At 47.8% G+C, this 57671-nt stretch carries 38 protein-coding genes (1 of these 38 running past the window's edge); 10 read left to right on the top strand and 28 right to left on the bottom strand.

What is annotated here, in order from left to right:
• Nucleotides 1-170: 170 nt before the first annotated feature.
• Nucleotides 171-1322 (top strand): undecaprenyldiphospho-muramoylpentapeptide beta-N-acetylglucosaminyltransferase, encoded by a 1152-nt coding sequence (murG, locus tag AAC022_RS15895; protein WP_339732506.1) that lies wholly within the window; start codon nt 171-173, stop codon nt 1320-1322.
• 283 nt (nt 1323-1605) lie between these two features.
• Complete coding sequence (locus AAC022_RS15900) at nt 1606-3402, top strand: aspartate kinase (RefSeq protein ID WP_339732507.1); 1797 nt, start codon at nt 1606-1608, stop codon at nt 3400-3402.
• Between the two features lie 19 nt (nt 3403-3421).
• Here the strand turns inward: AAC022_RS15900 and AAC022_RS15905 are convergent, their stop codons facing one another.
• The 5 genes from AAC022_RS15905 to AAC022_RS15925 all read right to left on the bottom strand — a co-directional run bounded on the left by AAC022_RS15905 (nt 3422) and on the right by AAC022_RS15925 (nt 6817).
• On the bottom strand, nt 3422-3802 hold the full coding sequence (locus AAC022_RS15905) for a hypothetical protein (protein ID WP_339732508.1): 381 nt from the start codon (nt 3800-3802) through the stop codon (nt 3422-3424).
• A gap of 13 nt (nt 3803-3815) precedes the next feature.
• Nucleotides 3816-4205: a DUF4440 domain-containing protein gene (locus AAC022_RS15910; protein ID WP_339732510.1), complete on the bottom strand. Its 390-nt coding sequence runs from the start codon at nt 4203-4205 to the stop codon at nt 3816-3818.
• Between the two features lie 33 nt (nt 4206-4238).
• Nucleotides 4239-4760 (bottom strand): FHA domain-containing protein, encoded by a 522-nt coding sequence (locus AAC022_RS15915; protein ID WP_339732511.1) that lies wholly within the window; start codon nt 4758-4760, stop codon nt 4239-4241.
• Nucleotides 4761-4903: 143 nt separating this feature from the next.
• Nucleotides 4904-6193, bottom strand: coding sequence for an ATP-dependent Clp protease ATP-binding subunit ClpX (clpX, locus tag AAC022_RS15920; protein WP_339732513.1), 1290 nt, complete (start codon nt 6191-6193; stop codon nt 4904-4906).
• Nucleotides 6194-6406: 213 nt separating this feature from the next.
• A complete protein-coding gene (locus tag AAC022_RS15925) occupies nt 6407-6817 on the bottom strand; it encodes a hypothetical protein (protein WP_339732515.1) in 411 nt (136 codons plus the stop codon).
• Nucleotides 6818-7403: 586 nt separating this feature from the next.
• On the opposite strand from AAC022_RS15925, the gene AAC022_RS15930 reads away from it, so the two are divergent.
• The 3 genes from AAC022_RS15930 to AAC022_RS15940 all read left to right on the top strand — a co-directional run bounded on the left by AAC022_RS15930 (nt 7404) and on the right by AAC022_RS15940 (nt 10478).
• On the top strand, nt 7404-7889 hold the full coding sequence (locus tag AAC022_RS15930; RefSeq protein WP_339732517.1) for a hypothetical protein: 486 nt from the start codon (nt 7404-7406) through the stop codon (nt 7887-7889).
• Between the two features lie 51 nt (nt 7890-7940).
• Entirely contained in the window at nt 7941-8588 is a 648-nt protein-coding gene (locus AAC022_RS15935; RefSeq protein ID WP_339732519.1) for a bifunctional 4-hydroxy-2-oxoglutarate aldolase/2-dehydro-3-deoxy-phosphogluconate aldolase, read from the top strand.
• Between the two features lie 273 nt (nt 8589-8861).
• Nucleotides 8862-10478: a hypothetical protein gene (locus AAC022_RS15940; protein ID WP_339732522.1), complete on the top strand. Its 1617-nt coding sequence runs from the start codon at nt 8862-8864 to the stop codon at nt 10476-10478.
• Nucleotides 10479-10515: 37 nt separating this feature from the next.
• Here AAC022_RS15940 and AAC022_RS15945 read toward each other — a convergent pair whose 3' ends face one another.
• The 4 genes from AAC022_RS15945 to AAC022_RS15960 all read right to left on the bottom strand — a co-directional run bounded on the left by AAC022_RS15945 (nt 10516) and on the right by AAC022_RS15960 (nt 15786).
• Nucleotides 10516-10842, bottom strand: a complete 327-nt coding sequence (locus AAC022_RS15945; protein ID WP_339732523.1) for a twin-arginine translocase TatA/TatE family subunit — start codon at nt 10840-10842, stop codon at nt 10516-10518.
• Between the two features lie 117 nt (nt 10843-10959).
• The gene (locus tag AAC022_RS15950; RefSeq protein ID WP_339732525.1) at nt 10960-11163 is read right to left on the bottom strand and encodes a twin-arginine translocase TatA/TatE family subunit; all 204 of its coding nucleotides are present in this window, start codon (nt 11161-11163) and stop codon (nt 10960-10962) included.
• Between the two features lie 440 nt (nt 11164-11603).
• Nucleotides 11604-12653 (bottom strand): hypothetical protein, encoded by a 1050-nt coding sequence (locus AAC022_RS15955; protein WP_339732526.1) that lies wholly within the window; start codon nt 12651-12653, stop codon nt 11604-11606.
• A gap of 109 nt (nt 12654-12762) precedes the next feature.
• A complete protein-coding gene (locus AAC022_RS15960) occupies nt 12763-15786 on the bottom strand; it encodes a PQQ-binding-like beta-propeller repeat protein (RefSeq protein ID WP_339732528.1) in 3024 nt (1007 codons plus the stop codon).
• A 494-nt stretch (nt 15787-16280) separates the two neighbouring features.
• Here AAC022_RS15960 and AAC022_RS15965 point away from each other — a divergent pair, with 494 nt between their 5' ends.
• Complete coding sequence (locus AAC022_RS15965; protein ID WP_339732529.1) at nt 16281-17603, top strand: hypothetical protein; 1323 nt, start codon at nt 16281-16283, stop codon at nt 17601-17603.
• 33 nt (nt 17604-17636) lie between these two features.
• Here the strand turns inward: AAC022_RS15965 and AAC022_RS15970 are convergent, their stop codons facing one another.
• Nucleotides 17637-18719 carry a glycosyltransferase family 2 protein gene (locus tag AAC022_RS15970; protein ID WP_339732531.1) on the bottom strand — a complete coding sequence of 361 codons (1083 nt, stop codon included), beginning with the start codon at nt 18717-18719 and terminating at the stop codon, nt 17637-17639.
• The gene (locus tag AAC022_RS15975; protein ID WP_339732532.1) at nt 18716-19447 is read right to left on the bottom strand and encodes a class I SAM-dependent methyltransferase; all 732 of its coding nucleotides are present in this window, start codon (nt 19445-19447) and stop codon (nt 18716-18718) included. Before AAC022_RS15975 ends, AAC022_RS15970 begins: the two co-directional genes overlap by 4 nt.
• Nucleotides 19448-19801: 354 nt before the next feature.
• On the opposite strand from AAC022_RS15975, the gene AAC022_RS15980 reads away from it, so the two are divergent.
• Complete coding sequence (locus AAC022_RS15980) at nt 19802-21460, top strand: hypothetical protein (RefSeq protein WP_339732535.1); 1659 nt, start codon at nt 19802-19804, stop codon at nt 21458-21460.
• Between the two features lie 65 nt (nt 21461-21525).
• Here AAC022_RS15980 and AAC022_RS15985 read toward each other — a convergent pair whose 3' ends face one another.
• The 5 genes from AAC022_RS15985 to AAC022_RS16005 form a co-directional block, all read right to left on the bottom strand.
• A complete protein-coding gene (locus AAC022_RS15985; protein ID WP_339732538.1) occupies nt 21526-23955 on the bottom strand; it encodes a hypothetical protein in 2430 nt (809 codons plus the stop codon).
• A 39-nt stretch (nt 23956-23994) separates the two neighbouring features.
• Complete coding sequence (locus tag AAC022_RS15990; RefSeq protein ID WP_339732540.1) at nt 23995-24843, bottom strand: carbon-nitrogen hydrolase family protein; 849 nt, start codon at nt 24841-24843, stop codon at nt 23995-23997.
• 118 nt (nt 24844-24961) lie between these two features.
• On the bottom strand, nt 24962-25681 hold the full coding sequence (locus tag AAC022_RS15995; RefSeq protein WP_339732541.1) for a metal-dependent hydrolase: 720 nt from the start codon (nt 25679-25681) through the stop codon (nt 24962-24964).
• Between the two features lie 137 nt (nt 25682-25818).
• Nucleotides 25819-26622, bottom strand: a complete 804-nt coding sequence (locus AAC022_RS16000) for an inositol monophosphatase family protein (RefSeq protein WP_339732544.1) — start codon at nt 26620-26622, stop codon at nt 25819-25821.
• A gap of 83 nt (nt 26623-26705) precedes the next feature.
• The gene (locus tag AAC022_RS16005; protein WP_339732547.1) at nt 26706-27950 is read right to left on the bottom strand and encodes a lactate racemase domain-containing protein; all 1245 of its coding nucleotides are present in this window, start codon (nt 27948-27950) and stop codon (nt 26706-26708) included.
• 503 nt (nt 27951-28453) lie between these two features.
• Here AAC022_RS16005 and AAC022_RS16010 point away from each other — a divergent pair.
• The gene (locus tag AAC022_RS16010) at nt 28454-31780 is read left to right on the top strand and encodes a DEAD/DEAH box helicase (protein WP_339732549.1); all 3327 of its coding nucleotides are present in this window, start codon (nt 28454-28456) and stop codon (nt 31778-31780) included.
• Between the two features lie 6 nt (nt 31781-31786).
• On the opposite strand, the gene AAC022_RS16015 is transcribed toward AAC022_RS16010, so the two are convergent.
• The 7 genes from AAC022_RS16015 to AAC022_RS16045 all read right to left on the bottom strand — a co-directional run bounded on the left by AAC022_RS16015 (nt 31787) and on the right by AAC022_RS16045 (nt 46303).
• Nucleotides 31787-35341, bottom strand: coding sequence for a hypothetical protein (locus AAC022_RS16015; protein WP_339732550.1), 3555 nt, complete (start codon nt 35339-35341; stop codon nt 31787-31789).
• A 155-nt stretch (nt 35342-35496) separates the two neighbouring features.
• A complete protein-coding gene (locus tag AAC022_RS16020) occupies nt 35497-37782 on the bottom strand; it encodes a glutamine amidotransferase (RefSeq protein ID WP_339732551.1) in 2286 nt (761 codons plus the stop codon).
• 49 nt (nt 37783-37831) lie between these two features.
• Nucleotides 37832-40321 (bottom strand): BatA domain-containing protein, encoded by a 2490-nt coding sequence (locus AAC022_RS16025; protein WP_339732553.1) that lies wholly within the window; start codon nt 40319-40321, stop codon nt 37832-37834.
• A gap of 91 nt (nt 40322-40412) precedes the next feature.
• The gene (locus AAC022_RS16030) at nt 40413-41246 is read right to left on the bottom strand and encodes a hypothetical protein (RefSeq protein ID WP_339732555.1); all 834 of its coding nucleotides are present in this window, start codon (nt 41244-41246) and stop codon (nt 40413-40415) included.
• Between the two features lie 337 nt (nt 41247-41583).
• Entirely contained in the window at nt 41584-42864 is a 1281-nt protein-coding gene (locus AAC022_RS16035) for a dihydroorotase (RefSeq protein ID WP_339732558.1), read from the bottom strand.
• Nucleotides 42861-43841, bottom strand: a complete 981-nt coding sequence (locus AAC022_RS16040) for an aspartate carbamoyltransferase catalytic subunit (protein WP_339732561.1) — start codon at nt 43839-43841, stop codon at nt 42861-42863. Before AAC022_RS16040 ends, AAC022_RS16035 begins: the two co-directional genes overlap by 4 nt.
• Nucleotides 43842-43993: 152 nt before the next feature.
• Complete coding sequence (locus AAC022_RS16045) at nt 43994-46303, bottom strand: serine/threonine-protein kinase (RefSeq protein WP_339732564.1); 2310 nt, start codon at nt 46301-46303, stop codon at nt 43994-43996.
• Nucleotides 46304-46557: 254 nt separating this feature from the next.
• On the opposite strand from AAC022_RS16045, the gene AAC022_RS16050 reads away from it, so the two are divergent.
• On the top strand, nt 46558-47355 hold the full coding sequence (locus AAC022_RS16050) for a hypothetical protein (protein ID WP_339732566.1): 798 nt from the start codon (nt 46558-46560) through the stop codon (nt 47353-47355).
• Here the strand turns inward: AAC022_RS16050 and AAC022_RS16055 are convergent.
• From AAC022_RS16055 to gyrA, 5 genes are all read right to left on the bottom strand, one after another.
• The gene (locus AAC022_RS16055; protein WP_339732568.1) at nt 47339-48637 is read right to left on the bottom strand and encodes a DUF1080 domain-containing protein; all 1299 of its coding nucleotides are present in this window, start codon (nt 48635-48637) and stop codon (nt 47339-47341) included. The two genes, AAC022_RS16050 and AAC022_RS16055, sit on opposite strands and share 17 nt — an antisense overlap.
• A 52-nt stretch (nt 48638-48689) precedes the next feature.
• Nucleotides 48690-49800, bottom strand: a protein-coding gene (gene prfB, locus AAC022_RS16060; protein ID WP_339732570.1) for a peptide chain release factor 2 whose coding sequence is annotated in 2 segments (ribosomal slippage) — nt 48690-49730 and nt 49732-49800 — 1110 coding nt in all. Because the reading frame shifts where the segments join, the coding sequence is not laid out codon by codon here.
• Between the two features lie 120 nt (nt 49801-49920).
• Nucleotides 49921-51240: a UDP-glucose/GDP-mannose dehydrogenase family protein gene (locus tag AAC022_RS16065; RefSeq protein WP_339732572.1), complete on the bottom strand. Its 1320-nt coding sequence runs from the start codon at nt 51238-51240 to the stop codon at nt 49921-49923.
• Between the two features lie 95 nt (nt 51241-51335).
• Entirely contained in the window at nt 51336-52358 is a 1023-nt protein-coding gene (rfbB, locus tag AAC022_RS16070) for a dTDP-glucose 4,6-dehydratase (RefSeq protein WP_339732574.1), read from the bottom strand.
• A gap of 52 nt (nt 52359-52410) precedes the next feature.
• Nucleotides 52411-55206 (bottom strand): DNA gyrase subunit A, encoded by a 2796-nt coding sequence (gene gyrA, locus AAC022_RS16075; protein ID WP_339732577.1) that lies wholly within the window; start codon nt 55204-55206, stop codon nt 52411-52413.
• A 498-nt stretch (nt 55207-55704) separates the two neighbouring features.
• Between gyrA and AAC022_RS16080 the strand changes: the two genes are divergently transcribed.
• Nucleotides 55705-57671, top strand: the 5' portion of a protein-coding gene (locus tag AAC022_RS16080; protein ID WP_339732578.1) for a serine/threonine protein kinase. Its footprint extends 280 nt past the window's final position; only the first 1967 of its 2247 coding nucleotides appear in the window; the start codon lies at nt 55705-55707; its stop codon lies off the right edge, out of view.

The following is a 57671-nucleotide window of genomic DNA, read 5'->3' on the forward strand; positions in this document are numbered from 1 at the left end:
GGATGAAGAGTACGAGGATGAAGAGTACGAGGATGAAGAGTACGAGGATGAAGAGTACGAGGATGAAGAGGCGAAGAATTGACTGGGAATTTGAGAGGACTTCCTCTATGCTGGACCGTCTGATTGGTATTTGGGTTAACAAGTTACTCCACCAGTGATTCCAGGATACAATGACCGAGTCTGTTTTGGGGAATAAATCCATCGTTTTTGCAGGAGGCGGGACAGGAGGTCATCTGCTTCCCGGAATCGCTGTCGCAGAACAATTGACTTTTCTCGGGCCATATCAGATTACTTTTGTAGGCTCAGACCGCACAGTCGAACAGCAAATCATTGAAAGCTCAGGGTATCAGCACCTCAGTTTACCTGCGTCGTCAACCAGCGATTTAAAACGCGCCCCCTTTCGATTTCTCTGGAATAACAGCCGCGCCTTTTTTCAGGCACTTCGTTTCTTAAGAAAAGAATCTCCGGCTGTGGTGATTGGCCTGGGAGGTTTTGCCAGTGTGCCAGTGATTCTGGCGGCTTCCTGGTTAAAAATTCCGATTGTGTTGCTGGAGCAGAATATCATTCCGGGCAGAGCCAATCAGTTTTTGTTTTCGCGATCTTCTCTGGTCTGTATTTCGTTTGCTGAGACATTATTCACAAGAAACAGATCGAGTGCTCAATCCGGTCAGCCCCGTATTGTGATGACTGGGAATCCCGTCCGAAAACAGATTGCGGAAGCGATTTTGCGAACAGAAGAAATAGATCATACAGCCGAAGTGTTAATTCTGATTTTAGGCGGCAGCCAGGGAGCCACCGCTGTGAATGACGCGGTTGTCTCCATGTTGGAGCAAGCGTGGAGTAAACTGCCGAAGTCGCTGCATGTGGTACATCAAACAGGGGTTTCCGGTTTTGCAAGTGTCAATGATGCCTATCAAAGATTGAAAAAGAGGTCTTCCCATCTTAGAGTGACGGTGCAACCTTTCTTTGCTGATCTGACAGAGTGGTACGCCCGAACGGATCTGGTCATTTCCCGGGCCGGTGCCACAACGCTAGCAGAATTAACGTGTCTCGGTCTCCCCGCGATCCTCATTCCATTTCCAAACTCGATCAGGGATCATCAACTGATCAATGCTCGTTTTTATACCGAACGGGGAGCGGCGTTGCTGGTTGAGCAGGCACAGGAGCCGGAACTCACCGCCCGATTGCTTGGGACATTGGTAGTGGATTTGTTGCATGCAGATGAGGAACGAAGCACGATGTCTCGAAAGATGCATGAACTGGCCTTTCCGCAGGCAGCCTGTCGAGTCGCAGAGGAAGTGGCTGGGGTGATCCAGGGTTGACTGGGTGTGTGGTTATGAACACTCTTTTGGCTGGGCTGGAATGTCTACACTGAATCTGAAGGGGCAGAATTTCGGAATATGACGCATTTCAAAGGGGTTTTTCAAGTTTTATCGAATCCGAAAAGTCTGTTGATTCACGAAACAGTGCCTATTTGGTACCTTCCAGATTCTTTGGCTCAATGCAGTAAGTTTGAGAGGTGTAAAATGCATCATTTGCATGAGACTGCTTTCTTGCGGAGTCAGGTTGTCATTTTTTAAAAGAGTAGAGAAACGGAGAAGAGACGTGTCGCTCATAGTCCAGAAGTTTGGTGGAACGAGTGTAGCCGATACCAGCAAAATTCTCGCTGCAGCACGACGCGCTACGGAAATGCATCAAGCGGGTCATCAGGTCGTGATGGTGGTCAGTGCGCGTGGCAAAAAGACGGATGAACTGGTGCGTCTGGCTGCGGAAATGACAGATAGCCCTACTCCGCGTGAAATGGACATGTTGTTGTCTACGGGGGAACAGGAATCAGTTGCATTGATGGCGATGGCCATTCATAAGCTGGGAGGAGAAGCGATCAGTCTGACCGGATCTCAAATTGGTGTCGTTACAGATTCGTCGCATACGAAGGCACGCATCATTTCGATTTCAACAGAGCGGATGCGTACCGCCCTGAGTGAAGGCAAGATTGTCATTGCCGCCGGTTTTCAGGGGCGGGACAAGGATTGGAATATCACAACGCTCGGACGCGGTGGTAGTGACACGACCGCGACGGCATTAGCAGCTGTGCTGGATGCAGACATGTGTGAAATTTATACCGATGTAGAGGGCGTGTTTACAACCGATCCTCGAGTCGTGCCTGAGGCCCATAAAGTCGACAGTATTTCTTATGACGAAATGTTGGAGCTGGCAAGCCTGGGCGCAGGGGTGATGCACTCGCGGTCGATTGAGTTTGCGAAAAAATATAAAGTGCCTCTGAAAGTCCGCCCGTCATTTTCAGATGGCGAAGGAACTTTGATCGCCGCGCAGCCTTTAGCTGACGCACCCGTGGTGACAGGAGTCGCTTTTGTGCGTGATGAAGTTCGGGTCAGTTTGACCGACATACCCGATGAGCCGGGGATCATGGGCAGTATCTTTACCAGGATGGCAGAGCGAAAAATCTGTCTGGATATGATCGTCCAGGATGTGGGAACGGGAGGACTCGCGCGAGTTTCCTTTACCGTTCCGCAGTCCGATCTGGCGGAGACACTGACTGCAGCCAGCGAAGCGATCGATGCCATTGGTGCCGGAAAGATTCAACATGGGACCAATCTTTCCAAAGTCTCAATCGTAGGCAGTGGTATGCGTAATCATTACGGTGTGGCCAGCCGCATGTTCTCGATCCTGGCTGAAGCAGGCATTAATGTGGGCATGATTACAACCAGCGAAATCAAGCTGACCGTTCTCGTTGATCGCAATCAATGTGAAGAAGCGGTGCGTGTGATTCATAATGGTTTTGAATTGGATCATCTCGCCAGCTATACCTTTGCCACAAATCAGAGATTGTCTGACGGTGAGGATTCAGGTGAGTCGGCACAGAGATTGGCACAGTTAGAGCAGGAAATTGTTGATCAGTTAGCGAACATGGAAGACATTGTGGTGAGTGAAGTTCTGCTCGATCAAAGTCAATCTCGCGTGACAGTCCGAAATTTACCTGATAGCCCGGGGATCTGCTCGCGGTTGTTCTCTGTAGTCGCGGAGGGGGGCGTATCGGTCGACATGATCGTGCAGAATATGGGCGAAGAAGAACAGGCTCACCTCTCGTTTACGGTACCCAGAACATCACTGGAAAAGAGTTTGGAACTGGTGAAGCCTCTGCTCACGGAATGGGGCGATGCTGAATTGAGTCATGAAGAGGAAATAGCAAAACTGTCCGTGGTTGGCATCGGTCTCCGCAGTCATACGGGGGTTGGACAAAGCATGTTTAGCGCACTGGCGGAGTCCCAGATCAATATCCAGATGATTAACACCAGTGAGACCCGGATCAGCGCCGTCGTGTCCCTTGAGCATGGCGAGCAGGCCTACCAGGGGTTGTTGAAGAAATTCGAGCTGGATTAAGACTCGATCCTGTTTTTTCTCAGGTTGCTTCACCAAACGCTGCATCCATGAGTTGTGGAAGCTGTGCCGAAAACTGGCTGCGAGGAAGCACCTGAGTGCAGCCGACTGCTCTTGCTTTGGCGAGGCGTTCCGTATCGACGTGTGGGCCGAAGGCAATGCTGGTCAGGCTGGCATCGTTCTGGTGGATCGATGTCAGCAGTTCCCAATCCAGATTCTCTTGATTCAGGTCAATCAGCAGTAACTGACTGGTCCCATTAGATAGAGACGCGGCAGCTTTTTTGCAACTGAGCGCCGTACAGAATGAGTATCCCAACTCTTTTGCTGTGCCCGTGATTTTGCTGAGAAATAGCATATCAGAACAGAGGATGACAATTTGAGTTGATGGATTGGATTCAGTCATTTTAGACGATCAATTATGAGATGATGGAACGGTGAAAATGCACATGTTGCCAGTCGCCGTCCTGTTTTTGCCAGATACGAGTTTCTTCGGCAGCAGCACTTGAATCATGTCCGTGGTCATCAATTGCCTGGACAATTCGAACATAAGTGACCAAAGCAACGTCTCCCATAATCGAAACCATGGGAGAGCTGATGGTCGATTGCCGCGGTCTTCCAGTCGGATTCATTTCAAAATAAAAACGATGGAAGTCCATTCCTGTGATCAGATGCCCTCGCGCTTCCGGTTCAAAAGCTGTCAATTCTTCGTCACAAAGATCTGTGTAGGTATTCCAGTCTTTGTGATCAACGGCATCAAGGAGTTGTTTACTTAATATCAAAAGCTGTTGGACGTCATTGTCTGACATAATGGAATCCTGTTGAGAGAAGTTGCGATGGGGTCAGTTTTTACCCATGTTATCAGTTAATTCGATTTCTGGAAATTGAATCGTCTTCTTATTTTCCTTGGAATTTTGATCTGGCTCATATTCGTCGATGGTGACGGTTTCACTGGATTTGTTCTGTTCCGGTTTCTTCTGGTTCTCTGGCAGGTCAATTTTATCAGGAATATGAATCGGAATCACATCATCTGACGCAGAGGCGAGCGAGTTTTCCGGCAAGAGCCCTTCAATGCCTTTCAGGTTGATTGTCGATCCAACATCCACAAATACCTGGGGATCATAGTCCACTCTAAAACTGACGTCTGCGATGGACAATAAACAACCGGGAGTCAGTTTGGTGTCTCGCTTGGGAGTCAGTTTTTTGCCATCAATAAATGTTCCATTAGAACTACCCAGATCATGAACCAAAGCGACTGATTCTGTCAGAAAGATTTTGCAGTGATGGCGGCTGACCAGGTCAGACTTGAGTTTGATCTCACAGTCAGAGGCTCTCCCGACTAACGTTGTTTTCGAGAGTGTCATGGACTTCATTTTTTTAGAAGGACTTTGAAGACTCAAGCGAATTTTCATAACTCAGCCACACGTAAGAAAACCCGCCGAAGAGAAACTTCGGCGGGAAAGTTGTTCATTTCTGATTTAATTATAGAACTTGGATTGCAGCGAGTCTATGCGGCGGCTGAGTCATCTTCGGGAAAAAGTTGATCCGTCCCTCGGATGATTTCAGGTGTGAGCACATATTTCTTCCCTGCTTCCTGTTCGGGAAGCTCATACATGATGTCAAACATGGCCTGTTCGATCACGCTTCGCAACCCACGGGCTCCCGTATTTTTCTTCTGAGCAATGCGGGCGATTTCGTGAAGAGCGGGTTCCGTGAACTCAAGATGGGCGTTTTCCATCTCGAAGAATTTCTGGAACTGTCTGACAAGCGAGTTCTTAGGCTCGGTCAGTATTCGAACCAGATCATTTTCTTCCAGTTGGGATAAAGTCGATAACACGGGAAGGCGTCCGAGCAATTCTGGAATCAAACCGAATTCCAGAACATCATCGACTGAAGCCTGGGCCAGTAAATCGTTCTTCGATTTTTCCTGCTGTTTTTCTTTCTTCTGGCCTGACTGACCGAAGCCGATTGACTTGCGACCCAGTCGCTTGCCGACAATATCTTCGAGACCTACGAAGGTACCACCACAGATAAACAGGATGTTAGACGTGTCTAATTGAATGTATTGTTGCTCCGGATGCTTTCTGCCACCTTGTGGGGGCACATTGGCAACAGTCCCTTCCAGCATCTTCAATAATGCCTGCTGGACCCCTTCTCCGGAAACGTCGCGTGTAATTGAGACGTTCTGGCTGGTTTTGCCAATTTTATCGATTTCGTCGATGAACAGAATCCCGCGTTGGGCTGCTTCGACATCAAAATCGGCGGCATGTAATAATTTGAGCAAGAGGTTTTCAACATCTTCCCCAACATAGCCGGCTTCGGTTAAGGTGGTTGCATCACCGATGGCAAATGGAACCTGTAGATAACGCGCCAGGCTCTTGGCAAGCAATGTTTTTCCAGAGCCAGTGGGACCGATCAGGAGGATATTGGATTTATCCAATTCGACATCCGAACCTTCTTCTTCGGCATGCATCAGTCTTTTATAGTGATTATGAACGGCAACAGCCATGACCTTCTTGGCACGATCCTGTCCGATGACATAGTCACTCAAATGAGTCACTATTTCACGAGGCGTGGGAACATTCTTGAATAGTTTCTTCGTAGTTCCCCGGCGTCGATGCTCCTGTTCCAGTATTGATTGGCAGACTTCAATACATTCTCCGCAGATATACGCATTGTCGGGTCCCTCTACGAGTGGCCCCACTTCGCGATAACTTTTTCTACAAAAAGAACAGTTTGCGTTTTTCTTCCCAGAAGAATTACGTTTTCCAGAGGTGATATCTCGTCCGGTGGGCATAGCTTCCCTTCAACGGTGTCAACTAAATGATGGCGTTTAACGTCCAGTGAGTTTTGATTCTGCCTCCATGCAAATCATTCGATATGTAGTAAACTTGTGACATGGATTAAAAAATGAAATCTACTTAAATTTTAAAGAGGCAACTTTTGGGTAAATAGAGTAATCAACGAATTATTGATTAGAAGGCAACAGTTAAAATTCTACGTATAACTTCTAATCGGCGTTTTCTGTTTGATCAGTAGTTTCTTTTTTTTCCAAACCCTTCTCGGTCGAATCAACAAGCCGTTTCCTGATGGATCGGAATTCGTCGTCGGTGAGGTCACCTTCTCGGCGCATTTCTGAGAATTGTAGAAGTAATTCACTCGCGTCAACATGACGATCCTCATTTTCCCTAAAACATCCTACGATCCATACGACCAACCAAATCAAAAAACTGACAACGAGAACCGCCAAAATCCACTGAAGCACATGGCCCTCGAACAGTTCCTTGAATAACTTTTGCCTTCCAGCTCCATTTCTCAGAGTTAAAATATATAGAATCACTTTAAAACCGACAGAAATTATTATCTTCCTGCCTTCCCTAATACAAACCCACAACTGCTTTGCTGGCGAAGCCGCCCGCATTCAAATAAAACTCCCTCAACAGCCCTCTCTTACTTATTATATAGGCTCAATAATTATTGGGAAGAGTCTTAATAGAGGCAAGCCCGCCTGCAGTAATTGATCTGTATCGGTCTCTGGGTAGATTAGCACTTCATGCGCCAAAAATCAGTGAATTCTAATATGAGAGAGAAATAAACTCCCTTTGTGGGGGTCTCAAAGGGGAGCCTTCTAGTTCTGCTGAGAGGGGCTGAATCTCTCATTTTAAGCGGAAAATCGGCTATAAGAACGACATTTTCTAATCGAAATCCGTTTAAGAATTCGAATCCATCAAAATTGAGGTTTGTTTTCAGATCCAGCAGTCTGCCAGGCAGAGAAATAGTAAGACTTACATTGTTGAATTTACCTAAAATCAAAGCAGTACAGTGATTTGATCGATTTCTATAAAACACGCGGAGAATTGGCAGGCTCTCAGAGTCTTTGCATTGCATCCCGGGGAATTCACTTTTATGATCAATTCTAGATAGAAGTTTCATTTCGTGGTTGATTGCAGATTTTTGGCTGTCAAAACCAGCACAGCACTACAGACTCATTATTGTTAGGATTTTGAATGGATTTTGAAAAACGTCTTCAGCACGCCATTAACAAAGGGCGCGCAGCCAAAAATGAAGAAATACAACAAGCTGTCGGGAAGAAGATGTCTGAAGAGGAGTTTAAGAATCTTCATTTGAAATACCGACTCGAGATGACTGACCATATTGATGGGGGGTTGAGAAAGCTAGCCGATCATTTTCCCGGTTTTCAATTCAATACACTTATGGAAGAGGAAGGTTGGGGATCCAGGATTACACGTGATGATGTCAGTCTGGGGGCAGGGAAAAAGGCACAGAGCCTCTATACCCGGCTGGAGATGGTCGTTCGGCCTTTTACCGAAACACACATCATTGAACTGGTCGCCAAAGCGACGATCAGAAATAAGGAAACCTTCAATCGTTCCCATTATCAGTTTGTTGCTGAAGCAGATATGGACTCATTTAAGGATCTGGTTGACTTGTGGATTCTGGAGTTTGCAGAACAATTTTCGTTTCAAGCGTAATCATCACTCTCTGAAATTAAAAATAGAGTAAATAGATAAGGTGTTTGTTTTATGGGTCGCCATGCGGATTTCACTCAGGTAGTTGATCGTGGTGCCGTTGCCATTATTCGTGCGCAATCCGGTGAGTTGCTGGTCGATGTTTCTAAAGCCATCTATGCTGGTGGTCTGGATGTCATTGAAGTCACTTTTACGGTACCAGGAGTTCTGGACATTCTGGCTCAGGTCAAACGGGAACTGGGCGACAAGATTCTACTGGGGGCTGGAACGGTGCTCGATACGGAAACGGCCCGCGCTGCGATCCTGGCAGGAGCGGAGTTTATTGTGACCCCGACAGTCAATACCGATGTGATTGAATTATGCAATCGGTATGACAAGTTGATCATGACCGGTGCATTTACACCAACGGAAGTATTGACCGCCTGGGAAGCCGGTGCGGACATCATTAAAATCTTTCCAGCATTTGTGGGTGGACCTGCTTACCTCAAAGCATTGCATGGCCCCCTGCCCCAGATTCCACTGATGCCGACCGGCGGTGTTGATTTAGAAACATTGCCTGCCTATCTTAACGCAGGAGCCTGTGCTGTTGGCTTGGGTAGCTCACTGGTTACGAAACAGATGGTCGAATCTGGCGATCTGGATGGAATTCAGAAGCTGACCACAGAATATATGAATCAGATTGCTGAAATCCGCAAAGGCTGATTATCGTGCGACTTCCGAATTCAAGCGGTGGTCAGGCTTCTCTTTGACTATTGCTCAAAACTGGGAGGTTTTTCTTCTACTGCGCTTCTGTTTTAACCAGAAAGATCCTCTCAAGTCGTACGATCTGATTTGACGATATGCCTAGATAGTCAAGATTCGGTTTACTAGTACCCGTACGTATTGGCTGTTGAATAAATTTACAACTTCTCTGGAGGGGGCTCCGAGCTTGGATAACTTCAAACTGTTGTTGTCTGGGTATGGAGGTGAATTGGCATGAGACTATTGACATTCCTGGTAGTCAGTTGCTGTAGTTGGGGAATTCTAACCGATTCGTCTCAGGCAGCTGCAGTTCCTTCGGCGCCCGTCTATACCAGTAAGACTCAGTTTCGAATTCCCTATCATTATGATCAGGCGGAAATCGATCGCCTGGGGGCCCGTGAAATCAGGCTGTATGTTTCTACAGACCGGGGCGTTACCTGGAACCACTTGAAATCAGTCTCTCCTTCCACGCGCAAATTCCCATTTGAAGCGACTCAGGATGGCGAGTATTGGTTTTCTGTCCGTACTTTGGATTCGAAAAATCAACTGCACCCTTCTGGTCGTGTTTTTGAGCCAGGATTGCGAGTCGTTATTGATACCACACCTCCTCAACTGGAGCTTGATCTACGACAGATTTCTCCCGGTAAAGTCCAGTTGATCTGGAATGCTGAAGATCGGTATCTGGATCCGAGTAAGCTGGTGCTGGAATATTCTCAAAATGAAAGCCAGAACTGGCAACGTGTTATTGTCGCCCCGCATGGGAAGGGGCAGACGACCTGGTCCATTTCTCAAGGTGGTGTTGTTGCTGTTCGGGGTATGATTAAAGACCGAGCCGACAATATGGGGAGCAGTCAGAAGAAGATCCGTGTGGTTGCTTCCGCCAGTCGTACGGTACCTAAGAAAAAACAAGACCTGCTTGATTTTAATCAGCCTATCGCATCAGGGGGGATTCCGGATAACAGTTTAACATTATCCGAGCCGGAACCGCTTGCTCCCTATTCCAGTCAGGGACAGGATTCACAGCCAAAACCGCTTGAGCAGCAGAACCCCCTTGCTAATAATAATCAACTACCCAGTGTATTCCCCAAAGCTGGCACCGGCAGCCAGTCCATGCAGGATTCGGTGAAAGGGCAATTTGTCGCCGATGCTCCAGAGAAACGTCCGCATTATGCGAAAAACCGTTATCCCGCTTCAGAAAAGAATTGGGCGCCCGAACGTAAGCAGGTGTTAAACGGGACACAGTTTCAGATCGGCTTTCAGGTTGACGAAGTCGGCCCGTCAGGGATTGGGGCAATTGAGCTGTATATCACAGAAGACAATGGTCAGAAGTGGTATAAGTATGGTGAAGATGAAGACAAGAAGAGCCCCTTTCATGTAGAAGTTCCCCATGATGGGATTTATGGCTTTGCACTGCGAGTCCGTAGCGGCGTAGGGCTTGCTGATGCACTACCCAAGACAGGCGAAAAGCCGGATGTAGTCATTGTCGTCGATCGCACCGCACCGGCAATTAAGTTGCATCCCATTAAGCAGGGGCTGGGAGGCGAAGCGAATAAAGTGACCATTTCCTGGGCAATGAGTGACCAGAACCCCGCAGAGAAGTCGATTGCCATCAACTATTCGACACAGCCAAATGGTCCTTGGGAACCCATTGTTAACTGGCAGGAAGATATGGGAAGGTTTACCTGGTCGGTTGGACCGGGCAACCCTTCCAAATTTTATCTGCAGGTCGTTGCACGCGATTCAGCAGGTAACATCACGAAAGAGGTCACGCCGGACCCCATCATTCTGGATCTGACAAAGCCTTCGGGCCGCATCGTTGACGTGGAAGTGCTGAATAAGGCTCCTTATTAAGTCAGACCGCATTGATTGATCTAACTCACAGAAACGCTTATGCCTGTTCCGACTTCTCTTCAGTTTTGGGTTCTGAGCTGGGGACTTCAAACTTAGGAGCTGAGAACTCATCCGAACGTTCTTCCGGTGTGGGACGAGGAGTTTCAGGTTGTGATTGAGAGTACGACGCCTGATTGACATCGTCTTCAATTCCACTCACGCCTTTTTTGAATTCAACAATTCCCTTACCCAGGCTGCGCGCGACTTCAGGTAAGCGCTTCCCGAATAGAAGCAGTGCGATGATCCCAACGATGATCATTTCATAGCCGCCAGGCATTCCGAACATCGCAGGTACAGCTGTCATGTGTGTAATTGTCTGGAACATTTTTGAACCTCTTTTATTTTAAGGTGTTGAAGGACGCTTTACTGAAAAGCCAATGTCCTCTGAGCCTCGTTACTATTTTATACCATCTTTAATCATTTTGACGCGATCAAATCGGTCCTATTCTGACTGCTTATCGTGTTCGGAGTCATGAGGGGGAAACTTTGAAGATTCCCCTTCATCAATATCTTCTCGTGCCCCTTTTTTGAACTCGACTATACTTTTCCCGAGAGAATTCATGGCTCCTGGTAAACGCTTACCAAACAGCAGCAATATAATCCCTAAAATGATGGTAACTTCAATCCAGCCTGGAAAGCCAAACATACTACGGTCCCACTAACTTTGATGAATCAGTCGAAGTCGACGACGATTACAGTTTTCTTGAGGAATCAGGTTCTTTCGGTGAAATGGTAACAGATGGAGATGTCACCGAAAATGAACACCAGCAATATGGGAATGTTCCAAAAAGGTATGCGCTGTTGGCACTGAGGAAAAGACCGAAGGAAAGTTCTCGTTCCTGCTTGGTGGCTCTGCGAAAATACATCTCGGAGGAAATCCCATGGGATGGATATCCACTCGGTTTGCCCGCAGGAGTCGCAGGAGGATTGAGCGGTAAGTACTTAAATCATAACCGCGCAAACGCGTCTGTCAACAGAATTTAACGGCCCAATTCTGTTGATTTGGCATTCTGAACGTCAATATGGGAAAAAAAACGCCTTTTAGGGTTTTCCGACTCTTGGCAGATGTGAAAAACCTGCTTTGACTTAACCTGTTGCTGCATCTTGAGATGTTTTCTGGAGCAGGAGTAGCATTTCAACCCATTGAATCGATTGTGCAAATGCGTTTAACTCCGGGGCCTGCGTTGATTCACATTCCGCACAACAATCGACAAATGCGTTCAGTGACCAGCGTTTATTTTGCAAGAGCCGACTTTTCCAGTCCTCAACCGAATCGCCGTAATTCAGATCAAATAAGGTCTGTACTACGTCTGGTAAAACGTCATGCAGCGGGTGATAGCCTACCGCCCTGCTCCAGTATTTGGCATTCGAATAGTCAGGCTCTCTGCGGTGCATGATATGATGCCAGTAGTCACCCGCCCCGTGTATCCCCTGGCTTTGAACTGACTGTGAATATTCATGACTTTCGTCCAGATAGTCATGCATGCAGAGCAGCCCTGCTTTGAGCGCAATTGCATCGGCCTGAGACAAAATGGCAAGCAGATCCTGAGCTGGTTCATAGGCCCGTAGTAAATGGAGTAGCCAGTCTCGATCAGGACCAGGATCATCAGGAGCCAGGGCTGGAAATATTCCTGAAATGAGGTTTACCCGTGAGGATGTCTTTGATTCAATCAACTGGGCTGGGACTCCTTTTTGTGCCAGGAGAATCAGTGTCTGCCAAATTAGATCCGTCGATTCCTCAAAGTCTTTCAGGTTTTCAAAATCCGTTTTGCGGATCAGTACGACTGCATGCTGAAGCGGATTCATAGCCAGCGAAGCCGCTACAGGAGGCAGGGTTTCGTATGCCCCGACAAATGGACTGGAATCGTGGAAAGGCAGAAAGTAGACTCCCGCCTGATCTCGATTTAGCTTCAGATTGCTCAATTGATTGAAGAATGACTGATCAACGGGTTGTGACAATTCGATGAAACCAACGTAATCCGAATCGGCTTCTTCAAATAGTGAATTTAAGGTCTCGCGAGTTATGTTTGAGAACCCTTTGAGATCCAGGCTGCTGAACGTCAGGTGAGAAAAATTGCTGAGACCTTCAGGCGGTTTTTCGTTTCCGGAAAGATAAATATGGATTGATACGGTCATGGGAATGAAATTTCAGTAGTAGAACCATTGAGAGTTTGTTGACGCCTCTAACGTAACGGATTTCTCTTCTGTCGGAAAGTCAACCAATTCTGGTTTTGACGCTGCAGAATTATTCTTTACTAAAACAGAGGAGTTGTCCATTTTCTAAAGTGACAACGATTCTTCCTTTCGAATCAATGGCAGTGCCCCCCTTCACTGCTAGCGCAGGCAGTGGGTGCGTCCAGAGGTCAGTTCCCTGATCAATCTGAATGGCCGTCAGAAATGGTTCGTCTGACTTCTCGTCCGGATGCCCGGCCGTTAACAACGTTTCCGGAGAAACGATAAAACTGGTGAAGCGGCGTTGCTTCTGATCGACCCAGAGATTTTTGCGTTTAAATGCTTCTCCCGTGCGTCTGGCACGCATGCTTAACCAGCGGGCCACTTCTTTTTTCACTTTCGGTGCCCCCGGCGGTAAGGCTTCTTTTAATGTCAGATTAGTAAAGGAACTCCCTTCATAGCTGGCATCATGCACCAGCTCCCGTCGGTCTGCCAGGGTGTGTTCAATGGACAGATATTTTCCATAGTCCGGGTAATAGGGATAGAAGGCCGTCCGGTATTGTGACGTCACTTCGGCTCGGGGAGTATTTAAACAGTTCAATGTCTGTAGATCGTATCGGGCGATTTCATAGACGCCGCCTGCGAGGAACCGAAGTTCGTTTCCTTCAATGTATAAGCTGCCCTGCAGACTGATTCCACTATTGACGGTCTCCGAAAGTGCGCCCGAAGTATTATTTTCTCGCTGCAATTCGCCAGTATTCGCATTTAACGCGACTATGTGGGTGCCATCAAAATGGGCGATCCCTGCAGCAGCATAAACCGTATTGTTCTGAACGACGACTCCTCCTGAGACGGGCCAGGTGGAGATCAGTTTTCCATACACGGGGATCCAACGTCGATCAGACGCTACGCGGAATGACCAGAGCGGAATTCCGGTTTTCGCTTCATAAGCATATACCCGTCCGTCGGCTGAGCCCACAAACAGCCGATCGTTGTCGACCGTCGGCGGATAGTAGATTGCCCCTCCGGTAAATTGCTTCCAGACCTGCTTGCCCTGCATATCAAAGGCAGACACAACGCCATTTCGGTCGCCCACAAAAATCAGATTTCCTGCGATGACTGGTGCCGTCGGCAGTGCCGATTTTGTAACTTGTGCTGTCCAGATGAGTTTGGTTTTGGCAGGGATTGAAACATTGGTCGTTGAGGATTGCCGGCTGTCGCCACGGAACACGGGCCAGTCGCCAGCGCGGGCCGCCAAGGGGTCGACTTTCGATAGGTCACTCGCATAGACGACGCGGCGCGGGGGAGCCTGAGCAGTTGGTGAGGCGGAATCCTTTTCAGGACCCAGGCAGATATGTCCGTAAAGCGAGAGTTCACAGCCACACATCCAGGGACCCCAGTAGAGCAGTCCGTTGGAAATAATTACCCCGTCTTGGCAGGGAGGCCGCATGGGAGCGATATGTTGTGCTGAATCAGTTTCGGTTTCCAGTCGGACCGTACCTCCTCTGGTGCGGAAAAAGATGCTGTCGACGCTTCCAGTGGCACGGGTGCAGGCACGTCGCGTGGGGAGCGATGCAATTTTATCTCCGGTGGCATAATCGAGCTTCATCCCGGTTTCTTTCGGCCCCGCAGCATAAATTCCATCTTTACGTAAGACGAGTTGCAGGTTTCCATGCTCTTTCTCCCACAGCATATACCCGTCAGCAGCAGAGGCGCTGACCAGATGCAAACGTTGTGGACCGGCGAAAAACAGGTAGTCGTCGCTGCACTTGATGTAGTTCGTGGTGGCATAACCGGTGACGTAATGCTGCGCTTTCTGATTCGAGCCGATCGAAGCCAGCAGTTTTTTATCGTCATTTTTCCAAAGCGGTTTTCCATTTTCGATATTCAGGCAGGCCAGGAATTTATCGGGGCAGTAATAAAAAAGATGATTGTTTTTCATACAGACGCCGCGACTGTCAATATAGTCTTTGTCCCGAAAATGCCAGAGAACTTTTTTACTGGCTGGATCGATTGCCACAAAGGTACGACCGAAACCAAACGCATTTTTGAGGTCAGTATAGTCGTGTCCTTTCCACATGCCCCAAGGCCAATGTCCCAGTCCGCGTCTGGCCGATTTCTGGGTATCGACTTTGACTTCCTGGTTTCCAATCAGTGCGTAGAGAATTCCATTTTGCATGCCCATCCATTTCCAGACTGGCCCGTCAGCCAGTTTCTCATCGATCACGATCTCGTCTCGAATCTCGCCGGTTTCACTATCAATGATTTTGCATGATTCGTTATCTGCCATGAATAAGGCGTCTTCAGTACCAATCATGGTGTTCCTGTGAATCATGAAGCCTTCCGGAAGTTTGCGTTTCCAGAGAATGGTGCCGTTGTAGGCATTGATACACAGTAACGTGTTCAAGATGGCGTTCTGATTTTGTTTATGAGCAATGTGGCCGAAAGCTTTGAACACCTTACCTCCTGCAGCAACTGAGATTTCCGGCATTGGAGAAAATTTGGGGTCAGCCAGGAATTGAGTTCGATAAGGTGCTCTTGCGTTTAGATCAGTCGATTGCGGGTTATTATCAGGCCCGTGGTAGGGATGGTCCCAATAATCATTTCCCTCGGGAACCGGTTTTGTGATTTGGGAATCAGAGGTAAATGCAGTCCCTTGAGGCCGTAATACACGTAAGAGTTCCTGCTTTGTGGTTGGTTTGCTAGCCGGGGTTTGTACAAAGATCACATCGGCCAGATTACTGGCAAGCGCAATCGAATCATTCTTTCCCTGATCTGCGAAAATCCGTTGTCCTAACAATCCCTGTTGATCAGCCAGGTTCCGCACCTGGGTTACTTCCTCTACGGATTCAGATTGAAAATACACCTGCAAATTGCTGTTTTGGATAAGTTCGATGACAAAAGAAGCGGCGTCGGTTTCTGGCAGGCCCACTACAACACAAAGCCCCCGATCCGTTTTCAGTTTATTCAGACAGGCTTTCGTAAAAGAAGCAGCAGTCTGATTCGTCTGTTGCGCTGCTCCAGCGAGGGGGCTCCAAATCAGAAGAAACAAAACAATGAGAGGCAACGTCGATCGTGTGATACAAAAAGCTCTCATGTGAATTTTCCTCAATCCTGTTTGAGTTATGAGCCAGGGAGAACGAGTTTCGATCATTCATGACCTTTTAGTCCATTGTGTCTTCATGATGGCAGTATTGATTTCATTTTTCAAAGAGAATCTGGCACTTTCGTTTTGAATTTTGAAACGCGTTCTCATCTGCTGATGTATGGGATTGGATGATTTATTAATAGTGCTAAGGAAATTCGGGAGGTAAATGTAGTAGAATGGTCGATGTGTACGGGTGATCCATTTGGTGTTAGAAATCTGATAGAACTTAAGAAAAAAGCAAATATCGGCTGGTTTAAATTTAGGAATGTGTGAACAATGAGTGCAGATTTCGTTGCCAGTCAAGCGTGAAATATCAAATGACGGATATTCCGATTGCGAACTGGCACATTCGTCTGAGTGAAAGCAAGGGGACCTGTTTCTTGCTCAGATGTTAAAAAAACTTTCGACTGGTGATCTATTCTAATCACTGGCGGTATTTTCGTATGAACCACATCTTACCGGATTATTATTTAAGTGAGGCGACATGGTTTTACTTATCCCTGTTGCTGACGCTCGCGGTCTTTTTCCGATTTGACCGTATTGCTTCGTTGCGCAATCTGGATTTGTTATTACTGCTGTCGATATCACCGGGCCTCTTGTTTCTTAGTGACCATCCTATTCTAGGAAACATCTGGTTGTTTGTGGGCACCGGGTTATTAGTAATTCGGATGAGCGTTGATTGTTTCTTTCAACGAAGGCCGCGAGGCGAGCAGAATCTGAATAGCTTTGGAATGGCTTTTCTCTGTATTTCGATTTTCGCATTTTTTATGGTGCGCGTTTTTACTGAAAAACCAGCTGCCGAAACCATTCAAACGGTCAAGCAAGCCGACAGCTTGTTAAGTATGGAAGATGTGACTGTTGCACAAGAGCAGAAAATTCCGGAAGCGGGTCCCACAGCGCGTCTTTTAGCTGCGCCTGTTGTTCCGCTTTCCAGTGCAGTGTCGCAAGCCAGCTTCGATTCTGCGACTTTAGCCGCACGGATTATGGCGATTTTGGCACATGCGTTCGTGATTGTGGGGCTAATCATAATGGGCAAAGTCCATTTTGCTGACACTCAACTTGGTTTGGCCATGGCGTTACTGTATCTCTTGTTGCCCTGTACTGCCTATGATGTGAGCAAAGCAAATCATGTGCTCCCTGCTGCCTTACTGGTTTGGGCGTTTGTCACATATCGGCAACCGATTCTTTCCGGTATTTTTATGGGTTTGGCATGTGGCGCCATGTTTTTTCCCGTCTTTCTCTTACCGTTATGGGCCAGCTTTTACTGGAAAAATGGTTTGAAGCGGTTTGTGCTTTCCGGAAGTGTTGTGGGGGTCGTTCTACTGGGGAGTCTGGTTCTGACCTCCGTGGACCGATTCTCATTTACACAACAGACAATTGGCTCAATTGATTGGTCGGTTCTCAAGTTTCAAGGTGGTCAGCAAATGCCGGGCTTCTGGAGTGCCTACGATACTGCCTATCGAATTCCCGTCTTTGTCGGCTTTGTCTTGTTAATTGCCTGTTTGACTTACTGGCCGCGAAAGAAGAACCTAGGCCACCTGATGTCACATACCACGGCGATTATCATCGCTACCCTGCTCTGGTATCCACAGCAGGGAAGCGTATATCTGTTGTGGTATCTGCCGATGCTGTTGATGGTCGTCTTCCGGCCACGACTCCTGTATACCACTCAGGGTCAAGACGTGGATCGGAATCAGGAGTCAGGCGAAAAACCGATTTCACGACTTCAGGATTCGGTCAACATTGTGCGGCATACCTCTCAATAAGTAAGTGGCCTGCCACGCAAGATAAGATTTCAATCAGGTCTGCTGGGAATATTCCTGATCAGCGTCAAGCCGAATCTCTTTCTCTGTGGATGCTTGCCTGCTCTCGGATTTCGCTAATAGGGGAGCCTCGATTTCCGGGGAATCAAAGTTGGTTTTAGTCCCCACGATGAACATGGGACGCGCTCTGACTTGGTCGTAGATACGTGTTACATATTCGCCAAGGATTCCAATTCCCAAAGCATTCAATGTACCAAAAAATGAGGCTGTGATGGTTGTGGAAGCCCAGCCGGGAATTGCCAGACCAGTAACCAGTTTATGATACATCACAAAGGAAATCAGCGCCATGCAGGCGATGGCAGACAAGGCGGCAATCACATAGAAAATGGTAAGCGGGAAAAAGGAAAAAGAGAAAATGGCAGTCTTAGCCAGTTGGCACAACTGAAGAAACGAGACACGCGGGTTCTCGTCGTAACGGGCCAACCGCTCAACGGACACACCAATCTGGCGATAACCAACCCAGGATCGGAGTCCAGGAAAGTAGCGATCACGGTCGTTCAGTTGTGCAATTTGAATGGCAACTTTACGGTCAATCAATCCAAAGTTGCCGGCATCCCGTGGAATCGATGTGCTGGCGATCAAATTGAGCGTTTTGTGGAACGTTTGGAACGCCCAGCGTTTGAGAAAACCCTCTTTGCGGTCTGTTCGAATGGCATAAACAACATCGTAACCTGATCGCCAGTGTTCAATGAAATCGACGATGGCAGTAGGACTGTCCTGCATGTCCGAATCCATAATGACGATGGCGTCGCCAGTGGCGTGCAGCAAACCGGCTTGAACTGCTGCCTGGTGTCCAAAATTCTTTGCGAAATGGAGTACTCTGACCCGCGAGTTTAAATCGGCAAGATCATTCAGAATTTGCCCACTCTGGTCTGAGGAACCATCATTCACAAAGATGATTTCATACTGGCTGCCTGTGGTTTGTAGAGCTTCTTCCACGGCTTGTAGAAGTTGAGGAAGTACCGTCTGCTCATTAAATACAGGCAGTACAACGGAAATCAGAACTTCAGAGATCGGCATTCGCGAAGGTGTTGATGAATTGGGCTGACTTTGATTCATTTGGTTAAGACTCCTACCAGAGAAAGGCCAAATGGAACTCCTGTCGCATGAATCAATTTTCGTTCGATTTGCGCACATGACATCAGGCAAGCGTTTGTGAACCGTGAAACACGAGTAAAGCGTGGAGGAGAATCATCCGTTCGCTTTAAAAGTTTGTCTTTTCCGCGAATCGCAATCGCAGCAGGCAAGCTAAACGAGTTCCAATGGGTGACCCATTTCACTTTTAAGCCGGCCTGCTCTGCATTTTGACGAAATTTCGATTTTGTATACCGACAGAAGTGCCCCAGTTTTCGATCCCAGTCTGAATACAGCATTGGATAGGCGGGGACGGTGATAATAATTCCGCCGTCCTCTGCCAGGGTTTCAGCTGCGTTTTTGAGTAGCTGTACCGGATCTTCCATATGCTCCATAACATCTAATAAAAGTACTGCTTTTGCTGAAGCAGGAGCAACAGGCCAAGGCTGACTCAATTCATGTACGAACACATTTTCTAAGCCGCGTGAGCGACCATGCTCCACTGCTTCTTGCATCAGATCAAAGCCGGTGACTTCATAACCCAGCCGACGGAACTCAAGTAAGTTCCGTGCCGAACCAATCCCACCTTCAATCACTAAACCGGGAGGAGGAAATTCGGTGGTCAAGATCTCTGTTACCAACTTGCGCTTGGCAACGTGCCACCAATAATTCTCTTCCAAATCAATTAGTTCGGTGAGGTGTCCTGGATCCACGAGATTATGATCTTTCCTTCAGAGCGACTGATGGTAATACAAAAAGTAGGTATAATCGATTATTAAATAGACCCTTGATTGGGATTAGGATAACAGTGTAATCAGGAGAACTCTGCAGGTTTCCTGACAAAATGACATGTTTTTAGTCAAAATAAGCATATTTTTTTTACCTATAGTGCTTGTCCTGACTATAGTGTTTTTTGATTCTGGTCTTCAGAACTGCAGTGGTACGTGTAACTATGTGGAGTATTGATGGTGAGAGATCAGGTAACCGGGCAGGTAACAGCATTCACATGGATAGCTGTTATGATTTTTTTACTAATTATAATTCTAAATGTTCCGCTTTTCCTCAGAATGCCTCTAGCGACAGATGTCGTGTTTTATGACTTACAGGCACAAATGGTTCTCAATGGGGGAACCTTATATCGGGATATGTTCGAGACAAATTTGCCGGGGATTGTCTGGGTACATATGCTGGTTCGTTCGCTTGTGGGGATGAGTTCTGATGCCATTCGAGCCGTTGACCTCGTGATTTTCAGCGGGACTACGTTCCTGCTAATGCAGTGGAATCGCAGAAACCATCTTTCGCTGACAGGCATGCTTTGGATTGGGATTGCCCTGTTTTCGTTTTACTTTTCGATTTCGGAATGGTCTCACTTTCAGCGAGACACTCTGATGCTTCTCCCTTCAATGGCGGCACTCTGGCTTAGACGTAAGCAAATAGATCGACTCATTGATCGCAATCAGTTAACTGGTGAGGCTTCGTTTGTCTCGATTTTGGGATGGGCGTTTCTCGAAGGGCTTTTTTGGGCAGTTGCTTTTTGGGTGAAACCGTTTGTTGCGATACCGGCATTGTGTGTCTGGATCGGATCGCTGTTGATTGTTGGACAATTCCGAAGGCTACTGATTGATTTTTCCGGTTTATTGCTGGGAGGTTTAGTTCTTGGTGCAGTTGGGATTTTCTGGATCTGGCAGAATGGTGTCTGGCCTTCATTTTATGAAACGTTTACAGAATGGAATCCCGAGTATGTGGCAGCACGGAAGGCGGGATGGGAGTCAATGCGTTTTGCCCAGTTTTTGTACCGATTTTATCCCTGGTTCCTGCTGCATCTGGTCGCGGTCCCACTCGCATTGCTGGCATTGAAAGATTATTGGAATAACAGCAGGAATACAGAAACGGACACTGCTATTGAGCCGGGGAAACGAGACTTTGTTCTGCTCGCTTGCATGTATCTGGGCTGGTTATTTCAGTCAGTCATGTTCCAGCACCTATTTGATTATGTGCATCCCCCTTCCCATCTATTGGCCATTACCGTCATCGGTGGTTATTTAGGCAGCCGCTTTCAGAGTCGTTCCTTGTCCTGGGGCTGGAAAAGCGGGATGGCTTTTTTCCTGATGATGGTGGTGCTTTCATTTCCGGGATTCAAACCCCAACGAGCAATGTTGTGGAAGACTTGTGTCATGAATTCCAGTAACGCCCAGTTAAAGTCTCAGCTGACTTTGATGGTGCAGGTCGATTGGGAGGATCTGGAAGCCGTGAAACAGTATTTGAAGTCGCAAAATCTGAAAGACGAAGAGCTGCATTGTTATAACAGCACCCTGGTGTATTTGTATCCGGAACTAGCTCTCAAACCTGCGACACGGTTTGTCTTTTTTGACTCGGCCTTGATTTTTTGTCCGAACCATCGAAATGAATTGTATGACGCCATCAATGAAAGCCCGCAAAAATATATTGTGACCGATCTGATAGACAGCGGCTTTAAGCACAAGTCCGCGTTGGCGAAATCGTCGAACCCGGAGCAACTGACACCTCCCGATTATCCAGTTAGCATGAAAGGGGCCTATCCCTGGTCGCATCCTGTTGTATTCCGCTCAGGACGCTATCTGGTACATAAGGTGGAGCGTCCCCTGGGTCAGTTTATGGGAAGTGGACGTGTTCCCACTGAAGAACGTGTCCAGGAATATTTTCGGCGCCAGCAAAAACAGAAGACCGAAAAACCATCAGATTCCTAGATCCTAAATGGTGGCCAATTCCATCAAATGATTGCTGCCTTGTATTTGCTGACATCGTATTCGTTTTATTCTGCTTTGGTTTCTTTCACAGAGCGAAACGGCATGAGCAATAAGATGCAGATGATTGCAAGTGTGGTAATGGTAATCATACGCCCGATTCTGAATCCGGGAGGTTCATAAACAAGTTCAACCTGATGTTTGCCTGCCGGAAGTGGAATGGCTCGCAATGAAAAATCGGCAGGTAAAACAGACACGCCCACTTCTTTAATTCGTGCAGACCAACCCGGGTAGAAAATGTCAGAAAGAATGAGATATCCTGGTGCATCCAATTCAGCCATGATTTGGAGCTGGTTGGGAGACGTTTTTAATATCTCAGCCGCTTTATAACTCTGCCGTTTCCCGGCAGGCAAATGATCCTGTGGTAGCAAGACTTCCTTTTGCGGTTGCACTTTGGCGATGGAATCAACAATTTGATTGCTGGGCTGATTTTGATTTAACGGTATCACCTTACCTGTCAAAAATGCTCTCGGTAGCGGATTGGTATTTTCCAATATCAAATAAGGGATAGGGGCTGGTTCCGAATTCCGTAATGCAAATTCCGCTGGAATGGTTCCCCGTTCAATGGTTTTCCAGCCAGCGAGTTCAATCTGTTGATTGGTTTGCAGGATCGCGTATTTGATACTCATCAGATTCAACAGCGGCTGTCGTGCTGTGGAGAGTTGAGGCTCGCTATAACCGGCCATCATCAGAGCAGCGTCAGGCTGAGGGAACGTTGCCGCTGCCAGCAGCCCGAGACGAATGAGCGGCACTGGTTCATACCCCTGTACTTTCCGGATCTGGTGTTTCCATGCTTCACGGTCACTCAGCAGCTTCTGCCCAACCAGGACGCGATGCTGCCCCAGATTCTCTTTTAAGAATTGAATAAGTTTGGTTTCATCTCGAAATGAGGCTTGGGGAATGGTTCTTAAAATATGTTTGCTATGTGCTGACAGTTCCCAGGAACAGAGGATAAAAAGTAAAATCAGGCCTCCGATCGCGGTCTTACGGGAAAGACAGGCTGAGAATACCGCTGCAGAAACCCCCATTACCGCAACCGTGATCGAGATCAATTGCAGTTTCATGATTTGTCCCGGGTTGAGGTTCAGGGAGACCAACCCCCCCGAATAGAACATCAGAGAAATCAAGCAAAGTCCTCCGATGGCGAAGCAGGCTAATGAAAGATTGCGGTACTTGTTTCTGGCTATATTTAAAAACAGAGACGAGATGGTTTCACATCCAAAACCCGCCAGCATGGCAACTACCAGGGAGCAAATCCACATCATTCGAGCGGGCATTCGAAACATGGAAAATCCGGGGATGATCTTATGACAGAGCATGTAAAAAGGGAGCTGGGGGCCGAACGCGAGTAAGAAGGCTACGAATCCGATTAAAGTCAGTCGAATGACCGTTCGATTTCTGATGGAACTCACGCAGCCAAGGCAAGCAAGTAACAGCGGCAGGCATCCAAAATAACAAACCGCTTCCCAGTAATAGCCGCCCGGACCTCTGTATTTGTCAGGTCCTCCCCAGACAAACGGATCCAGCAACTGCAATAGACTGGGAAGCGCAAGGCTGCCGCTTTGCAAGGCTTTCGAGTCAATTCCCCCTGATCTGACCGCCTGTTGGGTGTAGATTGTAATGGGAATCAGATCGATTGCGACCAACCCGATCGTTAGCAGACCTGCGAATAACCAACCTCGGCTCAAGGCACCTGCTGAAACAGGAATGTTTGAATAAACAGATTCGTTTTGCTCTGCTAAGACCTGTTCGGATTGCCGTGTATTTTTTTTCGGAATGAGGGCGATTAAGGACTCGATTCCAATCGAAGCCGTAAGGAAAAGTAGCAGGTAATAAAGTTCCTGAACATGTCCACAGAAAAATGCCAAAGAAATCAGAATTGTCAGAACGGGGATCGCTTTTTTGCGCCCTTCAAATAAAAGTTCATAGCCATATAAGATCCAGGGGAACCAGGCGATTAGCGTAATCGACGTGTAATGCCCTTCACCCGTCTTGGCGACAAAATAGGGGGCTGCCAGAAAAATGATGCCTGATATAAGGGCGCTGAAGAAATTAAGTTTGTATTTTCGACCAAGTAGATAAGCCCCCCAGCCAGCCCACCAGTGATGGAGAATCATCATCCAGCTGATTGTGGATAATGCGTTAAAGAAAAAAAAGATCCAGTTGACTGGATAAAAGAGCGAGGATTGCGGGTTGCCTAACCAGGGCATTCCCAGAAGTGAATAAGGATTCCAGAACGGAAGCTGGTCGTGTTGTTGAATGCTGTCTTTTTGATAGCTTTTCAAGGCGATAAAAATATTTGTGGTATCGTTGTGTCCTTGATCCTGAGAACCAACCAGCACATCCGATGGATTGACCACTAATGCCTGAAAACACAAGGCGCAGAAAGCCGCGAGTACCAAAGCTGCGATCAAGTTCTGAAACAGTCTGGAACGCATTTGCATCATTTCTAAAAGAGAGTAAAGATGTCGATGATTTTAGTTTCGATGTGGAGGCTGCAATCCATGTGGCTCGAAAATCTTAGCATACATTTCAGGCCGTCGATCAGCCATGCGGTCAATCACATGTTTATCGGGGACCCGGTCGACTCTTTTGTTACGTGCGATTTCAGGATCAATCGTAGCGTAAATAATTTCTTCTTCTGTTCCAGTTGCACGCGCTAACGTTTCACCGGAGGGAGAACAGATACTGCTTTTGCCGATAAATTGAAACCCGCGCTCATGGCCGACTCGATTGATGGCGCAATAATAAATCCCATTCTCCATCGCACGCATATTCACTCCGTGCTCGGCCATACATTCTGCGCCGGAAGGCCAGTTTGTGGGGAGCGCGATGAAATCAGCACCCTGCAGCGACATAATACGCGATGACTCCGGGAAGGCGCTGTCATAGCAGATGTTAAGGCCGATATTGGCTTGTGGATGTTTATAGACGGCAAATTCCTGATCGCCGGGAGTCGCAAACCGATCCACACCCAGATAAGGCAAATGAATTTTGCGATAGCTGCCTAGAACACCTTCCGGGGTAATCAGAACGGCCGCGTTGTATACTCCCTGTTTTGCCCGCTCCAGCATTCCTATAACAACTGAGTGGTTCCGTTCGCGACACACCTGTTGCAGTCTGTCAGTCGAAGGACCAGGAATCGATTCTGCGAATGGGATCGCTTCTTCTAGATCGGCAAAGCAGTAACCGGTGATCGCGCATTCCGGGAACACCGTCAGATCTGCTCCTGCGGATGCCGTCACATTCATTTTTTCAATGATGCGCGCCAGGTTCTCTTCTTTTGCCATCAGAGAAACATCCATTTGTACGCCGGCAATTTTCATATACTTCGATCCCCGAAATCACGATCAATAAAAGACGCTATTCAATGCGAACCAGATGATTCGATTATAAAGGACCGGAACTCGAGTTTCTATTGTTTGCCGTCGATTAACCGGGAATTCAATAGCGTTTCGTTGTTTTGAAGGGAGAGGCTTGCTGAATGGGATGCGGAGTTTGTATTGTCGGTGCAGCTTGCCGCGGTGGAATCAGCACACCGGATTCTACTAGCGTGATATAAGTCAACGTCAATAGAATTGCATAGGCAACGGCGTTTCCAAACAGACCTTTCCCAAACCACTTCAGCGCGCTGCCAGAGGATCTTTTCAAGCGGATTATGACTCCCTTGCGTTCTACGCTATAGACTTCATCCAGCACCAGATGGGATAGGAAGCCTAAAGAGATGCCGCCCGCCATGAGAAATTTGACTGCATATGAGTCACTCACATAGGCCAGGAATACGGATTCGCCAGCAATGATTAACGCCGGAATGCTGTGAAACATGCCTCGGTGAACCGCAAATTTTCCCAATATGGTTGAACCACCATAGCGGACAGCTGCATAAGTCACCACGGCCATCAGGATGGCAGCATCCGGGTCAGCGCCTTTTCGGATCATGCTCCGCATTGCGACAAATGAGGCAACGGCTGCAGTCAAGCTGAAGAGTTCTTTGATCGGGCGCCCGGTTTCTGAGTCCAGGTCTGGTAGCATGCCGCCGATCCAAGTCAAAACGCCTGCGAGAATGCCCTGTGTCGGAGTAAATCCGAAGATTAAACTGGAAATCGTACCATAGCCGATTCCCAGTAAACCACTGACGCTAATATGTTCCTTGTAACCGGCCATACGTATTCTTCCCTGAGGTTGCGGTACAATTCCGGAATAGGTGAGGCGAAATCCTTCCGCCTGAGATCGTAGCAAAGAATGGGGAATCGGATCAATGGGACTTCAAACAAGCCTGCTTCCAGACAAAAATCCCTGGCTTATTGGGAAATGATTTGCAGAACCTCGTCTTTTAAGGCAGCATTGACGGCCATTCCATTTCCAGTGTAAATCGAAGGGGTCCCGTCAAAGTCGATCCAGTGTCCGCCTGCTTCTTCCAGAATGGGGACCAGCGCCGCGGCATCCCAGGGGCTCAAAACCGGGTCGACCATGACCTCGGCTCGTCCAGTCGCTACCAGCATATGACCGTAACAGTCTCCCCAGCCGCGTGCCAAGTAGGAATTTCGACAGAGGTACTCATAGGCTTTTTGTTTGCCAATCGTTTCCCAACGGGTCATGGTTGTGGTGCAAAAGACGGATTCAGACAGTTTCGTTTTGTCAGAGACTTTGGCGCGTCGTAGTTCCTGATCCCTGATTTTCCACCACGCTCCGTCACCTTTGATGGCATAGATCACTTCATCCAATGCTGGGAAGCGACAGACCCCCATGACCAGTTTGCCGTTTTCTTCCAGACCCAGCAGAGTTCCAAACAAGGGGACCCCTTGAGTGTATGGTTTCGTTCCATCAATCGGATCGAGAATCCATTTGAATTCATTTGTGCCTTCAACAGCCGGGAATTCCTCTCCCATGATACTGTCGTCTGGAAAGGCGCGCGTGATTTCAGCTCTTAAGATCTCTTCAGCACCACGATCAGCAATCGTCACGGGTGAGTCATCGCTTTTGCGATCTACCTGGAGATCAGGGGACTGGTAATGCTGCATAATCAGCTTACTGGCTTTTTCTGAAGCTAATAAAGCCAATTCTAATCGTGCTTTTAATTCAAATTGTTCTGAATGGATAGGCATAGTTTCGTCTTCAATTTTTAATTTTAAAGGCTGATAACCAATTAGAAAATCATGATAGCATGAGGCTGTATCTAAGGAGCAAATTACTCGTCTTCCAGACGGTAGAGGTGCTCCCCTGCTTTTCTGACGAGAAGAATTCCTTCTTCTTCTCGATTTGCAAACGATTCAATATCAATGCTGTCGGGATCCCGATAGCCAAGATTGATTTTCTGACAGAGTTCCGGCGGAATTTGTGAGGCTAGTGTGACCTGAACTCGAGGATGTTCGACGCCATCTTCAAAAGTACCGGTCCCTCTGACATGGGTCGAGTGTGCCAGGATTCCCCAGGGGTATTCTTTGAACTGGTCCCACTGTTTCGTGAAATAGTCACGCACGTGATAACCGACTTCTTCAATTAACTTGCCGTGCGTGATGGAAATTTCTTTCATGTGGGGGGCGTAGATAATTAATTCGCCCCCGTCGGCGACAACCGGTTCCAGTTTATACATGCACTTGCCGGCGACCCATAATTCATCGTACATCAGTGGGGCACAAGACAAAACCTGCTTGAATGGTCGCGGCATGCGTTTGATATGAATCTGGCCGGATAAGTCAGCGGCAGATTCCCAGGCTGTTTCTGGTGTTCCATAAAACAAACCGTACAGCGAACTGTCCGGGGCGACGACAAATGTAATGCAGCGTTTTTCGTTCGGAATCATCGAGGCTGATCGATTGACGACATCACGAACGGGGGTTGATTTGACTCCAATGATTCCGACATTCGTAATCAAGGCACCCAGCCAGTGAAAAAAGTTCAACAGGTCTGGACCAGAAATACCCGGGAAGAAATATTTACTGCCACCGGAAAACCCAACCACTTCATGCGGAAAAACCGGTCCCATGACCTGCAGAATGTCATAATCCTTAATCCGCGCATTGATCGTGACAGGTACTTCCATTTCCAGAAGCCCTGAGGAAATTTCGGACGTCTCTTGTTTTGTGAGCGTACCAATTTCAATGAGTCTGTCGGGATTGTCCCACTCGTGGTTATAAAGACCAACGTCTTTATATTCGGCTTGTCGGGCGCTCTCGGAAATTCCCAGCAGGCGACAAATGTCTGCTTCAGGCATCGGAGGGTGTGTCCCCAGAGCGACCAGAACGTCAATCCGTTTTACGACAGGACTGAGTAGGCGATGGAAAGTCGAAAAGAGAAGCGGCAACGGAGCAGTACGAGTTGCATCCGGGATGATCAGCAGGATGCTTTTATTCCGATAGTCTTCGACAGGGAGATTCGATTCAAACCATTGAATCACATCCTGCTCACTAAGGGTCTGATGAGGATTTTCCATTGACAATCATGCTTTCAGATGAGCCCGTTCCTGCCAACTCTGCTTCGAAATTTGGACGGGCTAACAATGAAAACCAATTATATAAATAAGTTTTGCATAAAGTGAAACGACTTGGCCTTCTGTGAGAGTCCTATATCACACTTTCTTCTATCCGCATAGTCTCAAGGGGATGAACTTCAGAGACTCTTTGAGATAATAGAATGTTCACATTCTTTTTTCATGGAACTCGAAATTTCATAAGAAAACCGACCAGATTGACTGGTCAAAAGCAGCGTAGATCAAGTAACCTCGTAAGATGCGCTTTGGTTGGGAATTGAGGGGGAATCTCTCAAAAATCCCGGTCAGGCATTTTCGGCTTTTTTTTGAAAGTCAAGAAATCAAAAATTTTGTGTTCCGACCGATAATATCGTTGGTCCAAGATCAATTCAGGACTGACTTATGCAGATAAACGAGAGAGTCTCAAGAATGCAAATTGCGTTTTGGGATCCGGCAGGAGGCCGTCCATGACGTTAGCAGAATTGCTTGAAAAACAATTTCGTGCAGATATCCGTTTTCGTGGTGCCGCTTATATTGAAGCGGAACGCGTTGAACTCACTCGTATTACAGCCGATCATATCTTTGCTGTGGTCCGTGATGGCGTTGAGTACCAGACGCAATTATCACGCGATGATGGTAACTTAAAGACATATTGCACTTGCGATCAGTTTCAAAAATTCAATGTCTGTAAGCATCTCTGGGCTGCGATTCTCGCCGTCGATGAAGCTGGCTATCTAGCCGGGGCGGTCAAGCCTGGTTACATTCCTCCGTTTATCATCGAAAATGCGCCGCTCTCATTTGATGACGATGCGGATGATTTAGATTTCTCCATGCCGGCAGACTTTGATATAGGAAGTCCTCGCTCAAGAAAGGCTAAATCGGGTAGTAGTCAGTCGACAGCGGTTTCTTCGAAACCCCGTCTGCGTGATTGGGAATCGCGGTTAGTGGAACTCAAGAATGAGTTTGCTATGGCTCCGGTCCTCTCGAAAACAACGCAGCAGGAACGTGAAATCTTTTACGAGATTGATATCGAAGAGAGTCAGGAATCGGGGCAATTAGTAGTTCAGACTTCCCAGCGGCAACGCCGGGCGAATGGCCAGTGGGGCAAATTAAAGCCTCTCAAGCTAAAGGCAGGCCAACTGCAGGAAGTCGAACATGAAGATGACCGCCGGATTCTGGCCTACCTGTCGGGGGGAACTCCCGAACGAACAAACTGGCGGGCACAGCAGACTGAGACTCAGGTTGCCGCCTTTCGGTATCGGATTCCCTTCGAACTCTGTGAACTGATATTGCCTCTGATGTGTGGAACGGGGCATGTGCGTTACATGGACCGTCAGCCTGAAGATGTTGATTCTCTCATCTGGGATGGTGAGAATTCCTGGGAATTCTGCATGGGAGTAGAACACGACAGGAAAGAATCCAATTGGAAGTTGAGCGGTCATATAAAACGCGGCGATGAGGTTCTGGAAATTTCCTCGGCTCGATTGATCGTCGCTGGCGGACTGGTCTTAACACGCGATAAGATTACGCCGTTGGAAGACTATGATGCATTTCCCTGGATTAAAATGATTCAGCATAACCAGACAATTGAAGTTGACGAGGGAGAACAACAGGAACTGGTTGATCGTTTACTGGATATGCCGGTTTTACCCCGGCTGGAATTACCGGATGAATTGCATCTTGAGGAAGTCACCAGTGAACCTAAACCGGAATTGTTAATTCATTCTCCTCAGAAAAAACGCTGGCAACAGGATCGTTTGTACGGCGAGATTCATTTTAATTACCTGGAGCATCTGGTTTCAGGATCGAGTACACAATGGGCCATCGTTGATCGAAAAGAAAAACGATGCATCCTCCGTGATCGGGAAAAAGAATCCAAGGCCTGGACCCTGTTGCAGGACAGTGGTTTTCGTCGGTTATTAGATCGTCGAATTCAGGGGCGCGACGTCGAAATCTCTGCACGCGACCTGGGAAATGCGGTCCGGGATTTGATCAAAGAGGGCTGGGCAGTCCGGGCAGATGGAAAACAGGTTCATCAGCCGACAGAGATGCTCTTCAAAGTTCAGTCTGGCATTGACTGGTTCGAATTGCATGCCGATATCGACTTTGAAGGTCAGACAGTTCAATTTCCGGAACTACTCTCTGCTTTGGCACGCGGTGATTCCTCCATCAGACTCGATGATGGTTCTCTGGGGATTCTCCCGGAAGAGTGGATCCAACAGTATGGGATTCTCGCCGGCATTGGAGTCACTGATGAAGATCATATCCGCTTTGCACCCAATCAGGTTGCTTTGTTGGATGCACTGCTCAACGCTCAGGAATTCGTCGAAACTGATGCCAAATTTGACGAGATTCGTGAGAAGCTCCGATCATTCTCGGGGATTAGCATCGACAAAGAACCTCCTGGATTCGAAGGCGAGTTACGCAAGTATCAGCTCGAAGGTTTAGGCTGGCTGCAGTTTTTACAGGATTTCCATTTTGGAGGCTGTCTGGCTGATGACATGGGGCTGGGTAAAACAGTTCAACTGCTGGCTTTATTGCTAAGACGCAAGCAGGCACGCGACGAACATTTCCCTTCTTTAGCCGTTGTTCCAAAATCTCTGATGTTCAACTGGATGCAAGAATCAGAAAAATTTACTCCAGAGCTCAAGGTAATTGAATATTCTGGAGGAGATCGAAGTAAGCTGGTGGAGCAGTTAACTGAATATGATCTAGTGTTAACAACCTACGGTACGATGCGTCGAGATATTACGCAGATCAAGGATATCCAATTTGATTATGCTGTTCTCGACGAAGCTCAGATGATTAAAAACTCAGGTTCGCAAGTCGCAAAAGCATCACGCCTGCTTCAGGCAAATCACAGACTTGCATTAAGTGGTACTCCTGTTGAAAACCATTTGGGAGATCTCTGGTCGATCTTTGAGTTTCTCAATCCAGGAATGCTCGGGCGTAGTTCTGTCTTTAAAGCCTACACGAATGATATTGAAGACAAAAACTCACGCATTATGTTGGGCAATGCATTGCGTCCATTCATTTTGAGACGGACCAAAGAGCAAGTTGCTAATGAGCTGCCTGAAAAAGTGGAACAGACCTTGTACTGCGATATGGGTAAAGAGCAAACTCAGCTGTATGATGAACTCAGACAGCACTACCGTGATTCCATTTTGGGTATGGTGGAATCAAAGGGGCTGGGTAAGACCAAGATCCATGTACTGGAGGCGTTATTACGTCTACGACAGGCTGCCTGCCACCCTGCTCTCCTTGATCGTGGGCATGCTTTGGATGCTTCCGCAAAGATGGATGTTTTGATTCCCCATCTGGAAGAATTGATTGAAGAAGGCCACAAAGCACTTGTTTTCTCTCAGTTTACCAGCATGTTGTCGATTGTGCAGGAACATCTGGACAAGAAAAATATCGTCTACGAATACCTGGATGGCCAGACACGTGACCGCAAGGAACGCGTCGAACGGTTCCAGACTGACGAAGACTGTGGTCTCTTCCTGATTAGTTTGAAAGCCGGAGGGTTGGGCTTGAACCTGACTGCCGCCGACTATGTGTTCATTCTCGACCCCTGGTGGAATCCAGCTGTTGAAACACAGGCTATCGACCGGGCACATCGAGTCGGGCAAACAAAACGGGTCTTTGCCTACAAACTAATTTGTCGCAACACGGTTGAAGAAAAGATCACCGAGCTTCAGCAACAGAAACGGGAAATGGCAGACGCGATCCTGGAAGAAAACCAGAGCGTTCTCAAGAATCTATCAAGTGACGATCTGGAACTGCTCTTGTCGTAAGCGGGTTTACTTGTCGGATGCCTTTTTCTCGGCCAGGCCTCGCGTAAATGCCTCGTAGGCTTCCCGGTATTCTTCTGGAACGGGTAGCCGCCGGGGGCCGAGGCTCTCGTTGGTTTGCTTGCGTGTGCTTGTCCGATCTCGTTGTGCCGCACGGGAAGCGGGCTTGAGTGATTTTAACATCTCTTCAAACTGACGTTTGCGAGCCAGTGATTCTGCAGACTGTTGGTCGCTGTCAGGTGTCTGGAGTTGTTTTTGCAGCCGTTCGGAAAACTTCTGCATTTCTTCTTTTGTCCAGCCTAGTTCGTTCATCAATTCCTGATCAACGTCTTTCCGCTTTAATTCATCTTTGATTCGTTTCAGAACCAGATTGGCAGCTTCTTTTCCATATTCCAGATTGGCCTCTTCGGCCTCGGGGAGATTGGAGTTCTCTCCAGAACTCGCATTCGGATCACCTTCGGCACTGCTTTGCCCTCCGTTGGTAGCGCTGCTTCCCTGTGGATCGTTTGATTTTGAACCTGTGCTCGAACCGGCTCCCGGCTTCGGATCACTTTTGGATTTGCCAGAGCCCTGACCTTGTGAAGCGCCACCCTTCTCACTGGATTGAGAGCCTTTTTTGCCTGCCCCGGATTTGCTTTTTCCCGAGGATTCCTGTCCGCCTTTCTTTCCTGACTGGTTTTGATCCATAGATGGCTTGGAGTTGGAAGCTTCTTTCTTTGAACCTTGTTCCTGGTTTCCTTTTTGTCCGGTGGAATCACCTTTACCTGACTGTTTACTACCCGACTGTCCCTGATCATTCTGAGAGCTGTTACCGCTTTCCCCCTCTTGGGGCCGTTTGGATTTTTGATCGGTGGGATTGTTTTTCCCTTTTGGAGGTTCATTGGAACCATCGGGCTGGTCTTGTTTTTGTTTGGATGGATTTTGGGACGACGGTTTTTGCTGCCCGGAAGGGGATGGATTCTGGTTTGAATTGGCCGGTTTTCTCATCCCTTCTTGAGGCTTGTTTTCCATTGGATCGCCTGGTTTTTCGGGTGAGGAATTCTGATTTCCGCCGGGTTTCGGTTTCTGCTGAGAGTCGTTTGCAGGTGACTCATTTTTTTTGCCAGGACGCATTGCGGGTTTGTCTTTTGGATCACGCTCCACATTCTGACTGCTCTTCTCAGGCTTGGCATTGGGATCGTGGTTTGGCGTTCCTTTGCCTTCGGTTTTTCCATCTGATTTTGTCTTCATCGCATCTTCCGAAGGAGCGGATGGTTCTTTTTTCCCTTTGGGTACGGGACCGCTTTGATTCGGTTTCTGTTTTCCTTTCGGGTCCTTATCCGGCTGCTTTGACTTGGATGAAGGCTGTGGCGCGGAATTCTTGTTTTCCGAACCATCGGGAGTCCCTTGTGAATTCTCAGTAGACTTTGAGGGAGATTGATTTGGTTTTTGTGAAGTGTTTGACGATTTCTGGTCCTGCATCTTTTGGTCTGAAGATGGCTCACCCGATTCCGTCTTTTCGGAACCGGGCTGCTTTTGATCAGAAGCGGGATCTGGTTGTTGGCCTTCTTTTTTCAGTTGTTCCAGGATTTTCTTGATTGCTTCCTGATCGTCTTTGCCGTCGCTGTCTAAACCTTGCTTTTCATCCGATTTCTGTTGATTCGGCTCAGAGGCTGGATCCTCGGTTTTTTGAGGATTCTTCGAATCGGATTGCTTCTGACCGTCTTTGTCTCGTTCCTTCTGGCCCATTCCTTCTTTGCTTTGATCCCCTTCTTTGGTACCTTTTTCGCCGTCCTTGCCTTTCTCAGGTTGATCTGGTTTAGGCTGAGAACCGGGGTTATTTCCGGGTTGAGGCTCTTTGCTGTCTCCCTGCTCCGGTTGTTTTTTCTGCTGTGAATCTGGCTTTTGGTTTTGCTGCGCCGACTTTTGTTTTTGTTCCTCAAGTTGTTTTTTGGCTTCTTCTCGCGAAACAGGCTCTAGAATTTCAATTTTGATTTTCGGTGTGTTTTTGCGGTTTCCAGAAGGATGCTTGTTGTCGCGGGCTTCCACCCAGAAGTAAATGGTGTCTCCCGGGGTAAGCCGCAACGGTTCCAGGACAAAGTCATGATTCAATCCAACGCTTTGTTCAGCGCCTTCAAAGATGGTTTTATCCAAAATCCGGATTTGTTCCTTATCAACTCTCAGATTGAGGTAACGGATTTTAAAATCTGGGTCTTCCGCCACGACAGAAATCGGAACGGTGCCATTGGCGGGCAGCTTTAAATCCTGTTTTGGCGAAAGCAATGAGATTTCCGGTGGTAAATCGGGTCGAATGACCAGTGGGTAGACGGTAGGCGAAAGCGTTGTCTGGCCTGCTTCATTTCGACATTTAATCTGGTAGAAGCCGGGGAAGGTGCCGTCAGCACGCAGCTTTAGCTTCCAGGTTGCGGAAATCGTGTTCTTTTCAATGGTCTTTTCGATCTGAAATTCCTCCAGCAAGGAGGCAGAGTCTTCTTCATCCGAGAAGAGCACTTCGAAGGACGTGATGGGCATATTCGTGGTCGCGTCAACAGTGACTTTTGTCCCTTCCCAGGCATCAATGGCCCCTCCAGGCTGTTCAACAGCGGCAAGATTCATGTACTGCGGGTACCCATATCGAACCGAATGGACTGTGGCAGATGGTGGTTGGATCACTTGGACCTGATACTCATCAGAGACAGCGTCACCTGCTTCGACGTGGTAGGTTAATTCCTGTCGGATTCCTCGGCCATTTACGCCCACTATTACGCCTTGATAACGTTTTAATGTGTCGTCCATCGAGCGTAGTTTGACCGGTTCATTGACCCTGCCCTGGTCGCTGGACGTGTAGTAAAGCATAATTTTGTCAGGGACTTCACCGCGTAGATCAACGGTCACTTCCAGTTGGCTGCCAGAGAGGACTTCGGTATTTCCTGGCGTCACAGAATTGATCTGGGTTTGTGTGGCAAATTCTCTTTGTGGAGAAAACGACATCGCTGCGGAAAGCGAAGGCCAGATTTCCTTGGGGGAGAACAACGCGTAGAAGCATAAAAGCGCAACAACAGCCAGCAGCCCATAAGAAAGTCGCATTAAGGGACGACGATCGATGGCCTGATCGGTATCCGTTTTGGAAAGCGTTAAAGCAGCTTTCTTTTCCAGCGAATTGATGATTTCTGGTTTAACGGGGCGATTTGATTTTTTCAAATCGATCAGATTCAGCAGGGAGCCTTCCATCTCTTCGGAGGCCTGTTCCAAAGCGTGTGCCGAATAAAGAGGAGTCACTTTTTTAAAGTAGGGCAGGATGAGTTTCCAAACCGCCCAACCCAGACAAGCGAATACAACTCCTACCAGCATGAGTAGACGGGCAGTATGTCCAAAGCCGCCTTTGATAAACCAATGATCGCAGACAACAAATATCAACAGGTAACCGAGTAGGATCGTCGAAATCCCCACGGCAGTAGTCAGCAGGTCGTTGGCTTTGATATGGGAGCCCGTTTTGGAAACCTGGTAATCTACGTACTCATCAAACTTGGCATAATGGCCTGTTCGATTTTCTGTTGCTGATGACGATTCGGATGCCGTTGACATGGAAAGCCTGTCTATAAATAGAAATCCCTTCGTGTTCTCCCGTACCTATTATAGAATGATCGACGCCAGCAGTGGTATTAATGTTCCGGAATTTTTCACGAGATTCTTTTTTACCGTTTTTTTCGGAAGAATTGTAAACAAATCCTCCAAAGCAATTAAACCAGCCCTTTCTTTTTTCGCAAAAACCACTCGCCTGTGAGCAAGAGTACGAACAGACCCAGAAAGTACCAGTTATCCCAGAGTGATATCCGTTTGTACCTTATGAGGCCCTTGTTCCATGATTTCTCTTTATTCATGCGAGTCAGAAAACTTTCCAGTTCTTCTGGCGGAAGTGCGCTGCCCCCGGACAGAGAGGCGATCGTTTCCAGCAGTGAATAGTCGGCTGCAGGGTTATCTAATTCCAGGTCACGGGGATCGACGATGAACCTGGTTGTGGCGTCAAATCCCAGTGAGACACCATTTTTTTCAGCATGTACGGTGACCCAGTAATCGCCTGGTTCCCTGGTTTGTGAAAATGTGGTTGTTGAAGATTCTCCGGTACCCATCGATTCCATCTGGTTCGATTTTCCGGAAGGGCCCTTCACTTGCACGGTAAAATTGACATCGGAAACAGGTTTGCCTTCTGAATTGCGGGCACCGAACTGAATCGGAATATGGGCACCGGGAGGCACGTTTCTGGGGGTAACACGTGCCCAAACGCTTTGTTCTGAATCATTTTCTTTATGAGCCAGCCAGAGAATCATCTGTCGCCAGAACCGTTCGTGCTCCCGGCGATTGCCAGAGAGGAACCATTGGAAGGTGGTGTCTCCGGCAAATGCCATCACCCTCACTCGCCCACCTACAACATCAGAGGCAAACAGTAGCGGGACGGCTTCATTGCCCGCCGATTGCGCCAGGATTTCCACCAGGTCATGTTTTTTACTTAAACGGTTTGCCCCTTTCAGGGGGGCCAGAGAGTTCCACATACGCTGATTGGCGGTGGCGGAATTGTCCAGCTGCATCACATAGCGCTGTAAGCCTAAAGACGTTGGGACCATTTTCAGGTCCTGGAAATAATGCAGATCTTTGGCAATTTTGTTGTCTGTCTGTTTTTCACTGGCGCGCATCTGGACCGGGATGAAAGTTTCCAGTGGGGTGTTGGCATATCCTCCGGGACCGAAACTATGATAACCGCCCGTCATTAACAGGCCGGCTCCCTGCTCCACCCGATTGGCAATTTTGCGGAGTGCCGTCGGCCCAAGAAGATCGGCGGGAACATCCCCAATAATGAATACATCGTATTTAGAGAGGTCTTTCAGATCGGCACTTAATGTTTTGGGGTTACCGGAAAAACCACTTCCAATCGGGAAATAATCAAGTTGGATCTTGGGGTCATTCATTGAGCGAATGAATTTCTGTTCTGGACGGAGTGAATCAAAATAGGCGACCTGTAATCCTCCTTTTTGCACAGTCACGATCGTTTCCAGGCGGTTGTTGGTCTGTTTAATTTCACCTTCCAGTGGGACGACTTCGACAGCAATTTTATATTCGCCCGGTATCTCTGGAGTCCAGAACAGTTCCACTGTACTGAGCTCATTGTTCTGAGTGGGATGGATCTGAGTCACAACACGCGAATTACTGTAGGATGGTGCAGGAATCATCTGGCCTGCTTCACCATTTTTCTTACCCGTGCGATCTTCCACCAGAAGCCGCACGGTCAGTTCGCGGTTCTCAGCACCGAGACTGCGCACTTTCACGCTGATGGGGGTGGTCTTTTTCTCAAATACCAGCGGATCAATGACCAGACTTTCCAAGACCAGATCTAACGCCGTATCTTGCAGAGTCGAAGAACCAAAGCCAATTGTATAAATCGGGATGCCTGAATCGCCAAAGTAACTGGCCTGTGATCTGACGTCGATATCATATGGAGGGAGCGTGCGTTCTGCGCCATCCGAAAGCAACAGCAGGCCGACAAGCCGCTCCTGTTGTAATTGCGAAGAGATCGTCTCCAGCGAATAACCGATGGCAGTCTGTTCTCCAGTAGCTTCTTCTGAGAATTCCTCGATGGGGACAAGTTCTTTAGAGAAATCAAAGCGTTTGATTCCAATGTTTTTATCCATGGTATCGAGCAGCGGTTTGACAGTATTTAGCGTTTTAACCAATTCGTGTCGTCGCGTGATACTTCCTGGACCGTCTTCTGTTTGCATGCTTTGACTGGAATCCGCCAGAATATATAACCAGGACTGTCTGGTTGTTTTATCAGTCAATTCGATGGCAGGACGCAACAGCATGAAGGCCAGTAAGAAAACGGTCAAGAGACGCAGGCCGATCAATGATCGACGCAAGAGTGGGGGTAAGTGTTTTACTCGTTGAGGGTATGTGACAAGAACCAACGAAATTAGCGCAATGATGATCAGAATCATTATCGGCCAGGACCAGATTGGTTCAAAAATTGGTTTCATGACGGATTCGAGAAAATGGGACTAGAGACTGAGAAGGCTGTTACTGATCTCAGGAAGAGACTTCTGCTGATTGGTCAACCTCATAAAAAAAGTTTGCTGTAAAATGTTCCAGGCAGAAAAAAAATAATAGGATGGTTGTTAGCAGTGGAAAGACTTCGACTCCCAATCGCCCGGTTCGAATGGTTCGTTTGAGCCCTTCCATATCATGGGTCAGGCTATACCGGTTTTTTCCGAGAATCTGGTCGAGTTCTTCCACAGTGAGCGGACGGAAATTACTTTCTCTGGGGGATGCATTCACGCTAAACCCGGTCGAGAGGCGTGTCTGGTTACTGAAATTATCACTCAGTTGATAATGGCCAACAATTTTAGTCTCAGGAATGAAAACCTGATGATCGCCTGATTTAACATCAATCGGCAGTTGTTTTAAATCGGGAGTTCTTAATAAAAATGCTTGTGGGGGAGACACAGATGCGGGCCATTGATAGCTGGCGACGTCTCCAGCAAGGTAGTTCGTTCGATTTACTTTTGTGTGAACAAGATACCGGGTCAGTTGATCGGCAAATGCCAGATAGGACCAGCGTGCGAATAACAGCTGGCTCCAGCCTTGGGAATCAACGCCCGTGGTAATAACAACTACTTTTCCCTGTCCCAGAGGTTGTTCGATGATGGCAGGAGAATGCCGGGAATCCGTATAAGTTGCAATCACCTGACCTCGATTCGCCGGTTGAACACGCCAGAAGCGGCTGACTTCCATTGAAGAGAGTTCTGCTGTCCCTCCCAGGTTCTGAAAATAAGAGAACAGAGAGTGTTTGTTGTTCTCCAGATCTAAAAACTCGGGGGGAATAAATTTGAGTGATCCCAGCAATTCCAGTGGAAGCAGTTTCTGAGCGGCTTCTGAATTAAACGAGACAATCATTGATTCCGGAGCATCGTCGTCACTCCCTAAAATGAAACAGATGCCGCCTCCATTTTCGGTATATTCTCGAAAGAGTCGCCAACTGGTTGTCGGTAACCCAGAGACATTGATCAGGTAGATGGCTGCATATTGTTCTAGTGGGAGCGTCTCAATTTCATTCAGCGAAGCCACTTGGCATTGGTACCGGTTTTTCTTGAGCGACACAAGTTTTTCCGGGGCTAAGGCGTCATTCCATAATTGTGCTGAATTCGGATCAGGACTGACAATTAAAATATTCGGCGGAGGTTCTGCCACAATGGTAAAAAATCGCACATCGTCTGGAAGATAGGGATCTGATGAGGAAATCCGCAATTCTCCCTGCGTAATACGTTGACTGATATTGGGGAGAATCATTTCCAGTTGCGATCCTCGATTTGCTGCTGAGGAGCTGTTCGCTTCTGAATTATCTGCAGTGGAATTAACTGTTGACAGTGGTCTTTGATCCCGTTTGATCAGCTGGCCTTTGTCATTTTGAGTGAATAGTTCCAAAAGCGTATTTTCTGCGGTGATTCCGGAAGAAACGATTTCTGTTTTTAGTGAGACGGAATTTCCCAGCGTTACCGTTTCACGTGATAGTTTGATTTGTGAGATACCGATATTTTGTGGGTTTGTGACCCCCACATCGATGACGTAAATTCCCAGCCACTTCAGTTTTTCCAGTTGCTGTTTGATTAATTGTGAAGGTTGGCTCCTCCAGGCGGAACGGGCTAGATCAGTGTAGAGATAAATTTCTCTAATATATTGATCTGAACCTGGAGGTGCTGATGCAGAACTCTGCTGCTCAGCCTGGCTGCGTTTAAAGTCATCTTCCTGTCGGTTGATGGCGGTGCGCACGCGGTCGTCCAGAAAGAGCGAGTAAGCCGAGGTTTTCAGGGATTTGATTCTGGACTGAACTGCTGACAGGTCTGACTGATAGGGAGAGATATCTTCACTACTACTATGTAAAACCGATACGCGACTTTGGGATGGCAAATTACTCAAATGCTGGCTGGCAATTTCTTTTGCTTGATCCAGGCGAGAATGATTTTCCTGTCGGTAATCCATACTGAGACTGGTATCAAACAGGAAGACTGCAGTCACCGGAATGTTTTCCGCGACGGCTGGCAGTGGTTCAGATATTTCGGCGAAGATTCGCCGCTGGTAAGGCCAGAAAACGAGCAAGAGCAAGAGCAGAAAAACACTGGCTCCCACGCCGCCTCTTAAATAAGTGCGTTTAGTGTTCAAGGTTTGGTGAGAGAGTCGTTGGTGTTGATAGCGTCGCATTAAGAAAACGTACGCCAGGATTGCGATCAAGGTGATCGTTAACAGCATCACCAGTTCGTAAGTCGAAAAACTGTAATTGGCGGGCGGGAGCGCGGGTCTGGCCAGTGCGATAACGATGATGGTAATCACGAGAATTCGTAATAATAACAGCCAAAGATGCCGTAATTTTAGTCGTCTGGAGTTCTGTACTTTTCGTCGCTGCAGTAACGCCAGAGCCGGGAAAATTAGTTTTTTGGGTTTTGATCGTAGCAGGAAATGTAAAATCACCGGGATTATTGCGAGAAAGATTCCAAGTAATAAACCAGGGTGAATTAATGACATATAATTAGGTAGATCTATTGGAAAGACTCATCTTCAAATCAGAAATAGACAGTAGTCTCTGTTTGCATCGAAGCTCTACATTTGTGTTTGTTTAAAACTTTGTGCTTTCCGCTGCTGAATTGGATCGGCCGCTACCAGATTTAGGTGACACGATATCGACAGTCTCCAGACTAAAATCGAGATGCTCTTTGATGTTGGATCTGCCTGTCATATTCTTAGGAATAACCAGCAGAATCACCACCTGATTGTCACCACGTTCAACTTGATAAATTTGGAATTCATAGGGAACTCCATCGATCGGCATTTCGGGTTCAAGCAAGCCAACATTAAATGATTTCGGTTCAATGTATCCTTTTCCTTGCGGAAATCGTTCCGTTTTAAATTCTTCGTTATTGATGAATTGATTAAATGTACTCGCGATTTGATTATTGACATCTTCGAAAAAGATCAGTGCTTCGTCCATATTTTTTTCCTTCAGCAGGCTATTGTTGCTGAGAACGTACAAATAGGCAGGACGATCGACTATTTCATTTTCGAGATCGACGGGGACTTCCACACGCCATGCGCCTTCCAGACCGGGTAAGATCAGGTCAACATAGTCGGGTTGCCTGGGGTCTATGGTTGAGTCTGGTTCTGGAATTGTTGCTTCAGAATTATCTGAAGCTGCAGCAGGAGCGGCTGGCGGGGCGCTGATCTGCTTGAACTCGATGGGAACCCGCATACTGACTGAAGGGGAAGACCATGTATTTGACAGTGCCTGGTTTCGGACATCTTGATAAGCGAAAAACTGGGTAGTTTCATTCAGTCGCTGCTCGTACGTCTCTGTTCCGCAGCCATTCAATAGAAGAACTGCTGTCAACAGCAGGCTGCCATAACCGCGGATTCTTTGTGAGCAATGATTACAAATCAATAATTTGTTTTGCATAGTGAATATCAAGTTCCGTTATGAATAAATATCTGGGCTTTTTATGATCTGGTTTTCAGATTCTTTCTAATTATCATCTATTTTGATACGAAAGAAAAGCGCGATCTGGATTGGAACGATTAAAGAGGGTTGTGTACGGATCAACAAAAAGTATAGCGATTAAACAGAATAGATTGAGCCCGAACCTGGGGTGATTGAAGAGTTTTTTGGAACCATTGGGGCAACCATGCCAACCCAGAGGTTGTTCCCGCAATAGAAGTGCTCTCCTATAGCCTGCTTCTATTGTCGATGATACTAAAGGGAACGTCAACTTCGATCAATTTGTGTGTCGAAGTTTTTATTTTTCAGCACGATAGCGTACTTCGCCGGAAACAATGACGATTTCCGCTCTGCCTTGCAGTTCTTTTCCCAGAAATGGCGTGTTTTGGCTGGCTGATTTCAGGTGGCCCGGTTCCAATTGGTATTTGATCTCTGGATTGATCAGGGTGATATCTGCGTCGGCGCCATCTGCCAGTGTCCCTTTGGGAAGGCCTAAGATGTTTCCCGGGCCACAAGTGAGCTTGCTGATTAATTCAGGCCATGATAGATGTCCGGGAATGATCAAGCTCTGGATGCAGATCGGAAGCAGGGTTTCTAACCCAATAATGCCGAAGTCGGCTCCCAGAATTTCATCGGTCTTTTTCTCAGGCGCATGAGGTGTATGATCCGAGCAGATCGCGTCAATCGTACCATCTTTGAGACCCTCGATCAGGGCATCGATGTGTTCCTGGGTACGCAGTGGTGGTAAAACTTTATAGTTCGGATCGTAGGTTTCCAGCATCTGGTCAGTTAGTGTCAGATGATGTGGTGTGACGTCGGCAGTCACGTGAATGCCCGCTTGCTTCGCTCGTCGAATCTGGGAAACGCTATTTTGCGTCGAAATACACATCAGGTGAATACGTCCTTGAGTCAGCTCAGCCAACGCAATATCACGATTGACCATGATTTCTTCTGCCGCTGCCGGGATTCCCTTTAATCCGAGAACCGTGGAGTAAAAGCCTTCGTGCATTTGCCCTTTATCGGCCAGTTCAGGTACTTGAGGGCGATTCAGGATCGGGCGGTCAAACATGCGTGTATATTCCAGCGCACATCGCATGATTTCCGCATTTTCAATCGGCTGATCTGCGTCGGTGAAACCGACGGCCTGGCCGGCAACGAGCTGTCCGATTTCCGCGAGTTCTTTTCCTTCGTTGTTTTTGGTCACAGCCCCTAAGGGGAAAACATGGCAATTGGCGGCACGTTCAGCCTGGAGCAGAATGAACTCTGCAGAAGAACGATCATCCACTACCGGTGAGGTGTTGGGCAGACATCCCAGTGATGTGACCCCGCCTGCCAGGGCAGCCGCGGTACCACTTTCAATTGTTTCATCTTCTTCAAATCCGGGTTCACAGAGTGAAACGTGGAGGTCAATCAAGCCCGGGCTGACGATCAGCCCTGTTGCATCAATGACTTCATCTGCAGTTGTGGTTGCTTCGCACAGGCCTTTGATTTTACCAGCTTCGATCAGCAGATTGCCCAGCACATCCAGATTTTGCGAGGGATCGATGATGCGGCCATTTTTAATTAGGATTGATTTCATCCTGGTGTTCCCAAGGAAGCAGTACGCTGTAGGTGGAGTAGGTAGAGACAGGCCATGCGGATGATTAAGCCGTTACTGACTTGCCCCAGAATGACAGAATGCGGGCCGTCTGCCACATCGGGTGTGATTTCGACACCACGGTTGATCGGGCCCGGTGCCAGAATCAGAACGTCATCTTTGGCTTTGCTGATTCGTTGTTTATTCATACCGAACAGGTGAGCGTATTCACGGATCGAGGGGAAAAAATGCCCCCGTTGTCGCTCAAACTGGATTCTCAGCAAATTCAGGCAGTCAGTGCGGTGGATGACGTCGTCGAGATTATTGGAAACTTCGACTCCCATGCGGGAGATTTCATTGGGGATGAGTGTCGTCGGTCCGCAAACAATCACATGGGCACCCAGTTTTTTGAGCCCCCAGATATTGGATCGGGCAACCCGACTGTGCAGAATATCGCCGACCAGCGTCACGGTCAGCCCTTCGATCTTACCAAAGTGTTCCCGGATGGTAAAAATATCAAGTAAGGCCTGCGTGGGATGCTCATGAGTGCCATCACCGGCGTTTAGAATGTTGGCATCGAGATGTTGTGCCAGCAGTTGGGGAGCACCGGGAGTTTTATGTCTGACAACGACGTAAGAAACGCCCATGGCTTCAATCGTTTTAGCAGTATCAACAAAACTTTCCCCTTTCGAGAGGCTGCTGCCTGACGCGGTAAAGTCGACGGTATCTGCGCTCAATCGTTTTGCAGCCAACCCGAAGCTGATACGGGTTCTGGTAGAAGGTTCGAAGAATAAATTCGCCACCACTGTACCGGCAAGCGGAGTCAATTTCGTTTCACCAATCGCGGCTAAGCGTTTGAACTCGGCAGCCTGATTGAGGATGATATTGAGCTCGTCTTTTGAGAGGTCCTGCAGTCCTAAAATATGTTTACGCGTCCAACCCCTGGAAATGTCTGTTCGATACTCATGGTCGATATTCATAGTCACTTCAGATTTGAACGTGTGCGTTTTCAGATCGGGAGATTAAAAATCGGTCGATCCCGTCTGAGAGGTTTTCTACAGGACTGAAGAGATATTACCAATCCCCCCTGCTCCCTTCAAGGAGCGCACTCAGAGATATTCCCGACTGATTCCTAGTTTTTAAGGGTTTGCAGGCGAGACAGGAAATCAGGGAAATGTTCAGCCTGAATGCCGGGAGGGAGTGCCGATTTTCGGGGAACCTGTGCTTCCGTGATGACTGAGTCAGCCGGAGCGAGGCTCAACGGAGCTGCATATCTGAATTTTCCGGTAGACAGGCCTTCAATCAACATGCTGGCGGTATTGAGTTCTTCTAAGGGCTGTTTTTCAGTTGTCTGCCAGCCAGCGATCTGGATATCGGAAGAGGCGACCGAGCCTTCACCGGCAAACGCGACTGAAGAAAGCCAGTTTTCAGGCGGTTTGGAACCAGTAACCTGGATCAGTGCTGACTGTGTCAAGTCGAAGACACAATCCTGGCTTTCGATCTGAATGGCTCCCGGAATGATTTTCTGATCAATCCAGTGAAACAAAAGCAGAGGGCCCGAATTTCGCAAGGTGAGATTTTTCAGGCTGATGCTGATTTGCTGGTCGACTTCGGGTGGCTGTTCGAAGAAGAGCGTGGAATGTGAAGTAATGTTCAGACAGTTACTTAAAGAGAGGCTTTGGGGAGTATGAGTCAGATAGATGGCATGTTCGGGCACGGCAAATACCGTATTGTGTATTTCTAAATGGCTTCTCGTGCGTTGCTGGGCATCAATGGGTTTCCAGTAGATGGCACTGCGGTTGATTTTCGTTCTGGATTCGCGTTGATCATCCAGTTGTGCGAAGAAACAGGATTTGAGAATGATACTCTGAGCGGTCACGTTCAAAAGTGAGGCGGGGTGTATTTCTTGTGCAGCATCGTGCCTGGGCTGGGAATTGCTGGTGTGACTGACGAGAATCACATTTTCCAGAGTCAATTGTTCTGCCACGACACTGAAGGCTTCGTCCTCTACATGAATGATCGCAGGGGATTCAGAGACTCCTTTGATTGTCAGCGAGCCTACCGTCGTGATTTTTGTTGATTCATAGGGAGTTGATGAATCTAATAGAATGATTCCATTTTCATTGGGAGGAGGCATCAACTGTTTGCTGATATGTTCCGGGGCAGATGGACTCGCTAGCTGCGATTCTGTAGACGTCGATTCTTTCTCTGTCACAGTCTGCTGGTTGAATGAGACTTGCGAGGTGATTTTCAATAACTGGCTGCGGGCCCCTTCATCGAGTAGGGTTAGTGATAATCCTGAGAGTACGAAAATCAGCGCCGCAATCAGTGGTAATCTGCCCGATTTTCCAGACGTTGAATCAGCGTGTGAGCGGGGACTCTGGTTCTGAAATGAGGCGTGAAATTTCATCAACGGCTTGCGTGTCGCCTGCGGCTGAGAGGGCCATAACTTTTGTGCTTCCTGAATCGTAGCGGGACGCTGCTGTGGATCGGGAGAGATAAATTTTCCCAGAGCCTCTGCAATTGCGGTGGGAGTTTCCGGTGCCCAGCTGCGAATATCGGGTACGGTTTTGGTCTGATGGCAAGCCAGCTTGGCAAGCGGGTCTCCGGTTGTGAACGGAGGTCGTCCCGCCAGCAGTTCCCAGAGCAAGCAGCCTAAGGCATAAAGATCGCTTTTTGCATTTGGGTGATGGCCTGTGCCGATCAGTTCTGGCGCGATGCCATCATAACAGCGCGGTGGCAGTGAAGCATGAATTGTGAGTTCCGGTGAGAGGATCGGCTCGAGGCCCGTATCAACCAGCGCAGCAGTTCCATCTGGAGCCAGTCGCACATTCCAGGGACGGATGTCGCCGTGGATCACATTCCGTTTTTCCAGCATCGCTAAAGCATCGAGTAACTGAGCACCGATGGCAAGTACGACCTGCACGGGAAATCGACCTCGACGGATCAGCAGTTCCGAGAGTTTTATTGAGGGAAAATAACGACTGATAATAACGAACTGCTGAGGTAGTTGTTTAATGGTTCGTGGGAGGATCAGAGAGGGATGCTGTAGACCTTGCAAACGTTTCAGGAGATGCTGAAAGTTTTGCTGGATCTGGTTCAAATTCTCAGATTGGGGCCTGGTAATTTTTAACGCACAGAGTTCTGTGCTTTCAGGGGCTTTGGCAACATAAGTGCTGGATTTGTGGCTCTGCCCTAATTCCGAAATCAACAAATAGGGACCCACAGCCAGACGTTCCGGAGTTCCTGACTCCAGGGTGCGTGCCTGGAATGGCGTGATTTTCTGCGCCTGGACAAGTGCGTCAATCCAGACAGAGTCGAATGCAGGAATCCCTCTCGCTAATTTCTTCACGCGCCGCCGACAACGCCTCAGATCTGCTGCAGTGCAGAGCTTGAGCTTTGTTAAACGTTGTAACAGCTCTTTTGAGGGAGGGTCGAGCAAAGTGAAGAAATCCTTTTCTAAGTCAAAATTGCCGAAGGCGTAACTACTTGTGGTGTCAGATTCTTCTGGTGGCAACCATTCCACGCAGAAGAGAGTGATTTATGGCAAAAAATGGCAGTTTTCGCAAGAGAGATCTGTCTTGCGTGATATCAGATCGAATCAGAGAGCGGTCTTTTCTTCAAATGGTAATTTAGGGTATAAAGCTTGTTGAAAGTAAATGTTCGTGTGCTCATTTGAGAAGAAATCATTGGCTGATGAATGAAACGCCGCAAAAGACAGTCTTGATTATTGGAAACGATCAAACCAGTGAAATGAGACCGGTGCTTGATTCGGTACGTGAAATCTACGGGGGCGCGCAGATTGTTTCGTGTTCCAGCCTGGTAGCAATTCCGAACGAGGTGACGTTTCCCGATTTGATCCTGATTTGTCAGAACTGGCCGGATGAGTTCGTACGACATACATTAAGTGAACTGGTCAGTCGTTTTCCCATATCCCGTTTTGTCTGCTGCTATGGTGTCTGGTGCGAAGCCGATGGTCGGACCAGAACAATTTGGCCTCTTAGTATCCGAGTTCCCGCGCGATCTATTTCATCACGCCTTCAATTGGAATGGGAGATTATCAGGGGGAACCGAGAAGCGTTTCCTCTGACGGCAGGCCGCGATGAGATTTTTCTGGTTGAAGCTGCAGATCACTCATTTCGGCTCGATTCTGAAGCGAGTGCCCCCCTGATCAAAGTCGAGTCTGGTGACTATGACTATCGAATCATGTTGGAAGAGATGCTTGTTTCCTGGGGGGGACGGATTGCGAAGGATACCTGCAATGAAGACGCCGATTTATTGATTGTTGATTTGGATCCTTGGGAAAAGTCTGTGAACCAGTTGGCGCCTCAGGTCGCAGGGACCCCAATAATTGGGGTGATGGGGTTGGCGCACCCTGAAACGATCTCGGCCGCGAAGCTGCGGGGCATCGAAGCCGTGATCTGTAAGGTGGCTCCCGAACAGGAATTATTCCAGGCCGTCAAGCGAAGTTTGCAGCTTAAGGCGATTCCGTAGGCAGAGTGCTGACTTTCAGGTCTTTGAAATTCAGGTCTGTGGTCGGATCATGACCTTGCAAACTGATATGTCCTGCTTTCAGCCGCAGTCCTTTGCGTGGATTTTCATCGGGTTTACGGGTGTCATTCCAATCTGTGACTTGATATCCGTCAATCCAGACAGCGATATGCGAGCCATAAGCGGAAAGGGTTGTGGTAAACCATTCATTGTCATTTGAGACGACGCGCCTGGCTTCCGTTCTTCTAAAGATGGCACCGGTACCTGCGTTTTCCGGTTTGGTGCGGTCTTTATCTTTGAATCCATTGTGGATCTGCACTTCATAGCCATTTGCCATGCCCTTTTCAGAACCTTCGATCGCGCGAAAAAAGTAGCCGCTGTTCAATGCTTTGCCATTGGATTTGGCTGTTGCCTGAAACAGGAAGTTGTCCCAAGTCTCTTCGGTTTCGAGGTAACCCTGTTTTTCGGCAGTGACGTGAATTGTACTGTCGACGACTTCAAATTTACTTTTCGATCCAGGAACCACGCGCCAGCCGGCGAGATCAACGCCGTTAAAAATAGTCGACATCCGCAGGGGGTTTAGATAAATCTTTCGAAACTCAATTGCGCCTGCATTTTTCTGCAAACCAATAAAACCGACTTTGCGGAGATTCTCGGAAGTGTCTGTGAAATTCAGAACCTCTTTTCCATTAAGCGAGGCTTGGATTTTAGGGCCTTCCAGACGTACGATAAATGACTGCCATTCTTGACTGGCGGGAACCGGCTTTTGAATCTTGCTGCGACCGACTAAGCTTCCGGTCGGATATTCAGTTTTCTGATCACAGAGATTGAGTTCATAACAATCTTTGACGGGATCTTTAGGATCAAAAATCGTTCTGAGGAAAACACCACTGTTTGTTTCAGGAGTTAAACGAAAATCAAATTTCAATTCATAATCAGCAAAAGGTGATGTCGTCAGCAGCAGCCCGGGTTTTCCTGAATCCGCTTTGATCACGCCTTGCTCGACGTGCCAATTGACGTCGTTGTTGGCTTTCCAGCCGAAGAGGCTGTGCCCGTCAAATAAGGCGATCCAGCCTGCTGCAATTTCTTCGTCCGTCAGGCCGGTTTCAGGGATGATATTTCCCGCTGGTTCGGCAGCGGTTTCCGGTTTAGTTACTTTTACCGCCACTTCTTTGGCTTGGGGTTCTGCATGTGATTTTGCTGGAGGCGAAGGATGCTCGACTTTCAGGCAACCCGTCAGGAACAAAGCACTTAAAACGATGCAGTTAACGGTTTTTCGCGGCATGATGTTCTCTCCAGTCTCTAAGTATAAAACACTGTTTTTCAATTGTTGCTGACTAATTATCTGTCATACCCCAGCGGAGAAATGATTCCAGAAAACCATCCAGATCACCGTCCAGGATGGGACCGGGATTACCGGCTTTGTGGCCGGTGCGGGCATCCTTGACATACTGTTCCGGGTGTAAAACATAGTTGCGAACGGTTTGGCCTCCAAATCCAATTTTGGATTTTCCGCCCCGTTTTGCAGCCAGTTCGGCATCCCGTTTTTCTTGTTCAATCTGGAACAGTTTTGCCTTTAACATTTTGCGGGCTTCCGCCCGGTTTTTATGCTGGCTGCGGTTGTTCTGACATTGCACAACAGCGTTCGATGCCAGATGGGTCAGGCGGATCGCGGAATCCGTTTTGTTAATATGCTGACCCCCTGCTCCACTGGCCCGATAGGTATCTTCACGAATGTCCTGGTCCCAATTAATTTCGATTTCTGCAACTTCCCCCATGTCCGGAGAAACATCAATGGCTGCAAAAGACGTATGGCGGCGTCCAGCGGAATCGAAGGGACTGATGCGGATTAAACGATGGTTGCCAGTTTCACCCTTCAGGTAACCATAGGCGTAATCACCTTCAATGCGAATGGTGGCACTGCGGATGCCGGCTTCTTCTGCGTCAGAGCGATCGAGTATTTCGACTTTGAAGCCGCGACGTTCGCACCAGCGCAAATACATGCGCAGCAGCATCTCAGCCCAGTCAGACGAATCCGTTCCGCCTTCTCCAGCCTGGATACTAAGATAGACGGCAGAGCCATCTTCCGGAGCCGACATCATTGCCTGAAGTTCCAGCTGATCGAGTGAGGTTTCCAATCGGTCGGCTGTTGCGGAAAGCTCTGGAATACTTTCTTCGCTATCTTCTTCTTCAATGAATTCCAGCAGAACTTCGAGGTCTTCTACACCCGTAATCAATTCGGTTAAGGGCTTCACTACCAACTGGAGTTGACGCATTTCAGTGACCAGCTCTTGTGCTTTTTCCTGGTTGTCCCAGAAGCCGGCGGCGCCCATCAGTTCATTGATTTCCGCAGCCCGTTTTTTCTTGTCAGCATAGTCAAAGAGAGTCTCGTAGTTTGACGATGCGATCGATGATTCCCGTACATTTAGCTTTCAGTTCGTGGTCCATGCTGTTTTCTTTCAAGATGATTTCAAACAAGGCGGTGTTCGCGTTTGAGCGAATTTCTGCCTCGCAGGATTATCAGGTGCTTTGGGATTTGTGTACTAATAGTCAGAAACGTATGGCGAATCAGGTCTTTTCTTTAACAGAGCTAAGGCCGATTCCAAAGTATTCGATGCCTTTCTGTTTCATACTTTCTGGATCGTATAAATTACGCCCATCAAAGATCACAGGGGACGATAGCTTGTGGATGATGTAATCGAAGTCAGCGTGCCGAAACTCATTCCATTCTGTGACAATGACTAAGGCATCCGCCTCTTCAAGCGTATCATAGTGATGATCAGAATAGACTAGCTGGTCTCCATATAGGGCTTTGACATTCTTCATGGCCACGGGGTCATGGACTTTCAGGTGGGCTCCTGCCTCTAATAATTGATCGATCAGGACAAGTGAGGGAGCTTCTCTGATGTCATCTGTTTTGGGCTTGAAGGCCAGCCCCCAGATTGCCAATGTTTTTCCCTTCAAGTCGCCTTTAAAGTAACGATTGATTTTTTCAAACAACACCCTTTTTTGTGCGATATTCACCTGATCGACGGCGTTGAGGATTGTGGGCTCCATCGACTGATTTCTGGCGACCGAGATCAATGCAGAGACATCTTTGGGAAAGCAGGATCCACCATAGCCGACTCCAGGGAATAGAAATGAAAAGCCAATCCTCTGGTCGTGACCGATGCCACGACGTACCTGATTGATATCGGCTCCCACACGCTCACAGAGGTTAGCCATTTCGTTAATGAAACTGATTTTTGTCGCCAGCATGCAATTGGCGACATACTTGGTCATCTCTGCACTTTCCAGTTCCATTGAAAGAAACGGATGTTCTGTTCGCAGAAATGGTTTGTAAAGCTCGTGTAATACCTCAGAAACTTCAGGTCGAGAAACGCCGACGACAACGCGATCTGGTTTAGAAAAATCATCAATCGCGGCGCCTTCTTTTAAGAATTCCGGGTTTGATGCGACATCGACCTCTCTGCCTGTCAGTGCCTTCAGTTGCTCGGCCAGCTTCCGGTTTGTGCCGACCGGGACCGTGCTTTTGATAATGACGATGGCCTCTTTCGATAAGAGAGGGGCCAGGGATTCTGCTACTTTCCAGATACTATCCAGATTGGCAGACCCATCAGCTGTTTGTGGCGTACCGACGGCGATAAAGATGCATTTTGCGTCTGGGATTGCCTCTTCATAGCTGGTTGTGAATAACAGCCGCCGCGCTTTCGTGTTACGCTTGACCATTTCTTCCAGGCCGGGTTCATAAATCGGGATTTCCCCCGCCTTCAGCTTTTGGACTTTCGTTTCATCGATATCGACGCAGGTGACATCGTTTCCACTTTCGGCAAAACAAGTGCCTGTGACCAGACCGACATACCCGGTACCAATTACTGCAATTTTCATAGAGCTCTCAAGGTTTTCTGCTTCAGCCGAGATCGATTCACGATGGATTCCGTGATCGTGCATTCTCCCATTTCAAATGAGTTGATTGAAAACGGCTATTTGTTTAAACGGTTCCCGTATTGTTGGTCGTAATACTGCAGGTATTTTCCAGAACGAATTCGGTTTACCCAGTCTCGATTTTCCTGATACCATTTGAATGTGGCTTCCAGTCCAGCGTGGAATTCCATTTCTGGTTTCCAACCTAGTTCGGCTTCTGCTTTTCGACAGTCTATGGCATATCGCATATCGTGCCCCAGGCGATCTGTGACATATTGAATGAGTGTTTCCGGTTTTCCCGATAATTTGAGTAACAATCGTGTGATTTCAATGTTCTGCATCTCTGCATTGCCGCCGAAGTTGTAGACTTGGCCTGGTTCCCCTTTTCTCAATGCGGCATCAATTCCCCGGCAATGATCGAGGACGTGGATCCAGTCACGGACATTTTTGCCCTCGCCATAAATCGGCAATGGTTTATCTTCCATTGCATTGGAAATGAAGAGTGGGATCAGTTTTTCCGGAAACTGATAGGGGCCATAATTATTTGAGCAACGGGTGATGATTGCCGGTAAGTCAAATGTTTTGACATAACTTCGCACGAGCAGATCTGCGGATGCTTTCGACGCCGAATAAGGGCTGTTGGGGGCAAGTGGTGTTTGTTCTGTAAAGAGGCCTTCTGCGCCCAGGCTGCCATAAACTTCATCGGTGGAAACTTGGAGAAACCGGTTGATTTCCTGATTGCGAGCGGCATCCAGCAGGACTTGAGTTCCCACAATGTTAGTCTGAATGAAAGGGCCAGAATCAAGGATGCTGCGGTCGACGTGTGATTCCGCAGCAAAATTGATTATTGCATCAAATCTGGTTGATTGTAACAGAGAGTCAACCAGATCCTGATTGGTAATATCACCTTTGACAAAAGTGTAGCCAGAGTGTGATTCAAACTCTTTCAGGTTCTCCAGGTTGCCTGCATAAGTCAACTTGTCAAGGTTTGTAATTGATTGTTCCGGGTACTCTGAAAGTTGATACCGGATAAAGTTTGATCCAATAAATCCACAACCACCAGTCACTAATATTTGCTTCATGGAAATCTCAATCCTTGTCAGGAATTCTTAATGGCTCTCTGGGATGCAAAAATTATTCCTGGTCTGAAGTTGGATTATTGTCTTCTGTCGTCGTATCTTCTATCGTCGTAGTTCCTTCGGGGGCAGTCTCCTCAACTGTGTTTGTAGGACTCAGAGTCTCATCTCCCTCAGATTCATCGACAATTTCGGCTGGAATTCGTGCCAGAGAGACAAGCTTGTCGTTTTTATCCAGTTTGATGACTCGCACTCCCTGTGTGTTACGGCCAACCTGGCTGATTTCTCGTCCTCGCACGCGCTGGATGATCCCATTTTTGGTGACCATGAGGACTTCATCATCTTCGGCAACAGAAAGAATATCTACGACCTGACCGTTTCTTGCAGAGGTGCGAATGTCCCGGACCCCTTTGCCTCCTCGTTTTTGACGGCGGTAGTGCATTCCGCTACGTGTTTCCTGTTCAGCATCAGCTTCAGCTTCATCTTCGACGTCAGTATCGCTGGCGGAAACCTCTTCTTCCGTTTCAGGTAATTCTTCGTCCGTTTCATCTGCCGTAGGGATGAATCCAAAGGGAGTCCGTTTGCCGTAACCATTTTCGCAAACACTTAATAAGCAGTTTTCAGAATCGGCAATCACCATTCCGATCACGTTCCCTGTTTTGGCAAGTCGGATCCCTTTTACGCCTCGGGTATTGCGTCCCATGCTGCGCGCGTCAGATTGAGCGAATCGAATCGACATTCCCTCAGAAGTCGCCAGTAGCAAATCTTCTCCAGGGGACACGATCAGCGCTTCGACCAGTTCATCATCGTCGTCGAGTTTGATCGCGATGATGCCGCCGCGCTGTACGCGACTGTAGGCAGAAAGTGGTGATTTTTTGATAATCCCATTTTGTGTTGCCATTATCAGGAAGCGTTCTTCATCAAATTCACGTACGGCAACGCAATTTGAAACGGTTTCATCTTCCTGAAGTGAGAGCAGATTGACCAGCGCACGGCCTTTGGCAGTACGCCCCTGCAGAGGCAGGTCATAGACCTTTTGCCAATAGACGCGTCCTCTGTTGGTAATAAACAACAAGTAGGAGTGGGTGCTGGCAACGAACAGGTGCTCAATCGGATCTTCATTGTCGGTTTTGGCACCTTTGATGCCTTTACCACCTCGGTTTTGCGCCTGGTAGGTATTCAACTGCGTGCGTTTGATATAACCCCGTTGTGAAAGCGTCACCACCATGGGTTCTTCTGTAATCAGATCGTCCCGGTTGACGTCGGTTAGTTCATCATCGTTGATATCAGTACGCCGTTTGTCAGCAAACTTCCCTTTAAGGTACAGCATATCATCGCGAATCATATCGCGAATGTGATCTTCATCAGACAGCAGGTGCAGATACTCAGCGATGTCTTTGAGCAGTTCTTTATGCTCATCACTCAATTTTTCGCGTTCCAGGTTTGCCAGAGAGCCCAATTGCATTGAGACGATGGCTTCGGCCTGATTGGTAGACAGGGAATAATATTCATGAACTCCCTGTTCGGTCTGATATTCCATAAACCCGTCTGCACCAAGCGCGCGTTCGATTAACTTACCGTCAACCTGCATGCCTTGCAGACTGATTTTGGCTTCGGCTCGACTGGAAGAATTGCGAATGGTTTTGATGACTTCGTCGATGTCAATCTGCGCAATCATCAAACCTTCGACGGTGTGCTTTCTCTTGCGTGCTTCCGCAAGCAGGAATTCGGTCCGACGGCGAATGACGTCAATTCGGTGCAGGATAAACTGCTGAATTAATTCTTTGACAGACAGTGTTTCCGGGCGGTTTCCAACCAGTGCCAACAGAATAAGGCTGAAGGTGCCCTGCAGGGGAGAAAACTTGAATAACTGAGCGAGCACGACTTCTTTGTCTGCATCCCGTTTCAGAATGATCTGCAGATGAACTTTCCAGGGAGGGACGTTGCGGTCTGTGAGGTCGACAATGCGCGAGATTCCCTTGACGCGATCATCGCGAACCAGTGTTTCCAGTTTTTCCCGGATCCGGTCACGTGTTTCCATATAAGGAATTTCAGTGACGACGATCACATCCGATTGTTTTTCGGTTTCGAAGTGGGTGCGGGCACGGAGTGTGACGGTAGACCGACCTGTCGCGTAACCTTTCCGGATGCCGTAGCGACCGCAAATGATTCCGCCGGTTGGAAAGTCAGGGCCGGGCATGACCTGCAAAATTTCATCAATGGTGGCATCCGGATTGTCGATCAACAGTGTGACAGCGTCGCAGACTTCTCCCATATTTTGAGGGGGGATGCTGGTTGCCATACCGACCGCAATCCCACTGGAACCGTTAACCAGCAGGTTGGGAAATCTGGAAGGGAGGACAACCGGCTCATTGTTTCTCTGGTCATACGTGGGAACAAAGTCAACGGTGTTCCGATTGATATCGTCCAGCATTTCGGCAGCGACCGGAGAAAGTCGTGCTTCGGTGTAACGCATGGCAGCCGGCGGCAATCCCGCCAAAGACCCAAAGTTACCCTGTTTGTCAATCAGGACGTTTCGCATCACCCAGTCTTGTCCTAAACGGACCAGTGTGGGGTAAATGGATCCGTCACCATGGGGGTGGTAGTTACCACTAGTGTCACCGGAAATCTTTGCGCATTTTACCCGAGATGAACTTGATCCAAGGTTCAAATCGTTCATGGCGACAAGAATTCTGCGTTGAGATGGTTTTAAACCATCGCGTGCATCAGGTAGCGCGCGGCTGATAATCACACTCATTGCATAAGTGAGGTAGCTGTCGCGCATTTCATCCTGGATGTCCAGGTATTTAATATTCGGATCAATATTCGGCTTTTCGCCGTTGTCGCTAGCCAATCCTTGTTCTCCTTAAGGAAATTAACTACAGATAGTTTGGTCTCAATTGTTGTCTGATTGAAATTAGCCCATAATGTGCATAGCCAGTACGAGCAGTCGTTTAAGAAGATGCACTGGGAACTAACTCTGACACTCCGGAAACGATTTGATTACGTTAAAATGGATGCCAGTTTTATTGAAAAAAACTCGATAGAGGGTCAGCCGTTTCTCTCAAAACCAAGGTTAAAAGCTAAGTAATTCGCTGCAGAATTCCAGTCCTTAAAACATCTTCAAATTGTAGTCAAATTCACGCGAATTCACAACTAACAAGGCACCTGAATTTTGCAGCCTTCTAAGGGAGAAAAACCTTGAAAATCAATAAGTTACGTTCTCAGATTAATCATTGAGGGGAACACGTTCGTTGCATAGAATAGAGAAAGTATCCGTGGGTGTTCTCAGATCGAAATCACGCATGGAATTCCCTTCCGAAAGCAGGGTTTATAAAAGCTGTTTTTTCCTATGAATGAATCAGAACCTCCAGAGAATTTAGAACCTGCTACGGATAGCCCTGCTGTAGACCGGGAACAGCAGGATTCTGAATTAAATTATAAAGAATCACACGAAAAAACTCTGAAACAATCTCCTGAAGAGGAGTCGCATGCTGCTCACTTGAGTAAAGACAGGTTCTCGTTACCTACAAAAATCCCCGGATACGTCATGATTCGATCTCTGGGAGAAGGCTCTTATGGCTCCGTATGGCTGGCGCAGGAAGAGAACACCGGGAAGAATGTCGCGATTAAGTTTTATACCTACCGTCGAGGCTTGGATTGGTCCTTGTTGAATCGGGAGGTCGAGAAGCTGGCAGAATTGTATACCTCCCGGCATATCATCAGCTTACAGGGGGTTGGCTGGAATAGCGACCCGCCCTATTACATGATGGAGTACCTGGAGAACGGCTCGCTTTCTTCCTTTTTGGATGCAGAGCCTTTGCCTGTTTCCGAAGCGGTACGAATTGCCAAAACCGTTTTACTGGCACTGGTTCACGCGCATGGCCGAGGGATTTTGCATTGTGACTTAAAGCCGGCGAATATTCTGATCGATGCCAATTTTGAACCCCGGCTTTGTGATTTTGGACAATCCCGACTTTCAGACGAGCAAAGCCCTTCTCTGGGGACATTATATTACATGGCCCCCGAGCAGGCTGATCTGCAGGCCGTTCCTGATTCGAGGTGGGACGTTTATGCGTTGGGGGCCCTGCTCTATCATATGTTGTGTGGCAAGGCGCCTTATCGGACGGCTGAAAATGAACTGGCCATACGAAAATTGGATTCGCTTGAAGAAAAATTGAAGGCCTATCGAGATTTAATTCGGACTGCGCCGCGTCCTGCTGAACACCGAAAAGTCACTGGAGTGGATCGACGTTTGGTTGAAATTGTTGATCGTTGCCTGGAGCCCGACCCCAAAAAGCGGTTTCCTAATGCGCAAGCGGTGTTGAGCAGTTTGCTTCAAAGAGAGCAGCATCGAGCCAGAAGGCCTTTGATTGCTTTGGGAATTATCGGACCGCTTCTGTTAATTCTGGGCCTGATCCCGGTTGCGGGGGCAGCCGTTAATCAAATGGTACATAAATTTCGGGAAAACCTGACGGACCGGGCTCTTAGTAGTGATTACATTTCAGCGGATTTATTGTCGCAATATATGGAACGGGATCTCCAGGATCGCCAGGAACATCTTGTCGACCTCTCTACCAGAACACTATTAAGACAAAACCTTCAGAAGTATCAGGATGAAAAATTGCCCGAAGAATCCACACTTCAGGCGATATCTGATTATCTGAATCAAGAGAAAGAATTAGTTGACAAGAAACGGACAGAGTTGAAACGAGAGAAAGATGCGAGTTGGTTTCTCACCAATGCGAATGGAACGCAGATTTGGCGTGATCCGGTGAGACCCACGATTGGACAGGATTTTTCTCATCGTGACTACTTTCATGGACTTGGGTTGGAGTACCCCAAGGGTAAAGCTCCTGAAGGTATCAAGCCGATTACCAAACCTTACATTTGTCAGGTGTTTATGAGTGACGCGACTAACCAATGGATGGTGGCAATCGCTGTTCCTGTATGGGATTCGAAAGAGGAAAATGTGCTGGGGGTCTTGGCCCGGACAACGCATCTAGATCAATTGCTCACGGGATTCGATGAAAGCATCCGTGGTAATTCGGAACGAATTGGAGATCGCAAGATTGCGCTGATTGATAACCGTGACGGAAAAGTGTTGGCACATCCTGGAATGACAACAAATACGCTACGGAAAATGAGCCGTGAAGAAGTAGATCGATTGGTTCTCAAGGAGAAGCACCTCAATCAGTTGCAATTATCGATGTTGGCGCAGCAGAAAAAACAGTCTGGTCCTATGCCCGCGGTGGTTAACGATTATCATGATCCTGTAGAAGCAGTACTTTCAGAGGATGATCAGGATAACGTCTGGTT

Source organism: uncultured Gimesia sp. (assembly GCF_963976445.1).
Lineage (GTDB): Bacteria > Planctomycetota > Planctomycetia > Planctomycetales > Planctomycetaceae > Gimesia.

Coding starts and splice junctions, on each gene's coding strand:
- AAC022_RS15910 (WP_339732510.1), bottom strand. CDS start 4,205: ATGTCAGACAATGACGTCCAACAGCTTTTGATATTAAGTAAACAACTC.
- AAC022_RS15940 (WP_339732522.1), top strand. CDS start 8,862: ATGAGACTATTGACATTCCTGGTAGTCAGTTGCTGTAGTTGGGGAATT.
- AAC022_RS16025 (WP_339732553.1), bottom strand. CDS start 40,321: ATGTCATTAATTCACCCTGGTTTATTACTTGGAATCTTTCTCGCAATA.
- AAC022_RS16020 (WP_339732551.1), bottom strand. CDS start 37,782: ATGAAACCAATTTTTGAACCAATCTGGTCCTGGCCGATAATGATTCTG.
- AAC022_RS16050 (WP_339732566.1), top strand. CDS start 46,558: ATGAATGAAACGCCGCAAAAGACAGTCTTGATTATTGGAAACGATCAA.
- AAC022_RS15970 (WP_339732531.1), bottom strand. CDS start 18,719: ATGAATCAAAGTCAGCCCAATTCATCAACACCTTCGCGAATGCCGATC.
- AAC022_RS16000 (WP_339732544.1), bottom strand. CDS start 26,622: ATGCCTATCCATTCAGAACAATTTGAATTAAAAGCACGATTAGAATTG.
- clpX (WP_339732513.1), bottom strand. CDS start 6,193: ATGCCCACCGGACGAGATATCACCTCTGGAAAACGTAATTCTTCTGGG.
- AAC022_RS15935 (WP_339732519.1), top strand. CDS start 7,941: ATGGGTCGCCATGCGGATTTCACTCAGGTAGTTGATCGTGGTGCCGTT.
- AAC022_RS15915 (WP_339732511.1), bottom strand. CDS start 4,760: ATGACACTCTCGAAAACAACGTTAGTCGGGAGAGCCTCTGACTGTGAG.
- AAC022_RS16055 (WP_339732568.1), bottom strand. CDS start 48,637: ATGCCGCGAAAAACCGTTAACTGCATCGTTTTAAGTGCTTTGTTCCTG.
- AAC022_RS15950 (WP_339732525.1), bottom strand. CDS start 11,163: ATGTTTGGCTTTCCAGGCTGGATTGAAGTTACCATCATTTTAGGGATT.
- AAC022_RS16010 (WP_339732549.1), top strand. CDS start 28,454: ATGACGTTAGCAGAATTGCTTGAAAAACAATTTCGTGCAGATATCCGT.
- AAC022_RS16005 (WP_339732547.1), bottom strand. CDS start 27,950: ATGGAAAATCCTCATCAGACCCTTAGTGAGCAGGATGTGATTCAATGG.
- rfbB (WP_339732574.1), bottom strand. CDS start 52,358: ATGAAGCAAATATTAGTGACTGGTGGTTGTGGATTTATTGGATCAAAC.
- murG (WP_339732506.1), top strand. CDS start 171: ATGACCGAGTCTGTTTTGGGGAATAAATCCATCGTTTTTGCAGGAGGC.
- AAC022_RS16015 (WP_339732550.1), bottom strand. CDS start 35,341: ATGTCAACGGCATCCGAATCGTCATCAGCAACAGAAAATCGAACAGGC.
- AAC022_RS16030 (WP_339732555.1), bottom strand. CDS start 41,246: ATGCAAAACAAATTATTGATTTGTAATCATTGCTCACAAAGAATCCGC.
- AAC022_RS15980 (WP_339732535.1), top strand. CDS start 19,802: ATGCCTCTAGCGACAGATGTCGTGTTTTATGACTTACAGGCACAAATG.
- AAC022_RS15985 (WP_339732538.1), bottom strand. CDS start 23,955: ATGCGTTCCAGACTGTTTCAGAACTTGATCGCAGCTTTGGTACTCGCG.
- AAC022_RS15955 (WP_339732526.1), bottom strand. CDS start 12,653: ATGACCGTATCAATCCATATTTATCTTTCCGGAAACGAAAAACCGCCT.
- AAC022_RS15925 (WP_339732515.1), bottom strand. CDS start 6,817: ATGCGGGCGGCTTCGCCAGCAAAGCAGTTGTGGGTTTGTATTAGGGAA.
- AAC022_RS15930 (WP_339732517.1), top strand. CDS start 7,404: ATGGATTTTGAAAAACGTCTTCAGCACGCCATTAACAAAGGGCGCGCA.
- AAC022_RS16035 (WP_339732558.1), bottom strand. CDS start 42,864: ATGAAATCAATCCTAATTAAAAATGGCCGCATCATCGATCCCTCGCAA.
- AAC022_RS16065 (WP_339732572.1), bottom strand. CDS start 51,240: ATGAAAATTGCAGTAATTGGTACCGGGTATGTCGGTCTGGTCACAGGC.
- AAC022_RS15945 (WP_339732523.1), bottom strand. CDS start 10,842: ATGTTCCAGACAATTACACACATGACAGCTGTACCTGCGATGTTCGGA.
- AAC022_RS15905 (WP_339732508.1), bottom strand. CDS start 3,802: ATGACTGAATCCAATCCATCAACTCAAATTGTCATCCTCTGTTCTGAT.
- AAC022_RS15965 (WP_339732529.1), top strand. CDS start 16,281: ATGAACCACATCTTACCGGATTATTATTTAAGTGAGGCGACATGGTTT.
- AAC022_RS15960 (WP_339732528.1), bottom strand. CDS start 15,786: ATGAGAGCTTTTTGTATCACACGATCGACGTTGCCTCTCATTGTTTTG.
- AAC022_RS15995 (WP_339732541.1), bottom strand. CDS start 25,681: ATGGCCGGTTACAAGGAACATATTAGCGTCAGTGGTTTACTGGGAATC.
- AAC022_RS15990 (WP_339732540.1), bottom strand. CDS start 24,843: ATGAAAATTGCCGGCGTACAAATGGATGTTTCTCTGATGGCAAAAGAA.
- AAC022_RS16040 (WP_339732561.1), bottom strand. CDS start 43,841: ATGAATATCGACCATGAGTATCGAACAGACATTTCCAGGGGTTGGACG.